Source organism: Streptomyces qaidamensis (assembly GCF_001611795.1).
In the GTDB taxonomy this organism is placed as follows: domain Bacteria; phylum Actinomycetota; class Actinomycetes; order Streptomycetales; family Streptomycetaceae; genus Streptomyces; species Streptomyces qaidamensis.
In genome coordinates this window covers 8,094,607-8,151,138 of sequence record NZ_CP015098.1, presented here as the reverse complement: position 1 = coordinate 8,151,138, position 56,532 = coordinate 8,094,607, and the positions used below count along the sequence as shown (strand labels likewise).

The 56,532-nt window shown below is 72.2% G+C and carries 50 protein-coding genes and 5 pseudogenes (2 of these 55 cut by a window edge); 22 read left to right on the top strand and 33 right to left on the bottom strand.

Annotated elements, in window-relative coordinates; translation table 11 throughout:
- Positions 1–52: the 5' end (the start) of a polysaccharide deacetylase family protein gene (locus A4E84_RS35705; protein WP_062930515.1), read on the bottom strand. Its footprint begins 794 nt before the window's first position; 52 of the gene's 846 nt are visible here — the first part of the coding sequence; the start codon lies at positions 50–52; its stop codon lies beyond the left edge, outside the window.
- Between the two features lie 89 nt (positions 53–141).
- The gene (gene lysX, locus A4E84_RS35700) at positions 142–3,432 is read right to left on the bottom strand and encodes a bifunctional lysylphosphatidylglycerol synthetase/lysine--tRNA ligase LysX (protein ID WP_062930514.1); all 3,291 of its coding nucleotides are present in this window, start codon (positions 3,430–3,432) and stop codon (positions 142–144) included.
- Between the two features lie 154 nt (positions 3,433–3,586).
- Between lysX and A4E84_RS35695 the strand changes: the two genes are divergently transcribed.
- Positions 3,587–4,048: a universal stress protein gene (locus tag A4E84_RS35695; protein ID WP_062930513.1), complete on the top strand. Its 462-nt coding sequence runs from the start codon at positions 3,587–3,589 to the stop codon at positions 4,046–4,048.
- A 128-nt stretch (positions 4,049–4,176) separates the two neighbouring features.
- Here the strand turns inward: A4E84_RS35695 and A4E84_RS35690 are convergent, their stop codons facing one another.
- Positions 4,177–5,331 (bottom strand): CapA family protein, encoded by a 1,155-nt coding sequence (locus A4E84_RS35690; protein ID WP_062930512.1) that lies wholly within the window; start codon positions 5,329–5,331, stop codon positions 4,177–4,179.
- A 221-nt stretch (positions 5,332–5,552) separates the two neighbouring features.
- On the opposite strand from A4E84_RS35690, the gene A4E84_RS35685 reads away from it, so the two are divergent.
- The 4 genes from A4E84_RS35685 (at position 5,553) to A4E84_RS35670 (ending at position 8,864) form a co-directional block, all read left to right on the top strand.
- Entirely contained in the window at positions 5,553–6,098 is a 546-nt protein-coding gene (locus tag A4E84_RS35685; protein WP_062930511.1) for a sigma-70 family RNA polymerase sigma factor, read from the top strand.
- A 153-nt stretch (positions 6,099–6,251) separates the two neighbouring features.
- On the top strand, positions 6,252–6,764 hold the full coding sequence (locus A4E84_RS35680) for a hypothetical protein (RefSeq protein WP_062930510.1): 513 nt from the start codon (positions 6,252–6,254) through the stop codon (positions 6,762–6,764).
- 151 nt (positions 6,765–6,915) lie between these two features.
- Positions 6,916–7,572, top strand: coding sequence for a zf-HC2 domain-containing protein (locus A4E84_RS35675; protein ID WP_062930509.1), 657 nt, complete (start codon positions 6,916–6,918; stop codon positions 7,570–7,572).
- 110 nt (positions 7,573–7,682) lie between these two features.
- Positions 7,683–8,864, top strand: a complete 1,182-nt coding sequence (locus A4E84_RS35670; protein ID WP_062931745.1) for a PP2C family protein-serine/threonine phosphatase — start codon at positions 7,683–7,685, stop codon at positions 8,862–8,864.
- 12 nt (positions 8,865–8,876) lie between these two features.
- On the opposite strand, the gene A4E84_RS35665 is transcribed toward A4E84_RS35670, so the two are convergent.
- The 3 genes from A4E84_RS35665 to A4E84_RS35655 all read right to left on the bottom strand — a co-directional run bounded on the left by A4E84_RS35665 (position 8,877) and on the right by A4E84_RS35655 (position 13,098).
- Positions 8,877–9,740 carry an Fpg/Nei family DNA glycosylase gene (locus tag A4E84_RS35665; protein ID WP_062930508.1) on the bottom strand — a complete coding sequence of 288 codons (864 nt, stop codon included), beginning with the start codon at positions 9,738–9,740 and terminating at the stop codon, positions 8,877–8,879.
- Between the two features lie 22 nt (positions 9,741–9,762).
- On the bottom strand, positions 9,763–11,850 hold the full coding sequence (locus A4E84_RS35660; protein WP_062930507.1) for a SpoIIE family protein phosphatase: 2,088 nt from the start codon (positions 11,848–11,850) through the stop codon (positions 9,763–9,765).
- 81 nt (positions 11,851–11,931) lie between these two features.
- Positions 11,932–13,098 (bottom strand): DUF6777 domain-containing protein, encoded by a 1,167-nt coding sequence (locus tag A4E84_RS35655; RefSeq protein ID WP_062930506.1) that lies wholly within the window; start codon positions 13,096–13,098, stop codon positions 11,932–11,934.
- Positions 13,099–13,242: 144 nt separating this feature from the next.
- On the opposite strand from A4E84_RS35655, the gene A4E84_RS35650 reads away from it, so the two are divergent.
- The gene (locus tag A4E84_RS35650; protein WP_062930505.1) at positions 13,243–14,664 is read left to right on the top strand and encodes a lipase maturation factor family protein; all 1,422 of its coding nucleotides are present in this window, start codon (positions 13,243–13,245) and stop codon (positions 14,662–14,664) included.
- Here the strand turns inward: A4E84_RS35650 and A4E84_RS35645 are convergent.
- The 6 genes and pseudogenes from A4E84_RS35645 to A4E84_RS35620 all read right to left on the bottom strand — a co-directional run.
- Positions 14,652–15,485: an amidohydrolase family protein gene (locus A4E84_RS35645; protein ID WP_062930504.1), complete on the bottom strand. Its 834-nt coding sequence runs from the start codon at positions 15,483–15,485 to the stop codon at positions 14,652–14,654. The two genes, A4E84_RS35650 and A4E84_RS35645, sit on opposite strands and share 13 nt — an antisense overlap.
- Complete coding sequence (locus A4E84_RS35640; RefSeq protein WP_062930503.1) at positions 15,482–15,799, bottom strand: L-rhamnose mutarotase; 318 nt, start codon at positions 15,797–15,799, stop codon at positions 15,482–15,484. Before A4E84_RS35640 ends, A4E84_RS35645 begins: the two co-directional genes overlap by 4 nt.
- Positions 15,796–16,782 carry an aldo/keto reductase gene (locus A4E84_RS35635; RefSeq protein WP_062930502.1) on the bottom strand — a complete coding sequence of 329 codons (987 nt, stop codon included), beginning with the start codon at positions 16,780–16,782 and terminating at the stop codon, positions 15,796–15,798. Before A4E84_RS35635 ends, A4E84_RS35640 begins: the two co-directional genes overlap by 4 nt.
- A complete protein-coding gene (locus A4E84_RS35630) occupies positions 16,779–17,537 on the bottom strand; it encodes an SDR family NAD(P)-dependent oxidoreductase (RefSeq protein WP_062930501.1) in 759 nt (252 codons plus the stop codon). The genes A4E84_RS35635 and A4E84_RS35630 overlap by 4 nt, the downstream gene beginning before the upstream one ends.
- Positions 17,534–18,877, bottom strand: coding sequence for an L-fuconate dehydratase (locus tag A4E84_RS35625; RefSeq protein WP_062930500.1), 1,344 nt, complete (start codon positions 18,875–18,877; stop codon positions 17,534–17,536). Before A4E84_RS35625 ends, A4E84_RS35630 begins: the two co-directional genes overlap by 4 nt.
- 35 nt (positions 18,878–18,912) lie before the next feature.
- A pseudogene (locus tag A4E84_RS35620) lies at positions 18,913–19,242 on the bottom strand (hypothetical protein); the annotation flags it as partial.
- Between the two features lie 153 nt (positions 19,243–19,395).
- Here A4E84_RS35620 and A4E84_RS35615 point away from each other — a divergent pair.
- The gene (locus A4E84_RS35615; RefSeq protein WP_062930498.1) at positions 19,396–20,100 is read left to right on the top strand and encodes a FadR/GntR family transcriptional regulator; all 705 of its coding nucleotides are present in this window, start codon (positions 19,396–19,398) and stop codon (positions 20,098–20,100) included.
- Positions 20,101–20,128: 28 nt separating this feature from the next.
- Here the strand turns inward: A4E84_RS35615 and A4E84_RS35610 are convergent, their stop codons facing one another.
- Positions 20,129–20,602 (bottom strand): carboxymuconolactone decarboxylase family protein, encoded by a 474-nt coding sequence (locus A4E84_RS35610; protein ID WP_062930497.1) that lies wholly within the window; start codon positions 20,600–20,602, stop codon positions 20,129–20,131.
- Between the two features lie 53 nt (positions 20,603–20,655).
- Positions 20,656–21,043: pseudogene (locus A4E84_RS41580) on the bottom strand (glycosyl hydrolase-related protein); the annotation flags it as partial.
- Positions 21,044–21,073: 30 nt separating this feature from the next.
- Here A4E84_RS41580 and A4E84_RS44935 point away from each other — a divergent pair.
- The 4 genes and pseudogenes from A4E84_RS44935 to A4E84_RS35595 all read left to right on the top strand — a co-directional run.
- Positions 21,074–21,193 (top strand): annotated as a pseudogene (locus A4E84_RS44935) (LacI family transcriptional regulator); the annotation flags it as partial.
- A 55-nt stretch (positions 21,194–21,248) separates the two neighbouring features.
- A complete protein-coding gene (locus A4E84_RS35605) occupies positions 21,249–22,274 on the top strand; it encodes an alpha/beta hydrolase family protein (RefSeq protein WP_079129241.1) in 1,026 nt (341 codons plus the stop codon).
- A gap of 150 nt (positions 22,275–22,424) precedes the next feature.
- On the top strand, positions 22,425–23,765 hold the full coding sequence (locus tag A4E84_RS35600; RefSeq protein WP_062930496.1) for an amidase: 1,341 nt from the start codon (positions 22,425–22,427) through the stop codon (positions 23,763–23,765).
- A gap of 208 nt (positions 23,766–23,973) precedes the next feature.
- Entirely contained in the window at positions 23,974–24,387 is a 414-nt protein-coding gene (locus A4E84_RS35595; protein WP_062930495.1) for a VOC family protein, read from the top strand.
- 19 nt (positions 24,388–24,406) lie between these two features.
- Here A4E84_RS35595 and A4E84_RS35590 read toward each other — a convergent pair whose 3' ends face one another.
- The 8 genes and pseudogenes from A4E84_RS35590 to A4E84_RS35560 all read right to left on the bottom strand — a co-directional run bounded on the left by A4E84_RS35590 (position 24,407) and on the right by A4E84_RS35560 (position 33,764).
- Positions 24,407–24,889: a GNAT family N-acetyltransferase gene (locus tag A4E84_RS35590; protein ID WP_062930494.1), complete on the bottom strand. Its 483-nt coding sequence runs from the start codon at positions 24,887–24,889 to the stop codon at positions 24,407–24,409.
- A 56-nt stretch (positions 24,890–24,945) separates the two neighbouring features.
- Positions 24,946–25,119, bottom strand: a complete 174-nt coding sequence (locus A4E84_RS43605) for a hypothetical protein (RefSeq protein WP_102913158.1) — start codon at positions 25,117–25,119, stop codon at positions 24,946–24,948.
- A 399-nt stretch (positions 25,120–25,518) separates the two neighbouring features.
- The gene (locus A4E84_RS35585; RefSeq protein ID WP_062930493.1) at positions 25,519–27,021 is read right to left on the bottom strand and encodes an SDR family NAD(P)-dependent oxidoreductase; all 1,503 of its coding nucleotides are present in this window, start codon (positions 27,019–27,021) and stop codon (positions 25,519–25,521) included.
- 104 nt (positions 27,022–27,125) lie between these two features.
- Complete coding sequence (locus A4E84_RS35580; RefSeq protein ID WP_062930492.1) at positions 27,126–28,469, bottom strand: wax ester/triacylglycerol synthase family O-acyltransferase; 1,344 nt, start codon at positions 28,467–28,469, stop codon at positions 27,126–27,128.
- Positions 28,470–28,666: 197 nt separating this feature from the next.
- Positions 28,667–30,379, bottom strand: a pseudogene (locus A4E84_RS35575) (glycoside hydrolase family 2 protein); the annotation flags it as partial.
- A gap of 166 nt (positions 30,380–30,545) precedes the next feature.
- Entirely contained in the window at positions 30,546–31,766 is a 1,221-nt protein-coding gene (gene glgC, locus A4E84_RS35570; RefSeq protein ID WP_062930491.1) for a glucose-1-phosphate adenylyltransferase, read from the bottom strand.
- A gap of 51 nt (positions 31,767–31,817) precedes the next feature.
- On the bottom strand, positions 31,818–32,969 hold the full coding sequence (gene glgA / locus A4E84_RS35565) for a glycogen synthase (RefSeq protein WP_062930490.1): 1,152 nt from the start codon (positions 32,967–32,969) through the stop codon (positions 31,818–31,820).
- Between the two features lie 39 nt (positions 32,970–33,008).
- Positions 33,009–33,764 carry a (2Fe-2S)-binding protein gene (locus A4E84_RS35560; RefSeq protein WP_237305051.1) on the bottom strand — a complete coding sequence of 252 codons (756 nt, stop codon included), beginning with the start codon at positions 33,762–33,764 and terminating at the stop codon, positions 33,009–33,011.
- Positions 33,765–33,974: 210 nt separating this feature from the next.
- On the opposite strand from A4E84_RS35560, the pseudogene A4E84_RS44930 reads away from it, so the two are divergent.
- Positions 33,975–34,823, top strand: a pseudogene (locus A4E84_RS44930) (DMT family transporter); the annotation flags it as partial.
- Between the two features lie 937 nt (positions 34,824–35,760).
- On the opposite strand, the gene A4E84_RS35550 reads toward A4E84_RS44930, so the two are convergent.
- Entirely contained in the window at positions 35,761–36,990 is a 1,230-nt protein-coding gene (locus tag A4E84_RS35550; protein WP_062930487.1) for a transglycosylase family protein, read from the bottom strand.
- A gap of 350 nt (positions 36,991–37,340) precedes the next feature.
- Here A4E84_RS35550 and gndA point away from each other — a divergent pair, with 350 nt between their 5' ends.
- Positions 37,341–38,780, top strand: a complete 1,440-nt coding sequence (gene gndA, locus A4E84_RS35545) for an NADP-dependent phosphogluconate dehydrogenase (RefSeq protein WP_062930486.1) — start codon at positions 37,341–37,343, stop codon at positions 38,778–38,780.
- Between the two features lie 538 nt (positions 38,781–39,318).
- Here gndA and A4E84_RS35540 read toward each other — a convergent pair.
- Both A4E84_RS35540 and panD read right to left on the bottom strand, forming a co-directional pair.
- Entirely contained in the window at positions 39,319–39,663 is a 345-nt protein-coding gene (locus tag A4E84_RS35540; RefSeq protein ID WP_062930485.1) for a GNAT family N-acetyltransferase, read from the bottom strand.
- A 28-nt stretch (positions 39,664–39,691) separates the two neighbouring features.
- Positions 39,692–40,111: an aspartate 1-decarboxylase gene (gene panD / locus A4E84_RS35535; protein WP_062930484.1), complete on the bottom strand. Its 420-nt coding sequence runs from the start codon at positions 40,109–40,111 to the stop codon at positions 39,692–39,694.
- 702 nt (positions 40,112–40,813) lie between these two features.
- Here panD and A4E84_RS35530 point away from each other — a divergent pair.
- Positions 40,814–41,998: an IS701 family transposase gene (locus A4E84_RS35530; RefSeq protein WP_062931743.1), complete on the top strand. Its 1,185-nt coding sequence runs from the start codon at positions 40,814–40,816 to the stop codon at positions 41,996–41,998.
- Positions 41,999–42,135: 137 nt separating this feature from the next.
- On the opposite strand, the gene A4E84_RS35525 is transcribed toward A4E84_RS35530, so the two are convergent.
- From A4E84_RS35525 to A4E84_RS35515, 3 genes are all read right to left on the bottom strand, one after another.
- Positions 42,136–42,621, bottom strand: coding sequence for a TetR family transcriptional regulator (locus tag A4E84_RS35525; RefSeq protein WP_079129239.1), 486 nt, complete (start codon positions 42,619–42,621; stop codon positions 42,136–42,138).
- Positions 42,622–42,893: 272 nt separating this feature from the next.
- A complete protein-coding gene (locus A4E84_RS35520) occupies positions 42,894–44,903 on the bottom strand; it encodes an FtsX-like permease family protein (RefSeq protein WP_062930483.1) in 2,010 nt (669 codons plus the stop codon).
- Positions 44,900–45,622, bottom strand: coding sequence for an ABC transporter ATP-binding protein (locus A4E84_RS35515; RefSeq protein ID WP_062930482.1), 723 nt, complete (start codon positions 45,620–45,622; stop codon positions 44,900–44,902). The genes A4E84_RS35520 and A4E84_RS35515 overlap by 4 nt, the downstream gene beginning before the upstream one ends.
- Before the next feature lie 39 nt (positions 45,623–45,661).
- Here A4E84_RS35515 and A4E84_RS35510 point away from each other — a divergent pair, with 39 nt between their 5' ends.
- A complete protein-coding gene (locus tag A4E84_RS35510) occupies positions 45,662–46,981 on the top strand; it encodes a sensor histidine kinase (RefSeq protein ID WP_237305050.1) in 1,320 nt (439 codons plus the stop codon).
- Positions 46,978–47,634, top strand: a complete 657-nt coding sequence (locus A4E84_RS35505) for a response regulator (RefSeq protein WP_062930481.1) — start codon at positions 46,978–46,980, stop codon at positions 47,632–47,634. The genes A4E84_RS35510 and A4E84_RS35505 overlap by 4 nt, the downstream gene beginning before the upstream one ends.
- Positions 47,635–47,690: 56 nt before the next feature.
- Here A4E84_RS35505 and A4E84_RS45295 read toward each other — a convergent pair whose 3' ends face one another.
- From A4E84_RS45295 to A4E84_RS45290, 5 genes are all read right to left on the bottom strand, one after another.
- The gene (locus A4E84_RS45295; RefSeq protein ID WP_257784359.1) at positions 47,691–47,819 is read right to left on the bottom strand and encodes a hypothetical protein; all 129 of its coding nucleotides are present in this window, start codon (positions 47,817–47,819) and stop codon (positions 47,691–47,693) included.
- 188 nt (positions 47,820–48,007) lie between these two features.
- A complete protein-coding gene (locus A4E84_RS35500) occupies positions 48,008–48,571 on the bottom strand; it encodes an Rv1733c family protein (RefSeq protein WP_237305049.1) in 564 nt (187 codons plus the stop codon).
- A gap of 50 nt (positions 48,572–48,621) precedes the next feature.
- A complete protein-coding gene (locus A4E84_RS35495; RefSeq protein ID WP_062930479.1) occupies positions 48,622–49,752 on the bottom strand; it encodes a site-2 protease family protein in 1,131 nt (376 codons plus the stop codon).
- Positions 49,753–49,905: 153 nt separating this feature from the next.
- A complete protein-coding gene (locus A4E84_RS35490) occupies positions 49,906–50,445 on the bottom strand; it encodes a hypothetical protein (protein ID WP_062930478.1) in 540 nt (179 codons plus the stop codon).
- A gap of 5 nt (positions 50,446–50,450) precedes the next feature.
- Entirely contained in the window at positions 50,451–50,576 is a 126-nt protein-coding gene (locus A4E84_RS45290) for a hypothetical protein (RefSeq protein WP_257784358.1), read from the bottom strand.
- Between the two features lie 145 nt (positions 50,577–50,721).
- Here A4E84_RS45290 and A4E84_RS35485 point away from each other — a divergent pair, with 145 nt between their 5' ends.
- The 6 genes from A4E84_RS35485 to A4E84_RS35465 form a co-directional block, all read left to right on the top strand.
- Complete coding sequence (locus A4E84_RS35485; RefSeq protein WP_079129238.1) at positions 50,722–51,909, top strand: helix-turn-helix domain-containing protein; 1,188 nt, start codon at positions 50,722–50,724, stop codon at positions 51,907–51,909.
- The gene (locus A4E84_RS45285; RefSeq protein WP_418082240.1) at positions 51,809–52,360 is read left to right on the top strand and encodes a trehalase-like domain-containing protein; all 552 of its coding nucleotides are present in this window, start codon (positions 51,809–51,811) and stop codon (positions 52,358–52,360) included. The genes A4E84_RS35485 and A4E84_RS45285 overlap by 101 nt, the downstream gene beginning before the upstream one ends.
- Before the next feature lie 37 nt (positions 52,361–52,397).
- Entirely contained in the window at positions 52,398–53,468 is a 1,071-nt protein-coding gene (locus tag A4E84_RS35480) for a TerC family protein (RefSeq protein WP_079129236.1), read from the top strand.
- A gap of 303 nt (positions 53,469–53,771) precedes the next feature.
- Positions 53,772–54,995, top strand: coding sequence for an ATP-grasp domain-containing protein (locus A4E84_RS35475; RefSeq protein WP_062930476.1), 1,224 nt, complete (start codon positions 53,772–53,774; stop codon positions 54,993–54,995).
- Positions 54,996–55,011: 16 nt separating this feature from the next.
- Complete coding sequence (locus tag A4E84_RS35470; RefSeq protein WP_062930475.1) at positions 55,012–56,262, top strand: lysine N(6)-hydroxylase/L-ornithine N(5)-oxygenase family protein; 1,251 nt, start codon at positions 55,012–55,014, stop codon at positions 56,260–56,262.
- Positions 56,259–56,532, top strand: the 5' portion of a protein-coding gene (locus tag A4E84_RS35465) for a cupin domain-containing protein (protein WP_062930474.1). Its footprint extends 104 nt past the window's final position; the window shows 274 of its 378 coding nt (coding positions 1–274); it begins with the start codon at positions 56,259–56,261; the stop codon falls past the right edge of the window. The genes A4E84_RS35470 and A4E84_RS35465 overlap by 4 nt, the downstream gene beginning before the upstream one ends.

Genomic DNA, 56,532 nt, shown 5'->3' with positions numbered 1-56,532 from the left:
TCAACGCCCGGCGCCGAGTGAGCAGCCGGGAGAGCAACTGATCCTTCTTCATGACTCATCAGTCGCCCGGCGGGAGGCCGACGCACGCGAGCAACACCGGTGTGGCGGCGCGCTTTCACCCGTTCGGCCCACGCAGGTGGGTCAGCGGCGGCGCACCAGGGGGAACGGCAGCGTCTCCCTGATGGTCAGTCCGGTGAGGAACATGACCAGCCGGTCCACGCCGATGCCGAGGCCGCCGGTGGGCGGCATGGCGTATTCGAGGGCGTCGAGGAAGTCCTCGTCGAGCTCCATCGCCTCGGGATCGCCGCCGGCGGCGAGCAGGGACTGGGCGGTGAGGCGGCGGCGCTGCTCGACGGGGTCGGTGAGTTCGGAGTAGGCGGTGCCGAGTTCGGTGCCGAAGGCGACGAGGTCCCAGCGCTCGGCGAGACGCGGGTCGGTGCGGTGCTGCCGGGTCAGCGGGGAGACGTCTGTGGGGAAGTCCTTGTAGAAGGTGGGCAGCCGGGTCTTCTCCTCGACGAGCCGCTCGTACATCTCCAGGACGACGTCGCCGTGGCCGTCGTCGGCGGTGTACGGCACGCCGGCGCGGTCACAGAGCCGCAACAGCCCGGGCAGTTCGGTGCCGGGGTGGATCTCCTCGCCGAGGGCCTCGCTGACGGCGCCGTAGACGGTCTTGACGGGCCACTGGCCGGAGATGTCGTACTCCTCGCCGTCCTTGTGGGCGACGGGCTTGCCGAACGCGGCGGTGGCGGCGCCCTGGATCAGTTCACGGACGAGGTCGAGCATCACGTCGTAGTCGGCGTACGCCTGGTAGGCCTCCAGGATGGTGAACTCGGGGTTGTGCTTGTAGTCCGTGCCCTCGTTGCGGAAGGTGCGGCCCATCTCGAAGACCTTCTCCATTCCGCCCACGCACAACCGCTTGAGGTACAGCTCGGGGGCGATGCGCAAGTACAGGTCGAGGTCGTAGGCGTTGATGTGGGTGGTGAAGGGCCGGGCGTTGGCGCCGCCGTGGATCTGCTGGAGCACCGGCGTCTCGACCTCCAGGTAGCCGCGTGCCAACAGACCCTGACGCACGGCCTGGACGGCGGTGGAGCGGGCGCGGACCACATCGCGGGCTGCGGGGCTGGCGGCCAGGTCGAGGTAGCGCATGCGGACCTTGGCCTCCGGGTCGGCCAGGCCCCGGCGCTTGTCCGGCAGCGGACGCAGGCACTTGCCGGTGAGCTGCCAGGAGGTGACGAAGACGGTGGGCCGGCCCTTGTCGCTGACGCCCGCCCGGCCGGTGACGGTGATGTGGTCGCCGATGTCGGTGTCGGCGGTGAAGCGGTCCAGGGCGGGGCCGGAGCGGTCACGGGTGAGGGCGAGTTGGTGGTCGCCCGACCAGTCGCGCAGGACGACGAAGACGATGCCGCCGAAGTCGCGGACCAGCATGATCCGGCCGGCGACGGTGACCTGCTCGCCCGGCCGGACCTCGGCGAGGGTGTGGGTGCGGGCCGGGACACCCACCGGGTAGGGGTCGGTTCCGTCGGCGCGCAGCCGGTCGAGTTTGCGGTGCCGGACGCGGACCTGGTCGGGCAGGCCGGAGAGGGGGTCGGCGGGCCCGGTCCCGTCCCCTCCGGCGAGGCCGAGCGCCGCCAACGACGGCAGCCCCTCGGTGGTGGCGGGCCGCTGTCCGCCCTTCGGGTGCCCCTTTCCCTTGCCCCACAACGTGCGCATCGACGGTACGGAGACGAAGCCCTCGGCGATGCCTGAGGCGAGACCGACCCGCGCGAGGGACGCGGCTTCCGCGTAGCAGAGGAAGCGGGGGTACCACTCGGGGTGGTACTTGGCGTTGGAGCGGTACAGGGCCTCCAGTTGCCACCACTTGGAGAAGAACAGCAGCAGGCGGCGCCAGAGGCGGAGCACGGGTCCCGCGCCGATGCGGGCGCCCTCCTCGAACACGGAGCGGAACACGGCGAAGTTCAGGGAGACCTTGCGCACGCCGAGTCTCGGGGCGGCTGCGCACAGTTCGGCGACCATGAACTCCACGACGCCGTTGGGGGCGGCGCGGTCACGGCGCATCAGGTCCAGGGAGACGCCGTCCTTGCCCCAGGGCACGAAGGACTGGATGGCCAGGAGCCGGCCGTCCTGGTCGAGGGCCTCGGCGAGGAGGCAGTCGCCGTCGGCGGGGTCGCCGAGGCGGTCCAGGGCCATGGAGAAGCCGCGTTCGGTCTCCGTGTCGCGCCAGGCGTCGGCCCGTTCGACGAGCTGGCGCATCTCCTCCTCGGAGAGGGTGGAGTGGCGGCGGACCCGGCAGGTGACGCCGGTGCGGCGGACCCGGTTGACGGCCTGGCGGGTGACGCGCATGTCGCGGCCGTCGAGGTCGAAGTCGAGGACGTGCAGGATCGCCTCGTCACCCAGCTGGAGCGCACCGAGCCCGGCACGGACGAAGGCCCGGGCGCCCTCCTCGGAGGCTCCCATCACGGCCGGCACCCAGGCGTAGCGACGGGCCACGTCCTGCCAGGCGGCGATCGCGTGCGGCCAGGCCTCCCGGTCGCCCACCGGGTCGCCGCTGGCCAGGCACACCCCGGCCTCGACGCGGTAGGTGACGGCGGCCTTGCCGCTGGGCGAGAAGACGGCGGCCTTGTCGCGGCGGGTGGCGAAGTAGCCGAGGGAGTCCTGGTCGCCGTAGCGGCCGAGGAGGGCGCGAATGCGGGCCTCCTCGTCGTCGTGCAGGGCGGCTTCCAGGCGCTGGGAGCGGAACAGGGTGGCGGCCGCGTTCAGCAGGGCGAGCGCGCCGAACAGGCCGAGCAGGAAGAACAGGGCGTGCGGCGGGCGGCCGTCGAAGGACCCGGCGGGGACCAGGCCGCCGCACACCCGGTTCGCGGCCCAGGCCAGGCGTTCGCCGCTCGGCAGACTGCCGGGGAACGCCTCGACCAGCGCCCAGCCGACCAGGATCGCCACGGCCAGGCCGGCCACCAGGACGGCCAGGGCCCGGCGGACGGCGGCGCGTCGGGAGGCGGCGTAGAACTCCTTGCGGGCGTAGATCAGCAGGATCAGGGCGAGACCGCACACCACGAAGGACGGGACGGACTCGGCGAACTCGCCGACGGCCATGCCGAGGATGTCGGTGAGGACGAGCAGGCCCAGGTAGACGACGACCAGCCACCAGGCGATCTTCTTGCGGGCGCCGGTCGCGGCGGCGAGCAGGAACAGGAAGACGGCGTAGGCGAGGTTGGCGCTGACCGGGACGAGCAGCAGGTCCAGGAAGCGGACGAGCGGGCGCAGCCCGGTGCGCAGCGGGGGGATCAGCGCCAGCAGGGCGCAGAGCAGACCGAGGGCGCCGAAGAAGACCGCGAAGCCCTCGGGTACCCGGCTCAGGAAGCCGTGCGCCCGGCGGGGCGGCCGTATGGCGCCTGAGGTGTCCTCGGCCGTCCCGGTGTCCGCGATGACGCTCATGCTTTCGACTCTAGGAACACCCGCGCCTTGTCGCGCGTCGAGCGCTCCCGCACCGAGCGGCCCAGGAGACCCGCGCATCCCGTCCGGCAACCGCGTGCGCAGATTCCGCGTCCCGCCCGGCCGGTGGGACGGGGGGTTCCGATAGCCTCGCGGCGTGACGGAACAGCACGCCCATCGGTTCGAGCGGGGCACGGACGGGCCCAAGGTGATCGTGGTCGGGGTGGACGGCTCCGACTCCTCCCTGCGGGCCGCGGCCTACGCCGCCGGTCTGGCCCGCCGGCAGCACGCGCTGCTCGCCGTGGTGTACGTGCAGCCGGTGCTGGCGGCGGGCGCGGCGCTGGGGGCGCCGGTGGCGGAGACGACGGACGAGATCGCCGAGGACCTGGTGGCGCAGATCCGGGACGCGGCCGAGCGGCTCAAGGGGATGTTCGAGGTCCGCTGGGAGTTCCACACCTTCCGCGGCGATCCGTACAACGGCCTGGTGGCGGCGGCCGACGAACTGAAGGCGGACGCGGTGGTGGTGGGCGCCTCGGAGCAGGCCGGCCACCGCATCGTCGGCTCGGTGGCGGTACGCCTGGTGAAGGCGGGGCGGTGGCCGGTGACGGTGGTGCCGTAGCACGGTGACGCCCGGGCGGGGCGGTGCGGCAGGGTGATCGCCCGGGGCCGTGCCGGGCCGCTGCCGCGCGGCCGGGCCGTCGTGAGCCACCGTCAGGTGTCCGCGGGGCCGTGGCAGCCGGAGCGGGGTTACTCCCCCATCACCAGTCCGTCCCCGGCCGCGCCGCGGCTGAGCACGACGTCTCGGATGCGGTCGCGGACGGCCCGGGCGTCGGCGCCCTGGGCGATCGCCCGGTTGAGGTTCACGACCCGGCCCGCGTCGACGTCGAACAGTTGCGGGACGAACTCCGCCTTCGTCACCTTCCAGCGCTCGCCCGGCCGTGCGGGCGGGGCGAAGGTGAAGCGGCCGAGGGTGGACTGGTTGCCCCGCGGATCCTTGGCGCCCTCGTGGTTGGTCATCTCGCCGGCGATCTGGTCCCCCATGCCGTAGATCACCCAGGTGCCGTTGACCTTCTCGTAGGCCTGCGGGACGTGTGCGTGGGTGCCGAGGATCAGGTCGATGTCGGGGCGGTCCCCGGTGCGTGCGGCGGTGAGGGTCCGGGCCAGGGTCAGCTGCCGGTCGTCGGGGGCGTCCTGCCACTCGGTGCCCCAGTGCAGGGAGACCGCGACGACGTCGGCGCCCCCGCGGCGCGCGGCCCGGGCGTCCTCGATGATCCTGGCCTCGTCGATGAGGTCGACGGCCCAGGGCTGCCCGTCCGGGAGGGGGAAGCCGTTGGTGTCGTAGGTGTAGGCGAGGTGGGCGACCGTGGCCGTGCCCGCCCGCAGGACCGTCGTCGTGCGTGCCTCCTCCTCGGTGCGGGCCGATCCGGCGTGCCGGACCCCTGCGCGGTCGAGGGCGTCGAGGGTGCGGCGGATGCCGTCGGCGCCGTCGTCCAGGGTGTGGTTGGAGGCGGTGGAGCAGCCGTCGTAGCCGGTGACGGCGAGGGCCCGGGCCACCTCGGGCGGGGACTTGAAGGCCGGGTAGCCGGTGTAGACGCCGTCCGCGCCGTAGACGGTCTCCATGTGGCACAGGGACAGGTCGGCGCGGGAGACGACGGAGCGGATCCCGGCGAGCATCGGCCGGAAGTCGTAGCCGTTGCCGCCGGCGTCGAAGCGGGCCCGGTCGATGATCGTGCTGTGCGGGAGGACGTCACCGGAGGCGACGAGTGTGAAGCCGCGGGGCCCGGCGGCGGCCGGTGCCGGGCGTCCGCGGTCGGGCTTGTCCTGGCCGCGGGCCTGGCAGGCGGCGCCTGCGGCGAGGACGACGGTCAGGGCCAGGGCGATCTGTCGACTGCGCGCGAGCATGCATTCACCCCACTGTGGGCGTTGTGGTCGTATTTACACACAATCAGGAAAGAAGGCTCTCGACGCCCCACGCGGCTCCGACACGCTCAACAGCCCCTCCGGCACCCACATGGCCGGGCACCCGACCGTTCGTCGAACCGTTCGTCGACGCGATCGACCGTCCGCCGCACAGCCGGGTACGTGCCCTGTGCCGGGGCCACGCCCTGCGGTGGCATACGGCCATGACGGCCGGATCCACTCTCACGAACGGAACGACCGCCGAGCACGAGCTCGCCGCACTGCAGCGGGAGCACGGCCGGCCCCTCTTCGCGCTGCTGCTGCGGCTCTGCGACGGCGACCGGCAGCGCGCGGAAGACCTGGTCCAGGAGACTCTGGTGCGTGCCTGGCAGCACCCCGAGGCCCTGCGGGCCGACGACTTCGACTCCGTACGGCCCTGGCTGATGACCGTCGCGCGGCGGCTCGCGATCGACGCCCGGCGGGCCCGCCAGGCCCGTCCGCCCGAGGTCGGCGACGCGGTGCTGGAGAACGCGCGGGTCATCTCCGACCACGCCGAACGGGCCGCGGCGATGCTCGACGTCCGCCAGGCTGTGAAGACACTCACTCCGCAGCACCGTGAAGTCCTGGTGCTCGTGTACTTCCAGGGGGCGAGTGTGGCGGAAGCAGCGGCGACCCTCGGGATCCCGCCCGGTACCGTGAAGTCCCGCGCGTACTACGCGCTGCGCGCCCTGCGCAGGGTGCTCCCGGGTTACGCCGGCGACCTGCGGTGAAACCAATGGATGGGTCAAGCCTCCGTAAAGCGCCTTGCCGATGACCCCGGTTGAGTAATCGGCTGTTCTCATCCGTGTTCCGGAGGGGGCCGTCAGCGTCCCCGGGGGCCCGGTGTCGGGCAACGCGCACGTACCGGAGGAAGGCAGGAAGGGATGCTGGACAGAGAGCAGGGGAGCACGGACGGCGCCGACGGCGAACTGACCGTCCCCATGGCGTGGTTGTACGCCGAGTACATCGCCGACGAGCTGCTGCGGACGGGCGATCTGATGCCGCCGACGTCCTTCGAGTTCCGCGCCGGGCGGGACGCCCTGGCGCTGACCATCTTCCTGTCCGACACCGACGGGGAGCTGTCCGGCATCCGGGTCGTCACCCAGCTGGAGACGTGGCTGTCGCTGACCGCGTACGACCAGCCGTGGCAGGAGTGGGTACGCGAGCGGCTGGCCGATCTCGCCGCGGGCGCCGCGCGGACGGGCGGCCCCGCGGCGGACCTGGACCTCGCGGAGGAGGCCTGGCGCTGGCTGCAGGAGACGGAGCTGCTCGCGCCCGACCTGAACGCGGTTCCGGGCGGCGGCCCGGTGGTCGGGGAGGACGACGGGCCGAAGGTCTGGACGCCCGCCTGGCAGCTCGGACTCCCCCTGGGCCACCTCGCCATCCATCTTTTTTAGATTTCTGCGGCCCAGGACCAATCCGGGAGCCGGAGGGCTCCGAATCCTTTGGTTGCGATTGTGTCACCGGCTTGAGTGATTCCGTTGCCTGGTCCGTACCGGTGGGAGCAAGGAGTAACCCCACCCGCACCCAACGGCACGAGGATTCGGCATGAGGTCCCTGGAGAGGCATCGCGACGTCGCGGCCTACGCGCTCGGCGTGCTGGACGAGGCGGAGGCCTTCCGCTTCGAGGACCACCTCATGGAGTGCCCTCGGTGCGCTGCAGAGGTGACGGAATTCGGCCCCACCACACGGCAGTTGATGCTGTACCGGCGCTCCACGCCCCGGTTCGTGCACCCGATGGCGCAGCCCGGTCCGCGCATGCTGGACGCGCTGCTCGCCGAGGTGGCGACCCGGCGCCGGGCCGGACGCAGACGCCTGCTGTTCGCCCTGGCCGCCTCGGTGGTCTTCGCGGCGTCCGTACCGGGCATCGCGATGATGGCCCAGGGCAGCAGCGCCGAGGAGCGCCGAACGGTCGCGGCGACCGACGCGCGGACGGGGGTCTGGGCGCAGGTCACGACGGCGGACGAGGCCTCGGGCAGCCAGGTCGAGCTGAAGGTGAAGGACGCCGCGGGGCCGCGCGCCTGCCACCTGGTCATCGTCGGACGCGACGGCACCGAGGAGACCGCGACCAGCTGGCACGGGCCCGGTCACGACGCCGACCCCGACACGATGATGGCCAGCTCCTCCATGCATCCGGGGCAGATCGCCCGCTACGAGATCCGCTCGGCCTCCGGCGAGGTCCTGTGGAGACTCCAGCCGAGCTGACCATCCGCCCGCCCCGGCCGCCGGGCGCTCCCCACGCCCCGGTGTGAGACTGCTGGACGACGCACCCGGGAGATCACCGGGTGCCCGCGGTCCCGGCGGAGGGAGACGAGGTGACGACGGCAGAGACCGGCGACGGTCGCCTGGAGGAGTTCCTCGCCGACCCGGAGGCCTCGGCGCTGGAACTGCCCGCCGCGGTCGCCCGCTGCACCGCGGCCCTCGGGCTCCAGCACTCCGTGGTGTACCTCGCCGACCTCCAGCAGCGCCGGCTCGTGCCGCTCACCGACGTGACCCGGTCCCTGCCCGTCGACGCCTCGCTCGCCGGCTGGACCTACCGCACCCAGTCGCTGCGGGTCGAGGAGTCCGAGACGGGCGGCATGACGGCCTGGGTCCCCCTCCTGGACGGCGCCGAGCGGCTCGGCGTCCTCGCCGTGCTGTCCCCGTCCCTGACGCCGGCTGTGCTGCGCCGCGGCCGGGCCCTCGCCGCCCTGCTCGCCATGATGATCACGTCGAAGCGGGCGTACAAGGACTCCTTCGTCCGGCGTACGCGCACCGAGCCGATGCAACTGCCCGCCGAGATGCTGCGGGCCTTCCTGCCGCCGCGCACCATCGGCACCGCGCACGTGGTGTCCACGGCCGTGCTGGAGCCGGCCTACGAACTCGGCGGCGACGCCTTCGACCACTCCCTCACGGAGTCGGCCCTGCACGCCACGGTCCTCGACGCCGTGGGGCACGACCTGGCCTCCGGGCTCACCACGGCCGTGGCGCTGGCCGCGTGCCGCAACGCCCGGCGGACCGGGGCGGACCTGCCCGAACTGGTCGAGTGCGTCGACGACGCCCTGGCGCACTGGCTCCCCGACCAGTTCTGCACGGGCGTCCTGGCCCAGCTGGACCTGGCGTCCGGAGTGCTGCGGTGGAGCAACTGCGGGCACCCCACCCCGCTGCTCATCCGCGACCAGCGGCTGCACACCGACGCCATGCTGCGCGAGCCCGATCCGCCGGTGGGGCAGCCGTCCCTGCTCGCCGGACGGCGGCGGCAGACGCACGAGATCGCGCTGAAGCCCGGCGACCGGGTCCTGATGTACACCGACGGGGTGACCGAGGCCCGGACCGGCGACGGCGCCGAGTTCGGCCTCGAACAATTCGCCGACTACATCATCCGGGCGATGGCCGCGGGCGAGCTGGCGCCCGAGACGCTGCGGCGGCTCATCCACTCCATCCTCGACTCGCCCACCAGCCGGCTGCGCGACGACGCGACCATCCTGATGTTCGAGTGGACACCGCCGACCCGCTGACGCGCCCCCGTCTCACTTGAGCAGGCGGGACATCCTGCGGTCCGCGAGCGGCTTGCCGCCCGTCTGGCAGGTCGGGCAGTACTGGAGCGAGGAATCGGCGAAGGACACCTCGCGGATGGTGTCGCCGCACACCGGGCAGGGCTCGCCGGTACGGCCGTGGACGCGCAGTCCGCTCTTCTTCTCGGCCTTCAGCCGCCCCGCGGCCACGCCCCGGGACCGCTCGACCGCCTCGGTGAGCGTGTCGCGCAGGGCCGCGTACAGCCGTCCGGTCTCCTCCTCGTTCAGGGACGCCGCCAGCTTGAAGGGCGACATCCTCGCCGCGTGCAGGATCTCGTCACTGTAGGCGTTGCCCACGCCCGCGATCAGGCTCTGGTCGCGCAACGCGCCCTTGAGCTGACGCCGTTCCCCGCCCAGGAGTTCCGCGAGGCGCCGCTCGTCGAAGTCGTCCGCGAGCGGATCGGGACCGAGCCGGGCCACGCCCGGGACCTCCTGCGGGTCGCCCACGACGTACACCGCGAGCCGCTTCTGGGTGCCGGCCTCGGTCAGGTCGAACCCGGCGCCGGTCTCCAGGGCCACGCGCAGCGCGAGGGGGCCCTTGCCGGGGCGGGGCGGGCCGTCGGGGAGGCGGTCCTTCCAGTGCAGCCAGCCCGCACGGGCCAGGTGCGTCACGAGGTGCGGGCCGTCCGCGGTCCGCAGGTCGAGGAACTTGCCGTACCGGCGTACGGCCGCGACCTCGTGGCCCTCCAGCGCGGACAAGGGCGGGTCGTACGTCTTCAGGACGCTGATCGCCACGGGCAGCACCCGTACGATCTCGCGGCCGACGAGGTGCTCGGTCAGGAAGTCCTTGAGCGCCTCGACCTCGGGGAGTTCCGGCATGGGTCCAGAGTGCCACGCCCGGTCAGCCGGAGTCGGGCACCACGAACTCGCACCACACCGCCTTGCCGCCGCCCCGGGCCTCCACGCCCCAGACGTCGGTGAGCAGCTCGACCAGGAGCAGGCCCCGCCCGGAGACGCCCGCGTCGCCCGCGTCCCGGCGGCGGGGCAGGGCGCTGGAGGAGTCCTCGACCTCGACGCGCAGCCGGCGCTCCGAGCCGGTGAACGCCCGCAGGGTGACGACCGCGGAGCCCTCGGTGTGCATCAGGGCGTTGGTGATCAGCTCGTCGGCGACCAGTTCGATCTCGTCGGCGCGCTCACCGGCTCCCCACCCGGTGACCGCGGTGCGGATCATATGGCGGGCCTCGGCGAGGGCCCCGGGGTCGCCGGGCGCCACGTGCCGCTGGAGCCGACGGCCGGACTGCGGGCCGTCGGGACCACGGCGGCGCAGCAGGAGCAGCGCCACGTCGTCGTCGCCGCCGCGCTCGGCGGCCACCTCGATGAGCCGGTCGGCGAGGTCCCGTACGTCCTCGGGGCCGGTGTCGACGAGCGCGGTGAGGGTGCGCATGCCGTCGTCGAGGTCGGCGCCGGGCTGCTCCACCAGGCCGTCGGTGCACAGCAGCAGGGTGTCTCCGGGGTCGAGCTCCAGGGTGCCCACGGGGTAGTCGAGGCGGCCGAACTCCGCGGACAGGCCGAGCGGCAGCCCGCCGGGGACGGTGACGCGGCGGCAGGAGCCGTCGGTGTGCCGCACCAGCGGGTCGATGTGCCCGGCCCGGACCATCTGGAGCACGCCGGTGGTCAGATCGGCCTCGGCGTAGAGGCAGGTCGCGGAGCGGTCGGTGTCGAGTTCGTGCAGGAAGACGGAGGCCCGGGCCATGACGGTGGCCGGGGGGTGCCCTTCGGCGGCGTAGGCGCGCAGCACGATGCGCAACTGGCCCATGACGGCGGCCGCGTGCGTGTCGTGGCCCTGGACGTCGCCGATGACGGCGCCGACCCGGCCGCCGGGCAGCGGGATCAGGTCGTACCAGTCGCCGCCGATGTCCCGGCCGAAGGAGCCGCCGATGGTGGCGGCGCGGTAGCGCACGGCGACGTCGGCGCCGGGCACGCTCGGGATGGTCCGGGGCAGCATGGCCTGCTGGAGGCCCTGCGCGAGGTCCGTCTCCTGCTCGTAGAACATGGCCCGCTGCAGGCTCTGCGCGATGCTGCTGCCGAGGGCGACGAGGATGTTGCGTTCCTCGGACGTGAAGCCGTACCGGTCGCTGTAGAGCAGCCCCACCGCGCCGATCGGCCGGGCCTGGACGATGAGCGGCAGATAGGCGGCCGAGGTGATGTCGAGGTCGGTGATGTGGGGCCACAGGATCGGGAAGCGCTCGGCGAACTCCTGCGGGGACTCGATGAAGCACGGGCGCAGGGTCCGGACGACCTCGCTCATCGGGTAGGGCTCGTCGATCCGTGTGACGCGGGTGCCGGGCACGAAGCTGTCGGCGGGCCCCTCGGCGACCAGGCGGATGCGGCCGGCCTCGACCAGGCCCATGACGAGGCTGGCGGCGCCCAGGTGGGTGAGGCCGTGGGTGTCCTTGAGGACGTCGATGACGTCCTGGACGGTGCGGGCGTGAGCGAGGGCGGCCGTGGTGAGTTCGACGACGCTGGTCTGCCACCGGCGGGCCTCGTCCTGGGCGGCCTGGTCGCGGCGGGCGGCGCTCTCTCCGAGTTCCTGGGTGGCGTCCCGGAGGATGCCGATGATGCGGCGGGGGCGCCCGGTGTCGTCGCGCCGGATGTAGCCCTGGGTGTGGGTCCAGCGCAGGGTGCCGTCGCGGCGCCGGATGCGGAAGTAGGCGCCGTAGTTCTCGCTGCCGTCCTTCAGGGCCTGGGAGACCGCGGTGTCCAGGCGCCGGGACTCGTCGGGCGGGACGCGCTTGGCGAGGGTCTCGGGGTGGTCGTCGTACTCGTCGGGGCGCACGTCGAAGACTTCGTGGGCCTGGGCGTCCATCTGCATCAGGCCGGTGTCCAGGTCCCAGTCGAAGCTGCCCATCCGGTTGAGCGCGAGAATCGGGTCCGGGTGGGCGGGCCAGTCGTCCGGGAGGGACAGGGCGCTCGCTCCCCGATCAGCCATGGGCCCACCTTGCCAGGATTCGTCCGATTCTTCGACCGGATGGATGTGCCGAGTCTACGAGCCGCTCCCCCGGACCGGCCCTCAGTCGGTGAAGACGTTTGTGGAGCTGTCGGGGATGCGTCGGGCGGCCCTGTCGTCGGGAATGAGCCCGGCGCCGTCGGGCGGGTCGGGGTTGTCCGGGACGGCGTCGGGTCCGGCCTCGTCCGGCTCGCCGGAATCCTCCGGTTCGGCCGGCCGGCCGGGAGGCGGGGTGGTCTCCACGGCTGGCGGTACGGGCGTGTCGATGTCCGTGTCCGTGCTGCCGGTGTCCGTGAGCGGGCCCGTGTTCGTGTTCGTGTTCGTGTTCGTGTCGGGGAGGCTCGCGTCTGCCGGGACGTCCCGGGGGGATGCGCTGCGCGTGCCGGGGCCCGGGTCCGGGTCGGGAGTCCGGGGCGGCTGCGGTGGGTGTGTCGCCCAGCTCGGCGGGGGCAGGGCCCGGTCGTGGCGTACGTCGTGGCCGGTGCGGCGCTCGATCCAGGCCCGGGTGGCGCTGTCGATGATCGTGAAGCCGGTGACGGCCCGCGGCGCGGGGGGCACCACGATCGCCTCGCCGGGGCGGTAACCGGGCCAGGGCGTGCCTGTGGTGACCGGTGTGCCGCGCGGCGCCACCGGAGGGCGGAGCGGGTTGCCGCAGGCGCAGCGCAGGCGCGGCAGGCCGCGGTCGTCGACCAGGACGGCGGTGCCGGCCTGGAGGACGGACTGGTGGCGGGTGATCCGTCCGGCCCGGAAGCCGTGGCCGGTGACGCGGGTGTCGGCGCGCAGGACGACCGGCGTCAGTGCGCGCACATGGTCGGGGAGGGACGCCGGGGAGATGCCCGCGGCCCCGGCGAAGGCGCGGCCCCGGACGGGGTCGCGGGTGAGCCGGCCGACCTGCCGGCCGATGTCGCAGCTGCCGGTCCGCTCGGTGCCGCCGTACAGGCCGGGCGTTTTGCCGGAGAGGGAGCGCGGCCCGCCCGAGGCGGTGGAGGCCCGGTCGGTGCCGGCCGGCGTTCGCGGGGCGGGGGACGGGGTAGCCGCCGTGAGGGCCGTGGAATCCGTGAAGGGGTCGGGCCCCGGATCGGCTGCCGGCTGGAGGAGGAGTTCACCACCGGCGCCCGCGTCGTCGCCGAGACCGGTGCTGCCGCCGCGACCGGTGGCGCCGCCGCAGCCCGAGAGGAGCGCCGCCGAGAGCACGCAGGCCAGGAAGGAGGCCCCGGTGGATGTCCGCACCTCGCCCTCCCGCTCACCTCGGCCCGTTTCCGGCCGTTCGTCACTATTGTTTGGTTCGCTCACTCGGGTTACGCAACCGGAGCGACGGCACACGGAGCGTGACAGCGGACTCATGCGCCGCGCAGGGAGGAGGAGCGCACGGCCGTGGAGTGGTTCACCGCATCCGACTACTGGCTGACCCGGCTGGTCTTCCAGCGGGCGTTGGCCGCCGTGTATCTGGTGGCGTTCCTGACAGCGGCCCTCCAGTTCCGTCCGCTGATCGGGCGGCGCGGCATGCTGCCCGTGCCGCGGTTCGTGGAGCGGGTGCCGTTCCGGCGGGCGCCGAGCCTGTTCCAGTGGCACTACTCGGACCGCTTCTTCGCGCTCTGCGCCTGGGCGGGCTGCGCGGTGGCGGCGGCGCTGCTGGCCGGGCTGGACTCGCTGCTTCCGCTGTGGGGCGGGATGCTGCTGTGGCTGGTGCCGTGGGCGCTGTACCTGTCGATCGTCAACGTCGGGCAGACCTGGTACTCGTTCGGCTGGGAGTCACTGCTGCTGGAAGTCGGGTTCCTCGCCGTGTTCCTCGGCAACGACGAGGTGGCGCCGCCGGTCGTGGTGCTGTTCCTGCTGCGGTGGATCCTGTTCCGGGTGGAGTTCGGCGCGGGGCTGATCAAGATGCGCGGCGACGCGTGCTGGCGCAAGCTCACCTGCCTGGACCACCATCACGAGACCCAGCCCATGCCGGGTCCGCTGAGCTGGTTCTTCCACCATCTGCCCCGGCCCCTGCACCGCGTCGAGGTGGCCGCGAACCACGTCACCCAGCTCGTGGTGCCGTTCCTGCTGTTCACGCCGCAGCCCGTCGCGACGGCCGCCGCCTCGCTGATGATCGTCACCCAGCTGTGGCTGGTGCTGTCGGGCAACTTCTCCTGGCTGAACTGGATCACGATCGTGCTGGCGCTGTCGGTGGTGCGCTTCCCGGCCGATCCGCCCGAGGTGCCCGAAGCTCCCCTGTGGTTCGTGGTGGTGGTCCTCGTGGTGGCCACACTGCTGGTGGGCCTCAGCTACCGGCCGGTACGCAACATGCTGTCCCGCCGGCAGGTGATGAACCGCTCCTTCGACCCGATCCATCTGGTCAACACCTACGGGGCGTTCGGCAGCGTGAGCCGGGTGCGGTACGAGGTGGTGGTGGAGGGCACCCGGGATGACGTACCGCGTGCCGGCTCGGACTGGCGGGAGTACGAGTTCAAGGGCAAGCCGGGCGATCCGCGGCGCTGGCCCCGCCAGTTCGCGCCCTATCACCTGCGGCTCGACTGGCTGATGTGGTTCGCGGCCCTCTCCCCCGCCTACGCCGACGCCTGGTTCGGCACGCTGATGGAGCGGCTGCTGGAGAACGACCGGGACACCCTGAAGCTGCTGCGCCGCTCGCCTTTCCCGCCGGACGAGCCCCCGCGGTACGTGCGCGCCCGCCTGTTCCGGTACCGCTACACGACGTGGCGCGAGCTGCGGGAGACGGGCGCGTGCTGGGAGCGGACGTTCGTGCGGGAGTACCTGCCGCCGACCCGTCTGGCGGGACCGGTTCACAGGCCGTAGACGCGGGTGGCGGTGGTCTCGAAGATCTGCGGGTGATCGTGCGGGTCGGTCAGCCGGCGCGTGGCGTCGAGGATGTCTCCGTAGGCCGCCCCGAGAGTGGACACCGGCCAGTCCGAGCCGTACATCAGCCTGCCGGGCCCGAAGGCCTCCAGGGCCGCGTCGGCGTAGGGGCGCAGGTCCTCGACGGTCCAGGAGGCGAGGTCGGCCTCGGTGACCAGGCCGGACAGCTTGGCCGCCGTGTTCGGCAGGGCGGCGAGGGCGCGCAGGCCGGACGCCCAGGGTTCGAGGGCGCCCGAGGCGATGGGCGGTTTGCCCAGGTGGTCGAGGACGAAAGTGAGGCCGGGCAGGTCCTCGGCGGCCCGGACGCAGGCCGGGAGCTGGTGGGGCAGGACGACGAGATCGTAGACCAGTCCGGCGTCGGCGACGGCGGCCAGTCCGCGCCGGACGTCCGCGCGCAGCAGCCAAGCGGGGTCGGACTCGCCCTGGACCTGGTGGCGGATGCCCTTGAGGTACGGCCCGCCGGGCAGTTCGCGCAGCCGGGCGAGTTCGTCGGCGACGTCGGGGCGGGTGAGGTCGGTCCAGCCGACGACGCCCGCGATCAGGTCGTGTTCCTCGGCCAGGGCCAGGAACTCCGGGGTCTCCCCGGGCACGGTGATCGTCTGGACGAGGACCGTGCGGCCCACTCCGGCGGCCCTCGCCTCGGGTTCAAGGTCCTGCATCGTGAAGGTGCGGCGCAGGGGGGCGAGTTCGGGGCCGGTGATCCAGTCCTGGTCCCGTACGGACAGGTCCCACACGTGGTGGTGGGCGTCGACGACGGTCATGACGGCAGCTCCCAGACGACGGGCAGGCCGGCGTCCGCGCCCTCGCCGGAGTAGTCGTGCACGACGTCCAGCAGGTCGGCCATGCGGGCCTGCCAGGCGACGTTGACCGGCAGTCTCTCCAGTTCGGCGAGGAGCCGGGCGTAGTCCTCGCACTCCAGCACGTGGAAGAGATCGGTTCCGCCGCGCCAGATCGTCCAGGAGGTGGCGCCGGCGGCGCGGATGGCGTCGGTGAGCTCCTCCGGCACCTCGCGGTGGGCCGCCTCGTACTCCGCGACGCGGTCGGCGCGGACCTTGGTGTGCAGGGCGACTCTCATGACGCCTCCTCGCCCGGAACCGGCGCGTCGGCGGGCAGCAGGCCGTTGTCGCGCAGGTCCTGCCAGAACCCGGCGGGTACCCGGGCGGCGAACTGGTGGGCGCAGTCGCGCACTTCGTGGGCCGAGCGGGCGCCGACGAGGACGCTGGCGACGGCCGGGTGGGCCGCGCAGAAGGCCAGGGCGGCGGCGCGCAGCGTGGTGCCGTGGCGGTGGGCGACGGACTTCAGCCGCAGGGCCCTGTCGACCAGCTCGGAGGGCGCAGCGGTGTAGTTGTACGTGGCGCCGGGTCTGGGGTTCGCCAGCAGGCCGGAGTTGAAGGCGCCGCCGATGACGACGGACGTGCCGCGTTCGTGGGCCGCGGGCAGCAGGCCGGTGAGGGCGCTCTGGTCGAGCAGGGTGTAGCGGCCGGCGCACAGGACCACGTCGACGTCGGTGTCCCGGACGAAGCGGGTGAGCATCTCCGCCTGGTTCATCCCGGCGCCGATCGCACCCACCACGCCCTCGGAGCGGAGCCTCTCCAGCGCGGGGTAGCCCTCACGGAAGGCCCGTTCGGCGTGGTCGTCCGGGTCGTGGAGGTAGACGACGTCGACCCTGTCGAGGCCGAGGCGTTCCAGGCTGGCCTCCAGGGTGCGGCGTACGCCGTCGGCGCTGAAGTCCCACACGCGGCGGTGGGTCGCAGGCACGGCGAAGCCGCCCCCGAGATCGTCGCCGGTGCCGCCCGAGGGCTCCAGGCGGCGGCCCACCTTCGTGGAGATCGTGTAGCGGTCCCGGGGGCGCTCGCGCAGGGCGGCGCCCAGGCGGCGTTCGGACAGGCCGAGGCCGTAGTGCGGTGCGGTGTCGAAGTAGCGGATGCCCCGCTGCCAGGCGGCGTCCACGGCCTCGTGCGCCTGCTCCTCGCCGACCTCGGTGTACAGGTTGCCGATGGCGGCGGCGCCGAAGGACAGGGCGCTGACCTCGACGCCGCTGGCGCCGAGCCGGTTCACCGGGCCACCGGGCGCAGCCGCAGGCCCTGCATGCCTCCGTCGACGGCGAGCGCGGTGCCGGTGGTGGCGCCGGAGTGGGGGCTCGCCAGGTAGGCGATGGCGCCCGCGACCTCGGTCGCGGAGACCAGCCTGCCGGTGGGCTGGCGGGCCTCCAGGGCGGCCCGTTCGGCGGCCGGATCGGGCGCGGCGTCGAGGAGGCGGCCGACCCACGGGGTGTCGACCGTGCCCGGGTTGACGCAGTTGACGCGGATGCCCTCGCGGACGTGGTCGGCGGCCATGGCGAGGGTCAGGGAGTACACCGCGCCCTTGGTGGCGCTGTACAGGGCGCGGTGCGGCAGGCCCGCGGTGGCCGCGATGGAACAGGTGTTGACGATCGCCGCGTGCCCGGAGGCGCGCAGGTGGGGCAGACAGGCGCGGGTGGTGCGCACCATGCCGAGCACGTTGACGTCGTAGACGCGGTGCCACTCGTCGTCGGGGTTGTCCTCGACGGTGCCCTGAGCGCCGATGCCCGCGTTGTTCACCAGGACATCGAGGACGCCGCCGAGGTCGGCGACCGCGGCCGTGACGGCGTGGCGCACGGACGCGTCGTCGGTGACGTCCGCGCGGTGGGCGAACAGCGGCTTGCCGACGGACGACGGGTCCAGGTCGAGGACGGCGACCCGGGCGCCGCGCTCGGCCAGGAGTTCGGCGGTGGCCCGGCCGATGCCGGAGGCGCCGCCCGTCACCAGGGCATTCAGCCCCTCGAAGTCGCTCATTCGGCCTGCTCCCTCTTCGTCTCGTCGAGGTCGGCGGCCCAGAACGCGCCGCCCGGGTAGGTGTACCGCGCCAGCGACTCGGGCCGCATGGCCGCCGAGAAGCCCGGCGCGGTGGGTGCCGTGTAGTGACCTTCGCGGATCACCACCGGGTCGAGGAAGTGGTCGTGCAGGTGGTCGACGTACTCGATGACGCGGTCCTCGGTGGTGCCGGTGAGGGCCACGTAGTCGAACATCGACAGGTGCTGGACGAGTTCGCACAGGCCGACGCCGCCCGCGTGCGGGCAGACCGGCACGCCGGACTTGGCGGCGAGCAGCAGGATCGCGAGGTTCTCGGGGACGCCACCGACGCGGGCCGCGTCGATCTGGACGATGTCGAGCGCACCGGCCTGGAGGAGCTGTTTGAAGACGATCCGGTTCTGCACGTGTTCGCCGGTGGCGACCTTCACGGGGGCGACGGCCCGGCGGATCGCCGCGTGGCCGAGGACGTCGTCGGGGCTGGTGGGTTCCTCGATCCAGTAGGGGTCGAACGCGGCGAGGGCCTTGGTCCAGCGGATCGCCTCGTCGACGTCCCAGCGCTGGTTGGCGTCGACGGCCATCCGGACGTCGGGCCCGATGACCGAGCGCGCCACGCGGCAGCGGCGGATGTCGTCGTCGAGGTCGGCGCCGACCTTCAGTTTGATCTGCCGGAAGCCGTCGGCGACGGCCTGGGACGCGAGCCGGGTCAGTTTCTCGTCGTCGTAGCCGAGCCAGCCGGGCGAGGTGGTGTAGGCGGGGTAGCCGCGCTCCAGCAGGCGGGCCGTGCGCTCCTTCGCGCCCTGCCGGCCCCGGCGCAGGAGGGTCAGGGCCTCCTCGGGGGTGAGGGCGTCGGTGAGGTAGCGGAAGTCGACCTGGCGGACGATCCATTCGGGTTCGGCCTCGGCGAGCAGCCGCCACAGCGGCAGGCCGGCGCGCTTGGCGGCCAGGTCCCACACGGCGTTGACGACGGCGCCGATCGCCATGTGCATCACGCCCTTCTCGGGTCCGAGCCAGCGCAGCTGGCTGTCGCCGATCAGGTCTCGGTTCACGGTGGAGGGGTCGGCGCACAGCTCGTCCAGGTCCCGGCCGACCAGATGCCCGCGCAGCGCCTCGATCGCGGCGACCTGCACCTCGTTGCCCCGCCCGATGGTGAAGGCGAATCCGTGCCCCTCGTGCCCGTCGGGCGCGTCCGTGCGCAGGACGACGTAGGCCGCCGAGTAGTCGGGGTCCGGGTTCATCGCGTCGGAGCCGTCGAGTTCGCGTGAGGTGGGGAAGCGGATGTCGTGGGTGTCGACCGCGGTGATGCGGGCGGGCGTCGGGGACACGGAGGGCCTTTCGGTCGGGTGCAGGAGGCGGGAGGTCAGTCCTGGGCGCGGCCCGTGGTGACCCGGGCGATCATGAGGGCGACCAGGATGATTCCGCCGTGGATTGCCTGGATCCAGAACGACGGCACCTGCGCGAGGGTGAGCAGGTTCTGTGCGACCCCCGGAAGGAGTACGCCGGTGAGGGCGCCGGACATGGTGCCTCTACCGCCGTCGAGGGCGATGCCGCCGATCACCGCGGCCGCGAAGGCGATCGCGGCGAGCCACACCGACAGCGGCACGGTGAGGAACGTGGTGGTGGCCGGCGCGTAGAAGCTGTCGGGCATGCCGAAGAGCGTCTTGCCCTTGGTGCATCTCAGGGAGCTCCCATCGACCGGCGTTCCAGCAGATGCCCGCATACTTATCAGACCAATCCCACGCCAGAACAGCCTCGGGCCGCGACTTTTCGCACCTTCGACCCGTAGTGGTCCGACCACCCTGATGGTTAGACTGCGCCGGAGCGCTGTGATCGGAGGAGTGGCGTGGACGACGAGTCAGCCCCGCAGAAGGGCACCGTGACGCAGCGCGCCATCGAGCGGATCAAGGCCATGATCGGCGAGGGCAGGCTGGAGCCGGGCCAGCGGCTGCCGACCGAACGCGATCTGGCCGCCCGGCTCGGCATCTCCCGCAGCTCGATGCGGGAGGCGATCCGCGCGCTCACGGTCATGGGCGTGCTGGAGGCCCGGCACGGCTCGGGCATCTACGTCACCCGGCTGGAGGCCGGCGACCTGCTGGAGACCTTCGGCGTCGTGGCGGACCTGTCGCGCGGCCCGCAACTGGTCGAACTCCTGGAGATCCGGCGGATCCTGGAGTCGACGGCGACGGCGCTGGCCGCCGCACGGATCACCGCGGACCAGCTGGCCGAGGTGGAGAAGCACCTGACGGCGATGAACGCCACGGACGATCCGGAGGAGATCCTCGCCCACGACCTGGCCTTCCACCGGGAGATCGCGGCCGCCGCGGGCAACGAGACCATGGCCGCCATCCTGGAGGGCCTGTCGTCCCGGACGTTCCGGGCCCGCGTCTGGCGCGGCTACCAGGAGGAAGGCGCCTTCGCCCGCACCCGCCGCGAGCACGCGGCGATCCACCGCGCCCTGGCGGCCCGTGACCCGGAGGCGGCCCGCGCGGCGGCGGCCGCGCACGTCGGCGAGGTGGAGGAGTGGCTGCGAACACAGCTCGGGCCCTAGGCGACGCCCAGGGCCCGGTGCTCCTTGTCTACTTGAACTGGCCGGGCTGGTAGTCCCCCGCCGGCTGCTCCAGCATGACGTTCAGCCGGTTCGCGGTGTTCATGAAGGCGATGAGGGTGACCAGCGCCATGAGCTGCTCCTCGTCGTAGTGCTTGGCGGCCCGCTCCCACACCTCGTCCGGGACCCCGCCGGCGCCGTCCGCGATGCGGGTCCCCTGCTCGGCCAGCTCCAGCGCGGCGCGCTCGGCGTCGGTGAAGACCGTGGCCTCCCGCCACGCCGCGACCAGGTGGAGCCGTACGGCGCTCTCGCCCGCGGCGGTGGCCTCCTTGCTGTGCATGTCGATGCAGACCGCGCATCCGTTGATCTGGCTCGTGCGGAGCGAGACCAGTTCCCGGGTCGCGGCCGGCAGCGGTGACTCCACGACCAGCCGTCCCACGGCGGTGAACTGCTTGACGACCTTGCTCGCGCTCGGGATGGCGAAGACGTCCAGTCGTGCGCTCATGGTGAGCTCCTCTGTCGTTGTCGGTGCGTACACCCCTATGAGGCAGCGGCTCGTCACGACGTGACACCGACGAATGTGACCTGCGTCTCCCACTGCCTCCAGGCGCGCCGCAGCCGGAGCGTCACCAGCTCGAACGGGCGCAGCCCCAGGGCGATCCGGCCGTCCGCGCCTGCGGTGCCGCCACGTCGGCGAGCGGGCGTTCCAGCAGGTCCGTCACCGCGACTCCGGCGACGTCGAACCCGGCGGTGAGCGTGGCGCGTGCCCGGCCGCCGAACGCCTGGTGGAAGCGGACGACCACGTCACCGCTGCCGTCGTCGGCCGGCTTGCGCCCGGCACCAGCGTGTGCCGGATGCGGTGCACGCCCTGGTCGGTCTCCGGGCCGGGGAAGCGCGGGGCGCGCAGCAGGGATACCCGAACCGTGGTGGTCGTGCCGCCGTCGCCGTGTTGGTGTGGGTCGGCCGGTGGAGGTGCGTCGAGTTCGGCCGCACGGCGGCGCGGGAACCGACCGCCTTGCCCGACGGCGGCCCGGCCCGGACGGTCCGGGTCCCCGTGCCGGGGCTGATCGAGCGGGACAGCACGGGGGTGGCACGGGGTCCGGCCAGGCGACACCTACCCTCCCGCACAGGTCGGGGTCACACTGGACCGTATGCGGCTCCGGGGCACCGCCTGCGCGGCCGCCGGACTGTTGCTGGCCCTGGTGACGGGCTGCACCGGCGGTGCGGAGGACGGCGCGCCCGCGACCTCCCCGGCGCCGGCCCGGACCACCGGCGAGAGCCCCCGCGCCACGCCGGCCCCCGGCCCTGCCGACCCCGTCTCCCTCCCGGCGTTGATGCGGCGCGAGCACACCGGCTCGGGGCTGCGTCTCGGCGACGTGCTCGACCGGAACTCCGCCTATACCCGCCACGCCGTCACCTACGAGGCGAACGGCCTGACCATCTCCGGGATCATGAACATCCCCGAGGGCAGGGGCCCCTTCCCGGCGCTGGTGCTGGCGCACGGATACATCGACCCGGACGTCTACCTCAGCGGCCAGGGCATGCCGCGCGAGCAGGACCGCCTGGCCCGCGGCGGCCATGTCGTCCTGCACACCGACTACCGCAACCACGCCCGCTCCGACAAGGACCCGGACAACGACGTGAATCTGCGGCTCGGTTACACCGAGGACGTCATCGGCGCCGCCCTGGCCCTGCGGAACTCCGGGCGCCCCGAGATCGACGGCGACCGGATCGGCCTGTTCGGCCGGTCGATGGGCGGCGGGGTCGTGTACAACACCCTGGTCGTGGCGCCCGGCCTGTTCGACGCGGCGGTCGCCTACGCGCCGGTGAGCGCCCGGCCGCAGGAGAACATCGACCATTTCCAGCGGCCCGACGGCGACCCCCTCGTCGCCGAGATCGAGGAGAAGCACGGCACGCCCGAGGAGGACCCGGCGTTCTGGCGCGGCGTCTCACCGCTGACCTACGCCGACCGCGTCAGCGAACCCCTGCTGATCCAGCACGGCACCGCGGACGACACCTGCCCCCTCGCCTGGTCACGGGAGGCCGCCGCCGCGTTCGGGGACGCCGGCAAGGACGTCGAACTCCGCACGGTCCCCGGCGAGGGTCACACGTTCGGGCCGCGGTGGGCGGCCGAGATGGACGTGACCGAGGCCTTCTTCGCGCGCCATCTGCGCTGAGCGGCCACATCAGGACCAGGTCCACGGCACTGATCCGGCATCGACATGCCCGGCGGCCTCGACGCGCGCTCCTGTCCGGGTGCAGAGTTCTCCCTACGTACTCGCCAGTAAGGACCTCTTGAGTCCGCGCAGTCCTTCCGAGGAGCCGCTGTGACCACCTGGACCGGCCGCACCGCCGCCGAGATATCCGCCGCAGTCCGCGAGAAGCGGGTCACACCCCGGGAGGTGGTCGCCGAGCACCTCGCCCGGATCGAGCGGCTCGACGGGCGTGTGGGTGCCTTCCGCGCGGTGCGTGCCGAGGCGGCCCTGGCCGAGGCCGACGAGGTGGCGGCCCGCGGCGACTTCGCCGAACTGCCGCTGGCCGGGGTGCCCGTGGCCGTCAAGGACAACCTCGCGGTGCGCGGCGAGTCCACCCGCGTCGGCTCGGCGGCGACACCGGACACCCCGGCCGCACAGGACCATGTGACGGTGGCCCGGCTGCGGGCGGCGGGCGCGGTGGTCGTGGGACTGACGCACGTGCCCGAACTGTGCGTCTTCGGCACGACGGACGGCGTGCTGGGCATCGCCCGCAACCCCTGGGACCCGTCACGTTCCGCGGGCGGTTCGTCGGGGGGCAGCGCGGCCGCCGTCGCCGCCGGGATGGTGCCGCTCGCCCTCGGCAACGACGGCATGGGCTCCCTGCGCATACCGGCCGCCAACTGCGGCCTGGTCACCATCAAGCCGGGCCGGGGAGTGGTCCCGGCGGGCGGGGGCAGCAACTGGTTCGGCATGGCGGAGCACGGCCCGCTCGCCACGACCGTCGAGGACGCGCGCCTGATGCTCTCGGTCCTCGCCGGTACCGCACCCGCACCCCGGTCCGAGCCCGGCACGCTCCGGGTCGCCGTGTCGCTGCGCAGCCCGCTGGCCGGCGTCACCGTCAGCCGCCCTTACGCGGCGGCCGCCCGGGACGCGGCCGGGTTGTTGATGCGGGCGGGGTACCAGGTCCGGCGCGCCGACCCGCCTTACCCGGTCTCCCTCGCCACGACCTCGCTGATCCACTGGACGGCGGGCACGGCCGCGGAGGCCCAGCCCCTCGACCCCCGCCTGCTGACCCGGCGCACCCGCGTCCACGCGAGAATCGGCCGCCCCTTCATCGCCGCCGCGCGCTCCGGGGCGAGCCGGGAGAAGCTCCGGGCACGACTGGAGCCGTTCTTCACCGAGTACGACGTGCTGCTCACCCCGGCGCTGGCACGCCGCTCCCCCAAGGCCGGGCCCTGGCACGAGCGGGGCTGGCTGAGCAACCTGCTGGTCAACACGAACTACTCGCCCCTGACACCCCCGTGGAACCTGACCGGCTGGCCCGCCATGGCGGTTCCCTGCGGAACTCTCCCCTCCGGCGCCCCCTGCGCCGTGCAGCTGGTGGGGCGGCCCGGCTCGGAGTCCCAACTCCTCGATCTGGCAGGCCGGCTGGAGGAACGTAATCCGTGGCAGCGCACGGCGCCGATGGACTAAGGTCGGCCGGGTGACTGCCGGGTCGGCCGTAGGCCATGCACGAGTGAGGCGCCCGGCCTCGACGTGAGCGCGGCGGGGGTGACCCCGCCCGGACTCGCCCGAGAGCCGGAGAGGGCACGCGCCCCGCCTCTCGTCTCCGTGTCTTCATCCCCTCGCGCCTCAGCGGCGCTTCACCACGGACCTCACACGACCGGAGACGAACCCACTCATGTCCCTTGCTCAGCCTGCCGTGCCCGCCACCGTCGCCCGCCTCGACCACACCGCCGTCTACGCCTCGGACCGCCGGTTGTCCGCCGAGTTCCTGGCGGCCGTCCTCGGTCTGGAGGTCGGCGCCCCCTTCGGCCCCTTCCTGCCCGTCGACCTGGGCAACGGCGTGACCCTCGACTACTACGAGAAGCGCGACGAGCCCATCCAGCCGCAGCACTACGCGTTCCTCGTGCCCGAGGAGCAGTTCGACGCCATGATCGCCCGGCTGGAGGCGATCGGCGTCACCTACTACGCCGATCCGAGCCACACCGCACCGGGCCGGGTCAACGACCTCTTCGGCGGCCGGGGCGCCTACTTCGACGACCCGGACGGCCACAACATGGAGATCATGACCCGTCCGTACGCCCGGCCCTGACGGCCGCTCCTGCGGTGCTCTACAGCGCCCGGTACATGATGTGCAGCCCCACCGGGCCGTGCCGGGGGTGTTCGAAGGCGTCCGGGACCGTGCCGAGGATCGTGAAGCCGAGGGACGCCCACAGGTGCACGGCCGGGTTGGTCTCGACGACGGCGTTGAACACCATGCCCCGGTAGCCGGCGGCCCGGGCTTCGGTCAGGAGGTGGCCGGCCAGGGCGCGTCCGTAGCCCCGGCCGCCCCTGCCCGGGTCGACCATGAAGCCGGCGTTGGCGATGCGGGCGGCCGGGCCACCGTAGTTGGGGGTGAGGTAGGCGGAGGCGACGACGGCTCCGCTGTCGTCCTCGACGACGTAGACGCGTTTCGCCGGGTTCAACCACAGGACCCGGGCCTCCTCCTCGGAGGTACCCGGGTCCCATGCGTAGGTCTCGCCCGCGGCGACGATGCGGTGCCAGAACGGCCAGATACCAGGCCAGTCGTCAGCCGTTGCTTCCCTGATCAGCATGGGTGCGAGTCTGGCACGCCCATGCTCTCGGCGATCGCGGTGGGGGCTGCCCGCAGTCAGTCGACGCTGGGCAGGATGTGGGGCTCCGCGAGGTCTTCCTCGTAGCCCGCGAGGCGGATCGGGGCCGAACGGGCCCACACGTCGAGGCTGCCGAGCTCGTCGACCCGTCGGCCGGCGCGCTCGCCGCGTTCCTTGGGGCGCTGATCGCGATTCGTCTTCTCCGGTGTCACCGCGCACTCCTTATGTGTCGGTCACCCTCGGGACGTACGCGCCGGTCCTGCTGCGCCTGACGCCCGCTCGGGCCTCTGTGTCAAATGCAGTTCGGACGCGGTGGCGCCGGTCGACTCACGGGAGAGCAGGCCGTGGTGAACCGGCTGGTCCCATGACGGACCGTGGGTGTGGGTAGGACCCCGTGCTGCTGTCCGTCCGGATCAGACTAACCAAATGAGCGGGACCCCGCTCGATGGGGCTGAAAACAGCCGGTAACGATCGTGCGTCAGACCGCGTTCAACTCCGGTTTGCGTACCGTTTTGTACGCCGACGGGGGTTTTGCAGTTCACCCGAACGGCGTATGTCGACGACGGCGCTTTCCAGACGGTCCCTGACAGCCCGTCACGGGACAGGGGCGACTACCACTTCCCGGGCGCGTAGTCCTTCAGGAAGACGCCGTAGAGGTCCTCTCCCACCTCACCCCGCACGATGGGGTCGTAGACCCGGGCCGCTCCGTCGACGAGGTCCAGCGGCGCGTGGAACCCGGCCTCGGCGAGACGCAGCTTGTCGTAGTGCGGCCGCTCGTCGGTGATCCAGCCCGTGTCGACCGAGGTCATCAGGATGCCGTCGGTCTGGAACATCTCCTGGGCGCTGGTGCGCGTGACCATGTTCATCGCGGCTTTCGCGGCATTGGTGTTCGGATGCCCGGCGCCCTTGTACCCGCGCCCGAAGACCCCTTCCATCGCGGACACGTTCACGACGTAGGCGCGGCCGCTCTCCGCCTTCCTCGCGGCCTCGGCCATGGCCGGCCGCAGCTTGCTGATCAGGATGAACGGCGCCGTGTAGTTGCACAGCTGGGTTTCCAGCAGCTCGACGGGCGAGATCTGCTCGATCGTCTGCACCCAGGTGTTGGAGTCGACCACGTCGGGCACCAGCCCGCCCGCGTCGATCGCCGTGCCGTCCAGGTGCCGTTCGACGCTGGCGTTGCCCGCGACCAGGGCAAGGTCGGCGACCTGCTGGGCGTCGAGCCCGCTCGTGCCGAGGGGCAGCGCGGCGATGCCGTCGACCGCACCGGAGTTGAAGGCGCCGATGACGTGATGGGCGGGGAGCTCTCCGGCGGGCAGCGGGGCGCTCTCCCCCTCGACCAGCGCGGCGTAGGCGGAGGGCAGGCGGCGCACGGTCTGCGTCGCGTTGTTGACGAGGATGTCGAGCGGGCCCGCCTCGGCGACCTGGTCGGCGAGGGCCACGGCCTGGGCCGGGTCGCGCAGGTCGATGCCGACGACCTCCAGGCGGTGCATCCAGTCCGCGGAGTCGTCCATCGCCTTGAAGCGGCGGATGGCGTCCTTGGGGAAGCGCGTGGTGATCGTGGTGTGCGCGCCGTCGCGCAGCAGCCTCAGCGCGATGTACATGCCGATCTTGGCCCGGCCGCCGGTGAGCAGCGCGCGCTTGCCGGTGAGGTCGGCGCGGACGTCGCGCTTCTCGCGGTTCACGCGGGCGCAGTCCGGACAGAGCTGGTGGTAGAAGTAGTCGACTTCCACGTACCGGGCCTTGCAGGTGTAGCAGGAGCGCGGGCGCTGGAGTATCCCCGCGATCCTGCCCTCCTCGGTGTTCGACGACGGCAGCAGGCCCTCGGTCTCGTCGTCGATGCGCTGGGCGGAGCCGGTCGCCGTGGCCTCCGTGACCGCCTTGTCGTGGGCGGTCTTGGCGGCCCGGCGCTCCTGGCGGCGGCGCTGCTTGACCGTGCGGTAGATCCCGGCCGTGGCCCGGCGGACCGCGATGGCGTCCGGGTGGTCGACGTCCAGCTTGTCGAGTTCCTCCAGCACGCCGAGGCAGACGGCCAGACGTTCCGGGTCGATGCCGGGTCCGTACGAGAGCCCGCTCGCCTCGTCCATGGCCTGCGGGCCGTCCTCTGTCACCGTCATCGCCGCTGTCGTTCCCTGCTCTGCCGTCGCGGCGCGCCGGTCGCGCCCGCATTCGAAGGGCGAATTCTACGGAGCGTCGGGCCGCACCGCCAAAGTCGCCTTGATCACGACCGGCAGGCCTTGATCAGCATCGCCACCTCCTTGGAGACGGCCGTGGCGAACAGGTCGAGATCCGGGACCGCCTCGGCGTCGGCGACGAGGCCGTAGTGGACGCTCCCCCGGTACGTCGAGACCGCGACGGCCAGGGAGTGGCCGGGGGCCAGCGGGGCGAAGGGGAAGACCGCGGTGAGCGGGTGGCCGCCGAGCTTCAGGCCCAGGCTGGGCAGGGGCACGCTGGTCACCAGGAGGTCGAACCAGATCCGGGCCGCCTGGCCGACCAGGGGGCCGCCGAGCCGGTGGGCGAGGGCGGGTACGTGGTCGGCGAGCAGGGCGACGGCGCCCGCGCCCCGGTTGGGGCCGGCGTCCTTGTTGCGGTCCATGGCGTCCCGGACCGAGGCGAGGCGGGCCAGCGGGTCGGGGTCGTCCACCGGAAGCCGTATCAGGTACCCGGAGAGCCGGTTGCCCTGCGGGTACGCGGTCCGGGGGCGGCGCTTGGAGACGGGGATCAGGGCTCGGGGGCTGACGCCCTCGCTGCCGTCGCCGCGCTCGTCGAGCCAGCGGCGCAGGGCGCCCGCGACGACGGCGATGAGGACGTCGTTGACGGTGCCGCCGACGGTCTTGCGGATGCGGTGCACGTCGTCGAGGTCGAGCACGACTCCGGCGGTGCGGCGGGTGCCGCTCGGTGCGCAGGTGAGCGCGGGGGTGGACCGCACGTCGAGGGAGGACCGGGCGACGGCGGCGCCGATGTCCAGGGCGCGGCTCATGTCGGACAGGGCGCCGCGCATCAGCCCGGGCAGGTCGCGCACGTCCGGCAGGACGCCGCGCGGGGTCTCGACGGGGCGGGGCCGGGGCGCGGGCATGTCCATCGGGTCCATGACGCCCGCCGCCAGGGTCAGCGCCCGCAGCCCGTCGGCCAGGGCGTGGTGGAACTTGAACAGCACGGCGAAGCAGACGCCGTCCTCACCCGGCAGCACATGGGCCTCCCAGGGCGGGCGGTCGCGCTCCAGGGGGCGCTCCATGAGCCGGCCCGCGACCGTCTGGAAGTCGGCGGTCGGGGCGTGCAGCCGGACGTGGTTCAGGGGGTCGAAGTCCGGGTCCGCCTCGCGGGCCGCGCCGCCGAAGGCGAGCGGCCGGCGCAGGGCGGCGGGCAGCGGCTGCCACACGTCGCGGATGCGCATCCGCAGTCCGGGGACTCCGGCGGCCCGGGCCGCGAGCAGGTCCGCCGCGTGGGCGCCCGCGGCGGGCGAGTGGGCCGAGAAGATCCCGAGCGCACCGAGGTGCATCGGGTGTTCGGCGGACTCGAGGTTCCAGAACGCCAGGTCGAGAGGAGCGAGCAGGTCAGCAGTCAAGGGCTTGCCTCGCGTCGACGACGGGTGGGTCAGCAGTCAACCGCCCCCGCCCGATTACGGTCAAGTACGATCAGGCTACGCACAGTTAACATCCGATTAAGGGGTCCTTTCACTATGAGCATCCGATCAGGACGTAGTGAGAGGACACCTAAGTCCCGCCCCGGCTGATAGGGGCGGGACTTATGGTGCATGTGCGGTCAGTCCAGCACAGGTCGCGCCGCCGGGCACCCGGTGGGAGTCACCCGGGAGGCGTCACGGATCAGCGCCTCGTGCGCGGCCTTCAGCCGGGCCGTGCCGGGTTTCAGCACCGCGCGGTCGTAGGTGAGGAAGCCGTTCAGCTCGCCCTCGACATCGGCGATCTGGGTGTACACGGCCCCGTTGCTCCCCTTGCAGACCAGCGCCCGGACCTCGTCCAGCTTCTCCAGGTAGTCCTCGGTGCAGGTCGCCGGGTCGAGGTCGACGTACGACTGCTGCACGGACCAGGCGTGGCCGGGCACCGCCAGGCCCAGGCCGCCGTACTCGCCGGTGACCAGGGCGCGCTCGCCGTCCGGCCGGGGCGGCAGCGCGGGGCTGGGGTAGCCGTGCTCGTCCATGAGGTCGCCGGTGCCGCCGTCGGCGCCGAGGTTCAGCCCGGACTGGCCGTTGACGAGGCGGGTGGGGTCCCAGGCCTTGGCCTGCTCGGCGACCCGGCCCACGTCGTACTGGCCCCAGCCCTCGTTGAAGGTCACCCACATGACGACCGACGGGCTGCTGACGTGCTCGTCGATCATCTCCTTCATCTCACGCTCGTAGCGGTCGCGGGAGGCGGCGGACGGGTTCACCCCGGCCGTCATCGCGGGCATGTCCTGCCACAGCAGCCCGAGCCGGTCGGCCCAGAAGAACCAGCGGTCCGGCTCGACCTTGATGTGCTTGCGGACCGAGTTGAAGCCGAGCCGCTTGTGCACCTTCAGGTCGTACGCCAGGGCCTCGCCGGTGGGTGCCGCGTGGAGGCCGTCGGGCCAGAAGCCCTGGTCGAGGGTGGCCATCATGAAGACGCGCTCGCCGTTGAGGACCGTACGGGGCACGCCGCCGATCTTCTCGACGGCGATGGAGCGCATGCCGAAGTAGCTGCCGACCCGGTCGGCGCCCACCTTCACCTCGAGGTCGTAGAGGAAGGGGTCGTCGGGCGACCAGAGGCGGGGGTCGTGGACGGTCAGGGTGAGCGGGGTTCCGGTGCGGCCGCTCGCCGTGGCCACCTTGCGCCGGCCGTCGTACGCCGTGGCCGTGACCGGTACGCCGTCCCGGACGCCCCGTGCCTCCACGGTCAGCTTCTCGCCAGGCCACGTCCGGAGTGAGCTTGAGGGAGTCCACGTGGTCGCGGGCCACCGGCTCCATCCAGACCGTCTGCCAGATACCGGAGGACGGCGTGTACCAGATGCCGCTGGGGTCCAGGCGCTGCTTGCCGAGCGGCGGGTTCTCGCCGGACGCCGCGTCGGTCGGGTCGTACACGCCGACGATCAGCTCCTGGGTGCGGCCCGGTGTGAGCGCGTCGGTGACGTCGGCGCTGAACTTGTCGTAGCCGCCCTCGTGCGTGGCGACCTTCGTGCCGTTGACGTAGACCTCGGAGCGCCAGTCGACGGCGCCGAAGTTCAGCTTGAGCCGCTTGCCGGAGCCGATGTGCCAGTCGGCCGGGACGGTGAACGTGCGGCGGTACCACATGCGGTCCTCGTGCCGTTCGATGCCGGAGAGCTGCGACTCCACCGGGTACGGGACGAGGATGCGCTCCTTCAGCGTCCTGCCGACGGGCGGCTGTTCGCCCGGCTCGGCGGCGGCGAACTGCCGGCGGCCGTCGAGGCTCCGCCAGGCGTCCCGGGTCAGCTGGGGGCGCGGGTACTCGGGGTGGGTGTTGCCGGGGCCACCTCGTCGGCCCAGCGGAGCGCGGCGAGCAGTAACGCGAGGCGGTTTCTGAGGCGTCGGGGACGCACGGAACCTCCATGCCAACGTTGCCATGTGCACGACTAGGGAGGACGAAGGCATGACAACACGGATCCCGAACTTCGTCCAGAGACAGGACAAAGCCCCCGGCGCCGCCGCGGCTCAGGTGACCAACTGCCCCTTCCCCAGGGCGATCACGCCGCCCTTGGACACCGTGTACAGCTCCGCGTCCCGCTCGGGATTGACGCCGATGGTCGCGCCCGGCGGCACCTCGACGTTCTTGTCGAGGACGGCGCCGCGCACCACCGCGCCCCGGCCGATGTGCACGTTGTCATGCAGCACCGAACCCTGCACCACGGCTCCCGGGTCGACCACCACCCCCGGCGACAGCACGGACCGTGTGACCTGCCCGCGCACCAGGCAGCCCGCGCTGATGATGGACTCGCTGGCGATGCCGCCCGCGTTGAACCGGGCCGGCGAGAGCTGGTACGAGTGCGTGTAGATCGGCCAGCTGCGGTTGTACAGGTTGAAGGCGGGGCGCTCGGCGATGAGGTCCATGTGGGCCTCGTAGTAGGCGTCCAGCGTCCCGACGTCGCGCCAGTAGCCCTGGTCGCGGGTGGTCTCGCCGGGCACGTGGTTGGCGCTGAAGTCGTAGAGCGCGGCCTCACCCCGGTCGGTGAGCTGGGGCAGGATCGAACCGCCCATGTCGTGCACGGAGGACTCGTCCTCAGCGTCCCGCCTCAGCGCCTCGATGAGGGCCTTGGTGGTGAAGATGTAGTTGCCCATCGAGGCGAAGACGCAGCTGGGGTCGTCCACGAGACCGGGCGGGTCGGCCGGCTTCTCCAGGAAACGCTCCACCGTCTGCCCGTCCGAGCCGGGGGTGATCACCCCGAAGGAGGAGGACTCGGTGCGCGGCACCCGGATCCCGGCCACCGTCACGCCCGCACCGCTCTCGATGTGCTGGGCGAGCATCTGACGGGGGTCCATGCGGTAGACGTGGTCGGCGCCGAAGACGGCCACGTACTCGGGGCGCTCGTCGTAGATCAGGTTCAGCGACTGCAGGATCGCGTCGGCGCTGCCGAGGTACCAGCGCGGGCCGAGGCGCTGTTGTGCGGGCACCGGCGTGACGTAGTTGCCGAGCAGGTTGGACATCCGCCAGGTCATGGTGATGTGCCGGTCCAGCGAGTGCGACTTGTACTGCGTCAGGACGCAGATGCGCAGGATGTCGGCGTTGACGAGGTTGGACAGGACGAAGTCGACCAGACGGTACGTGCCACCGAAGGTCACCGCCGGTTTGGCACGGTCCGCGGTCAGGGGCATCAGCCGTTTGCCCTCGCCGCCCGCCAGCACGATCCCCAGGACCGAAGGACCACCACCACGCATGGCCGCTCCCCTCACGCCGATTTCCCGATGCCTGCCCCTGAGCAGTACCCGCTAAGCCTGTTTGACGATCTCCTCGTAGAGCCGGACCGTGCGGCGGGCCACCGCGTCCCAGCCGAACTCGCCGACCGCGCGCTCGCGCCCGGCCTCGCCCATCCTCCGGGCGGCCTCCGGGTCGCCCAGGACGGCGTCCATGGCCCGGGCGAGCCCCGCCTCGAAGGCGTCGCCGGGCGGGACGAGCAGCCCTGTCGTGCCGTCGTCCACCACTTCGGGAATGCCGCCGACCGCCGAGGCCACCACGGGGGTGCCGCAGGCCATCGCCTCCAGGTTCACGATGCCGAGCGGCTCGTACACCGAGGGGCAGACGAACAGGGCGGCGTGTGTGAGGAGCTGGATCACCTCCGGGCGCGGCAGCATCTTGGGAAGCCAGAACACCCCGTCGCGGACCGCGCTCAGCTCACCGAACAGCTCGCGGAACTCCTGGTCGATTTCCGGTGTGTCCGGTGCGCCCGCGCACAGCACGACCTGTGCGGCCGGGTCGATGTCCCGCACCGCGCGCAACAGGTGGGGCACGCCCTTCTGCCGGGTGATCCGGCCGACGAACAGCACGTACGGGCGGGAGCGGTCCAGGCCGATCCGGTCCAGGGCGTCCGTGCCGTGGTCGGGCCGGTACAGGCTCGTGTCGATGCCGTTGTGCACGACGTGGACCCGCTCCGGGTCCAGCCCCGGGTAGCAGCCGAGGATGTCCTCGCGCATGGCTCCGGAGACGGCGATCACCGCGTCGGCGGCCTCGATCGCGGTGCGTTCCGCCCAGCTGGACAGTTCGTAGCCGCCACCGAGCTGCTCGGCCTTCCAGGGGCGCAGGGGCTCCAGGGAGTGCGCGGTCATCACGTGCGGGATGCCGTACAGGAGCTTGGCGAGGTGGCCGCCGAGGTTGGCGTACCAGGTGTGGGAGTGGACGAGCTCGCGGCCTTCGAGGGCGGCGGCCATCGCGAGGTCGACGGAGAAGGTGCGCAGCGCGTCGTTGGCGCCGTCGAGCGCGGACCAGGGCCGGTGGCGCAGCACGCCGTCGGCGCGGCCCTCCCCCCAGCAGTGCACGTCCAGGTCGACGAGCGGTCTGAGCTCGCGGGCGAGGAACTCCACATGGACGCCCGCTCCGCCGTACACATCCGGCGGGTACTCCCGGGTCAGCAGTCCGACACGCACCCGCAACTCCCTGCTCTCAGCGGCCGTTCCCTTTCATGGTCACCCAGAAGGGGCGCGTGGGGAAGAGCGGGGCGGCCGCGGGAAGCAGCAGTCGCCGCAGACGCCCCCGCCGGGCACCCGGTAGTACAGGCAGCAGCTGCGGCGCCGGAACGCGGTGCCGGTGAGGGTCCCGGCGCCGGTGAGCAGGGGGTGCGCGAGGAGTTCGGCGGCCAGGGACCGGGCCCGGGCGGCGACGTCCGTACGGTCGTGCCGCCCGGCCCAGCGGTCCAGTTCCCGGGCGGCACCGGCCAGGGCGGAGGCGGCGTTGCCGCGCAGCAGGCCCGGTGCGAGGCCGTGGTGGGCGCGCAGGGCCGCCGCCAGCGGGACGAGGTGGCCGTGCAGGACGACGTCCGCGAGGGACGGCGCGTCCCCCGGCAACTGCCGTACGTCCGTCAGCCACAGGTCGTCGGGGGCGCTGCCGTCGGCGTCCCAGTGCAGCAGCCGGGCGTCGAGGTCGGGGACGGAGCCGTAGAGCGCGGCGCAGCCGAGGGCGATCGACCAGAGCCGGGCCGCGAGTCCCTGGTGGGTCACGGACGCGGCGACGCGCAACTCCGGGGCGCGCAGGGCGGTCGCGACCTTACGGACACGAAAAATCAGGGGATTTACTGACACATCCGGTGACGTGGCGGCGTAGGCCTGTGCGAGAGTGGGAAGAGACCCGGCCGATGCTCGTTCCGTGCGCAGCACGAAGAAGCCGGCGAGCGGGCGGAGCGCGGCGAGGTCGGGGTCGAGGTCCACGAAGAGCAGTAGTACCAAGGCCCCTAAGGGACGCGACCCGGTGGCCCCCGACCGGACTCACCCACCCTGGGGATGAGGGGGTTCCTCGCGTACTCCACCGGCAGTAGGACCCAATGAGTGCTCAGGGACGACGACGGGAAGACCTGGACACGGCAGGGTGTTGGTCATGAAAGCCCACCTTTCGCCGCGCCGGGCCGAGCGCCCCCGCCTGACGCAGAGGAGCAGCCGATGAGCGCCCTCGCGTTGTCCGTCCTGCTGTCCCTCGTCTCCGCGTTCGCCTACGCGGGCGGTGCGATCGTGCAGGAGCGGGTGGCGGAGTCGTCGCCGGGCGAGCAGTACGCGCCGCTGCGGCGGCCGGGCTGGTGGGCGGCGGTCGGGCTGAACGGCCTCGGCGGTCTGCTGCACGTGGTGGCGCTGGCCTACGGGCCGCTGAGCCTGGTCCAGCCGCTCGGCGCGCTGACCATCGTGGTGGCCCTGCCGATGGCGGCGCTGTTCGTCGGCCGCAGGGCCGGTGCCACGGCCTGGCGGGGCGCGATCATGGCGACGGTGGGGCTCGCCGGTCTGCTGTCCCTGGTCGCCGCGTCCGACGCGCGGTCGCTGACCGCGCCGGAGCGGGTGGCCGTCGCCGTCGTGACGGCCGGTGTGGTGGTGGCGCTGATGATCGCCGCCCGGGCCGCGCACCGGCACCCGGCGGTCCGCAGCATGCTGCTGGCCACCGCCTCCGGCATCGCGTTCGGCATGTCCTCGGTGTTCACGAAGACCGTCGCGGTCGACTGGACCGGCGGTGTGTCGGCGGCGGACGTGCCGTCCCTCGCCGTGATCGGCGTCCTGGCCACGACCGGCATGCTGCTGTCGCAGGCCTCCTACCGGGGCGCCGGCCTCGCGGCCCCGCTGGCCACGCTGACGGTCGTGAACCCGGTGGTGGCGGCCGCGGTGGGCATCACGATGTTCGGAGAAACCTTCCGCTACGGCACGACGGGCACGGTGCTCGCGCTGGGCTGCGGTGTGGTCGCGGCGGGCGGCCTGATCCTGCTCACGACGGAGCGGCTCACGCACGAGCACACTGACGCGGTTCCCGCGCACGAGCACCCGGACGCGGTTCCCGCCGGGCGTGCGGAGGTGCCGGGCGGGGCGGGCGCGCGGGCCCTGCCGGCCGCAGGCCCGCGCCGGGTGCGCCGGGCGCCGGAGCGGGCGGGCCGGGGCGGCCTGCCCGAGCCGGTGGGAGAACCGGCGAGCCTCGGGGTCCCTGCCGGGGCGCAGGCCGGGCCGGCCGGGGTACGCGGGGCGGACGTGCTCGTACAGCGACCTGTGGCGACGGCGGTACTCGTGCCGGGGCCGGGCGCACCGACCACGGTGATCGTGCCGAGGCCGGACGAAACGGCGGGCGTGCGCGTACCGGAGCCGGTGGCCGCGGCGGCGGGTCCCGTGTCCGGGACGGACGCACCGGCCGCGGTACTTGTGCCTGGAGAGGACGCATCGCCCGCGGGGATCGCGTCTGGAGCGGACGAACCGGCCGCGGTATTCGTGCCGAGGCCGCGGGAATCAGCCGCAGCCCGCGTACCGCCACCGGATGCACCTGTCGCCGTGCTCGCGCCAAGGCCGCAGGAAGCGGTGGACCTGCGCGTGCCGGAGCCGGTGGCCGCGGCGGCGGGTCCCGTGTCCGGAGCGGACGCACCGGCCGCGGTACTCGCGCCCGGCCCGCAGGCGACAGCGGCATTCCTCGTGCCTGACACACCGGCCGCCGTGCTCGCGCCAAGGCCGCAGGAAACGGCGGCCGCGCGCGTGCCGGAGCCGGTGGCCGCGGCAGTGGGCGCCGTAGCCGTACCGGACACACCGGCCGCCGTGCTCCTGCCGGGGCCCGGAGCAGCAGCGGCCGGCGGGGCGGATGCCTCGTACGAGGGCGGGCAGTCGTCGGTGGTGGCGGCCTCCGACGACGATCGCCCGTTCTCCTACGTGCCCTTCTACGGCATCCCGTACGTCCCGTTGCCCGTGATCGACCGGCAGCGCATGCGGGTCAGATCCTGACGCCGCCGGCCCGGAGGTACGCCACCGGGTCGACGTCCGAGCCGAAGCCGGGCCCCGTCCGCACCTCGAAGTGCAGATGCGGGCCCGAGCTGTTGCCGGTGGAGCCGGAGCGGCCGATGCGCTGGCCGGCGCTCACCGACTGCCCGTCCCGCACGGAGATCGCGGAGAGGTGGGCGTACTGGCTGTAGCGGCCGTCGGCGTGCCGGACCACGACCTGGTAGCCGTACGAGCCGCCCCATCCCGCGCTGACGACGCTGCCCGACGCGACCGACTTGACCGATGTGCCGGTGGGCACGGGGAAGTCGATGCCGGTGTGGTAGCCCTTCGACCAGGAAGACCCCGCCTTGCGGTAGGGCGTCCCGAGGGAGGCGTTGACGGGGGCTACGAAACCCTGCCGGGTGGCCGTGGACCGGTCGGCGCGCTCCCTGCTCTCGTCCTTGGACCGCTCCTTGGGCCGCTCCTTGGCACGGTCCTGGGCCGGCTTCTTCGTCGCGGGCTTGGCCGACGGCGCGGGCTTGGCCGACGGCGCGGGCTTGTGCTCGGGCCGCGTCTTCGTGGCGCCCTCGCCGCGCAGCGCCAGGCGCTGGCCGGGCACGATCAGATCGGGGTCGGACCCTATGGTCGAGCGGTTGGCGACGTACAGGCCCCGCCAGCCGCCCCGGACGTCCTGGTCGTCCGCGATGCGGGAGAGGGTGTCGCCGCGGACCACGGTGTACATCTCGGCGTTGCCCGCCCGGGACTGCGGCGTGGACTGCGGCCGTACGTCCTCGATGGAGGTCTTCTTCTTCGTGTCCTTCTGCTGCGTGCGCTCGGCGGCCGGCCGGATGTCGGGCTCGGCGCCGCCCCGGGTCAGTCCGGCCCGTACGGAACAGACCGGCCAGGCGCCCGGCCCCTGCCCGTCCAGGACCTTCTCCGCGACGGCGATCTGCTGGTCCTTGCTCGCGAGGTCCGCGCGGGCCGCATAGGCCCGGCCGCCGTAGGCCTCCCAGGTGGACTGGGTGAACTGCAGTCCGCCGTAGAAGCCGTTGCCGGTGTTGATGCTCCAGTTGCTGGTGGACTCGCAGGCGGCGACCTTGTTCCAGGTGTCCACGTCCGCCGCCTGGGCGGCGCCGGTGCCCATGAACGGCAGTGCCATGCCCGCGCCGCCCGCCGTGACGGTGAGCGAGGCGCGGTTGATCCTGTTCGGCTGATACCGGCGGTGCCGGCCGCGTACGGCCATCGAAAGCCCCCCTAGACATGCGTCAGGAGGGGCAAAAGTAAGCGCTGCGAACCGGCCAGAACAAGACGGCTTTTCGCCGCCCAGGAGTCCAAATGGCCGGTATGAGGCCCCTGTTGCGCGACGCGCGCCACGGTGGTGCACCGTGTACGGCACACCGTGCGCCGGTGCGACGTGCGCGGGGCGCACCCGTCGGCTGAGTGCGACGGGGCTCTCGTCCGTATCAGCCTGCGCCACGCCGTGCGACCCGGGCGTGCGGTCGAAGTAGCGGCACGTCAGGATGGTCGACGGGGGATGCCCGTGGGCACCTCCCACCGGCAGCACCGATACCGAGGTCTTTAGGAGCGAACCGAATGAGCAGTACAGCGCAGATCGGCGTCACGGGTCTCGCGGTCATGGGCCGCAACCTCGCCCGCAACTTCGCCCGCAACGGCTACACGGTCGCGGTGCACAACCGGACGCCCGCGCGCATGCACGCTCTGGTGGAGGAGTTCGGCGGCGAGGGGGAGTTCGTGGCGTGCGAGAGCGCCAAGGACTTCGTGGCGGCGCTGGAGCGTCCGCGGCGGCTGGTCGTGATGGTGAAGGCCGGTGAGCCGACGGACGCCGTGATCCAGGAGTTCGCGCCGCTGCTGGAGCCCGGCGACATGATCATCGACGGTGGCAACGCGCACTTCGCCGACACCCGGCGCCGTGAGCGGGACCTGCGCGAGCAGGGCATCCACTTCGTCGGCATGGGTGTCTCCGGCGGTGAGGAGGGCGCGCTGAACGGCCCGAGCATCATGCCGGGCGGCCCGAAGGAATCCTACGACTCGCTGGGCCCGATGCTGGAGAAGATCTCGGCGAAGGCCGCGGACGGCTCGCCGTGCGTCTCCCATGTCGGTCCGGACGGTGCCGGGCACTTCGTGAAGATGGTGCACAACGGCATCGAGTACGCGGACATGCAGCTCATCGGCGAGGCGTACCAGCTGCTGCGGGACGTCGCCGGCTACTCCCCCGCCGAGATCGCGGAGATCTTCCGCACCTGGAACCAGGGCCGTCTCGACTCGTACCTGATCGAGATCACGGCAGAGGTGCTGTCGCACGTCGACGCGGAGACGGGCAAGCCGTTCGTGGACGTGGTGGTGGACCAGGCCGAGCAGAAGGGCACCGGCCGCTGGACCGTGCAGATCGCGCTGGACCTGGGTGTGCCGGTGTCCGGTATCGCCGAGGCGGTGTTCGCGCGGTCGCTGTCGGGCCACGCGGCCCTGCGGGAGGCCTCGCGCGGACTGGCCGGCCCGAAGGCGAAGCCGCTGAGCGAGGCGGAGGCCCGGGCGTTCGCGGACCGGGTGGAGCAGGCGCTGTACGCGTCGAAGATCGTGTCGTACACGCAGGGCTTCCACGAGATCGACGCCGCCCGTGGCGAGTACGGCTGGGACATCGACCTCGGTGCGGTGTCCGCGCTGTGGCGGGGCGGCTGCATCATCCGCGCGGCGTTCCTGGACCGGATCCGCGCCGCGTACGACGCCCGTCCCGACCTGCCGAGCCTGCTGTCGGACACGACGTTCGCGCAGGAGATCGCGGACGCGCAGGACGACTGGCGTGAGGTGCTGGTCGCCGCGACCCGCCAGGGCGTGCCGACGCCCGGTTTCGCGGCTGCTCTCGCCTACTACGACGCCCTGCGCGCGGAGCGGCTGCCGGCGGCGCTGACGCAGGGGCAGCGGGACTACTTCGGTGCGCACACCTACCGCAGGGTGGACCGGGACGGGTCGTTCCACACGCTGTGGGGCCAGGACCGGTCGGAGACGTCCGCGTAGGCGCTGCCGCTGAGGAACGCGTGCGGGGCGGTGGACGGCAGGAGATGCCGTCCACCGCCCCGTTCGCGTCCGGGGTCAGGACAGTGGAGGGCCCGGCTCCGGGTTCGGCACGGGGTCCGGTCCCGGGGGGATCGGGGACGGGTCGGGGCCCGGCACGGGGTCGGGGCCCGGGGGCGCCGGCGGGGGCGGGCCCGGTGGCGGCGTGGGCGCCGGCGGAGGCGGGGTCGGCTCCGGGCCCGGCGGGGGCTGCGGGTTCGGCACGGGATCGGGGCCCGGTGGCTCCGGGTGCTGGGGATCCGGGCCCGGTGTCGGCGCCGGCGGCACGGGGTCGGGAATCGGGTTCGTCATCAGGTCCTCCAGCCAGTAGGACGGCTCCGGCTCTGGACTACCCCCGCCTACCCGGCACCCGCCTCCGCAGTCACTCCCCCGCGGGACGGGGAGGGGACCAGGTGGGGTAATGGGACCGGGATGACGGGAACGGCCTTCGAAAGCGGCCGGGATCCTGAAAGCGGCTGAATTCAAAAAGCGGGCCGGGATCTCAAAAACGGCCGGGATGCGCCCTCAGCCAGTCCTTCGCCGCCGCGAGGAGGGCCTCGTCGGTCGGCTGCGCCTCGTCCGGGTGGCGTTCGGCCCACTTGGTGACGTACGGACAGAGCGAGGCGACGGCGCTGTGCTCGCGGCCGGCGAGGGCGTGGAGCTCGCGCGCGAGCGACCCGGCGATGCCCTGGCCCTCGTGGGCCGGCTCGACGATCGTGTGGACGGGCACGAGCGCGCGCTCGGGGCTTTCCAGCACGAAGTACTCGATGCGGCCGACGACTTCACCGCCGGACACGGCCTCCAGCCGGCCCGCCGCCCGGTCGTCGCGGATCTCCGGGTCGCTCATGGACACGCTCCTGTCCCCTGTACGTCGGTCAGGCCCGGACGGCCTGCGGGCTGCGCTGCTGGTCCGAGCCCGGTACCGGCTCGGACGGGTCGGCGCCGAGGGCCACGATCCGGTTGTCGTGGTCCACGTGCACGACCCGGGGGGTGAGTGCCCGCGCCTCGGCGTCCGTCACCTGGGCGTAGCTGATGATGATCACGAGGTCGCCGGGGTGGACGAGATGGGCCGCGGCCCCGTTGATCCCGATCACACCGGATCCGCGCTCGCCCTCGATGACGTACGTCTCCAGCCGGGCCCCGTTGGTGATGTCCACGATGTGCACGAGCTCGCCGGGCAACAAATCGGCGGCGTCGAGCAGGTCGGCGTCGATGGTCACGGATCCCACGTAGTGCAGGTCGGCCTGGGTGACGGTGGCTCGGTGGATCTTGGACTTGAACAGAGTACGCAGCACTTTGGACTCCTGGAAGACGGCTCCCTGCCTGCTTTGTGCAGGTCAAGGGCGGTCTTCACTCTACACGGGCACGCGTCGCAGTCGACGATTGTGAGGAACATCGCTTGTCATTGGGGGCAGGGCTCCCGGCCTGGGCTTCCGCGCCAATCAGCCCCCGACCACGTGCCTGTCCGGACAGCCTTTTCAGGATGCGCAGGAACTGATGCTGACCAGATGCCGACTTACCTGACGTCGCGTCAGGTGCATGCGGGTCACAGGACTCGCTGCCCGGGAGCGCGCACTGCAGCCCGGAAGATGCGCGAGGAGCCCGCACACGTACGGCCGCGCAAGGTATCCGGACCTGGCGCGCCTGCCCCGGCTTCTCGGCGCATCTGAGCGACTGCCTCAGCCGGCAGCTCAAGGCACGACTTCGGCCAGCGCGCACAGACTCGGCGGTGATACTCCTACCGACGGTACGGGCTGCGGCGTGTACTCGGTGCGGTAGCAGCCACTTTCCCGCCGTGGCGGAGCGAGCGTGGAAGCGCACCGGCGGGGCGGGCGGGCCCGGTTGCTCCCTCAACGCGCCCATCGCCCGGTCGAGCAGGACGGCCGGCGGGACAGTACCCTCGCAGGCCGCCCATCCCGTGGCGGCCACGTCAAGGCAGGCTAGTACTGCAACGGTGCTTGCCGTGACTGATGGCCAGGTTGGTCGTTGGTGTGTTCATGGGTGGGGACCTTGCTGATGTCAGGTTGTGGGCGGGTGAACTGGACGCTGTGCATGAGCGGTTCGTGCACCGTTTCAGCAGGTCGGAGCCGCGGGAGTCGGCACTGGCTTATATGCGGGGCCTGATCGCTCCGCTGCAGCGGAAGAACGGCTGGACGCTGGCGGAGGAAGCCGGCCACGAAGGCCCGGATCGTATCCACAGGATGCTGAACCGGATCGAGTGGGACGCGGATGAGGTGCTCGACGACGTGCGTCAGTACGTGGTCGACAACCTCGGCGACCAGGACGCCGTCCTGGTCGTGGACGACACGGGCTTCTTGAAGAAGGGGACGCGGTCGGCCGGGGTGCAGCGGCAGTACTCCGGCACCGCCGGGCGGACGGAGAACTGCCAGGTCGGCGTCTTCCTCGCGTACGCCACGAGCCGCGGGCGGACTCTGATCGACCGGCGTCTGTATCTGCCCGCATCCTGGACCGACGACCGTGAAAGGTGCCGCCGGGCCGGCGTCGACGACGAGGTCGCCTTTGAGACCAAGGTGGCCATGGCGAAGGCGATGGTCCGCCGCGCCATGGCGGACAGGGTCCCGTTTCGGTGGGTGACCGCGGATGCCGCCTACGGGTTCAGCAAAGGCTGGCGGTCGGAGCTGGAGCGGGCGGACGTCTTCCACGTCATGGCCACCACCCGCCACGACACCGTGGTCACCCGCTGGGCGATCGACCATCCCGTCCATGACTTGTTCAACGGTCTTGCCCGGCAGAAATGGAAGCGCCGTTCCTGCGGCACCGGGGCTCACGGCCCGCGGATCTACGACTGGGCACGCGTCGAGGTCCGGCCCTGGCACCGACCCGACCGCCGCCACTGGGTCCTCGCCCGCCGCAGCGTGAGCCGACCCGGGGAGATCTCTTACTACATCGCCTACTGCCCGGTTGAGACAACGCTTGACGACCTGATCCGCATCGCGGGCAGCAGGTGGGCCATCGAGGAGTGCTTCCAGAGCGCGAAACAGGAATGCGGCCTGGACGACTACCAGGTCCGCCGCTATCCCGGCTGGCACCGGCACATGACCCTGGCCATGGCTGCCCACGCCTGCCTGACCGTCCTGCGAGCCCGCGAGCTGGACGCCGGGAAAGCAGAAACGGATCCTCCCAGCTCATCCACCTCAGCCTCGCCGAGATACGACGGCTGATCACCCGCCTCACCGACCGCCGACCCACACCCGTCGAGCACATCCTGCACTGGTCGACCTGGCGCCGACGACGACAGCACCAGGCCCGCACCAGCCACTACAAACGACGCGGACACAGCCCCTGAACTGGCCATCAGTCACGGCAAGCACCGTTGCAGTACTAGGGCGGCGGCGGCCAGTGCGTTCGGCCTGGTGTCCTCGGGCCGGTCAGGGCTGACGCCCAGCCGCCGGGCGATCTCCGGCACCAGCAGTTCCTGCCAGCTCAGTTGCTTTTCGTAGTGCCCGGCGCGCAGCGACGGTGTCTCCTGCAGCATGCGCAGACAGGCGAGTGCCTGCTCGGGCGCTGCCTCGTTCATCCGCGTCAGGACGTCGAACGCCCGGCGCAGTGCCTCCCAGGGCCGCTCGTCGTCGGGACGGGCGGCCAGCGCCTCCGCGACATGGCGGCCGGAGCCCGCCAGGCGTCCCAGGACGATCTCTTCCTTGGTGCCGAAATACCGGAAGAGACTGGCGCGCGACAGGCCCACCTCGGCGGCGATCGGGTCGACCGTCGTCCGGTCGAACCCCTGCTCGGTGAAGAGCCGGTGCGCCACCTCGACCACCTCCGCCCGAACCGTCGCACGCATGCGCTCACGCAAGCCGGGCGGCTTGCGGGCGGGCTAGTCGGCAGTACGGGCGGGATTGATGACCGGGGAGAGGCTTGAGCATTCGGTCGGCTCCGGCGTAGCGACGGAACTAGACGGCTCACTGGTCGCGAGAGCGCCGGGGGGCCTCTCGGCCGCAGAACTGAAGATTCCGGAAATTTGCCGGTACGACGCGAATGCCGTGCGCCTGACGTCGGCGCCGGCTCCGTGCTGCGGGGGCTGGGCCCGGCCGCCGGGCCCAGCCCCCGCGGCTCTCACTCCCCCCGTGCCCCCGCCTGCCGGGTGACCGACCGCAGCAGGGGACGGCTCAGCCCGCCGGCCGCCAGAATTCCGGCGACACCGGCGGCGCAGCACACGGCGAGAACGATCACGCCGCGCGCGTCGAACGACGAGCCGCCGCCCGCCAGCATCGCCGATCCCCCGCACAGCAGCCCCGCCACGACAGCACCGCCCCCCAGCACCGTCACCGGGATCAGCGTCTCCCGGCTGCGGGCGGCGTCCAGGACCCGCAGTGGGGTCCCGGCCAGGTGCAGGAGGCCGTAGGTGCGGCGGCGGTCCAGGACGGCGGCGGCCGCGGTGATCCCGGCCGAGGTGATGGCGACCGCGAACGTCACCACGAGCACCATCCGGGTGATGGTGGTGAAGTCCCGGGTGAACCGTGCCTCGGACCAGTTCACCTCGGGCCCGGTGATCGGGTACTGGTCGGGGATCAGGCCCGTCAGCGCGGTACGGGCGCGGTCCAGGTCGGCCGGGCCGCCGGACACGGTGGCGGTGACCTGGCGGCTGTCGTAGGGGCCCTGGGCCACGTAGCCGTCGTCCACGCCGATCACCGCGGTCACCCCGGCGGCGTGCAGACGTTGTTCGGCCCGCGTCCGTACCTGCGTCACCTTGTTGTGAGGGACGGCGATGGCGAGCTGGTCGGGCCGTCCTCCCCACGAGGAAGTGGCGTCCAGGGTGAGCAGGGCGAAGAACCCGGCGACGAAACCGGCCAGGGTGAGCCCGGAGACGATCCGCCAGGCGGCCTTCGGATCGTCCAGCAGCCGGCGCCCGGCCAGCAGCGTCGCGGGCCGCTTGGCCAGGGCGGTGACGATCCTGCCGAGCAGCCGGACCACCCAGGGCCCGATCACGGCCAGCGCCAGGAAGAGCGCGGCGAACGCGAACAGCGCCATGGAGTCGTCGCTGCCGTACTTCTTGGTGATCCAGCCGTATGAGGCGACGACGGCCACGAAGACCACCGCCCGCACGGCGCTCGCTCCCCGGCTGCGCGACCGGCGTGCCACGCCCAGCGGGCCGACGACCACCTGACGCAGCCCGGCGAGCGCGCTGACCACGACCAGCGCGACCACCCCGGCTGTCACCGCCAGCAGCGGTAGTGCGCCGATCCACAGGTCGGCCGGGTACCAGGCGCCGCCAGCGAGCGGCAGACTCGCCGCCACCGGCAGCAGCGCCGCGTACCCCACGACGCCGAGCAGTGCCCCGGCCGCCGAGGTCAGCAGCGCCTCGGCGGCCGTCAGCCCGGCGACACGGCCCGGCGTGGCGCCGACCAGGCGTAGTGCGGCGAGCCGCTGGTCTCGGCGGGAGACCGACAGCCGGGCGGCGGAGGCCCCCAGCACCAGCAGCGGAACGACGACGAGGACGGTGGCGAGTCGGGCCAGGGACTCGTACGTCCCGCCCATGCCGTCCGTGAGCGGCGCGCCGGTGAAAGATGCGACGCGGGTGGGGGAGGCGATGTCGCCGACCCGGCGGGGATCGGGCTCGCGCGGGGTGGTGACCGCCGGGTCGGTCGAGCGGTGTCCGACCACCGCGACGAGTTCGCCGGGGTGCGCCAGCGCCTCGCGGCCCAGCGTTCCGGTGGGCGTGCCGGGGACGGGGTGACGGTCGGCGGGCAGCCGGTCGAGCAGCGCCCCGAGCGCCGGCGAGACCCACAGTTCGCCGGGGGCGGGGAAGCGGTCGAGGCCGGGCGGGGCGGGAGCGGTGCGTCCGGGCAACCGGGCGACGTCCACGACGGTGACGGGCGCTCCCCGGGTGAAGGTCGTCCCGACCGCCTCGACGGCCACCGGACGTGAGGACTCCGCCGGGTTCCGCCAATCGGCACGGTCCGAGCGGTGCTGGAAGCCCAGGTTCATCGCGACGCACAGCAGGAGCAGGGTGGTGGACACGGCCGCCGCCGCGACCGCGAGCCCGGTGGCGAGCAGGCCGGTGCGTCCGCCGGCCCGGGTGAGCCGCCAGGTCAGCGCCCAGGTGGTGCGATCCAGTGCCCTCATCGCCGGTGCCCCGCCTTCGCCTCGGCGCCGGTCGCCGTCTCAGCCTGGCCTCCGGCCAGCACGCCGTCGCGGACCTGCACCGTGCGGTCGCACCAGCGGGCCACGTTCGCGTCGTGGGTGACGACGACCAGGGCGGCGCCCTGGCTGCGGCTGACGTCCACCAGCAGGCGGATCACCTCCAGGCCGGTGGCCTGGTCCAGCGCTCCGGTCGGCTCGTCAGCGAAGATCACTTTCGGGCGTCCGACCAGGGCCCGGGCGATGGCGACCCGCTGAGCCTGACCTCCGGACAGCTGTCCGGGACGCCGGCTCTCCACGCCCTGCAGGCCGAGCGGCCCGAACCACTGCCGGGCCTGCTCGACGGCTGCCCGGCGCGCTGTGCCGCCGAGCATCAGCGGCAGGGCCACGTTCTCGTCGGCGGGCAGTTCCGGCAGCAGCTGGCCGGACTGGAAGACGAAGCCGAACGCGGTGCGGCGCAGCTCGCTGCGGACCGGTTCACGGAGCTGGTCGATCCTCTTGCCGTCCAGCAGGACTTCACCGGAGTCGGGCCGTTCGATCCCGGCCAGGCAGTGCAGCAAGGTGGATTTGCCGGAGCCGGACGGACCCATGACGGCCAGCGACTCGCCGGCCAGCACGTCGATGTCGACGCCGGCCAGGGCGCGGGTCATGCCGTAGGACTTGAACAGGCCGGTGCCGGTCAGGACGGCGGAGGGGATGTTCATCGGGCGGTCTCCCCGGAGAGGACGGTGATCATCAGTTGCATGCCGTCCACGATCGGGGCGCAGGGTGCCCGGCAGGCTCGGCCGGACGGCCGGTTGTGGCGGCCGGACATCGGCCATTCGGCCGAGTCCGCCGGGAATCGCCGCTTCCGTATCCTGCTGGGCGTGTACTCCGAAACTCCGCTGCTCCGCCGGGCGCTGATCGCCGCCGGCTGGATCTTCCTCGGCCTGCTGTGGTTGCTCGACGTGTTCGCCAAAGGGGCGCCCGACCACCGCTGGACGAGCTTGCTGCAGATGGTGTCCGGCCCGCTCGCCTGCATGGCGCTGCTGTGGCCCTCTCGTCGGCCGAGCGTGCGGGTACGTGCCGTGCTCGTCGCGGGCGGCTCGCTGGTCCTCACGGCCGTGATCGCCACGTGGGCGGGCCCGGACATTGCCGCTACGTTCGGGGCGCTGGAGAGCGTCGCTCTGCTGGTGCTGCTGTCCCGCGCGGTGTGGGCGGTGCCGGGCCCGAGGACCGCGGTGGCCGTTTCGGCCGCACTGAGCGTGGCGGTCATCGTGATCCCGCTGCGCCTGCTGCCGGGGGACATCCAGAACGACAGCCAGAACGCCCTCAGCGGGTCCGTGCTGATGGCGCTCGGCGCCGGCCTGGCTCTCGCCTGGGGCCTGCGGGCACGGCTGACGGAGGAGCGGCGGGCCCGCGACATCGCCGCCGTACGCCAGCACCAGCGCCTGGAACTCGCCCACGACCTGCACGACTTCGTCGCCCACCACGTCACCGGCATCATCGTCCAGGCCAATGCCGCGCTGGCCCTCCAGCACACCGCCCCGGAACAGGTCCAACCGCTGCTGCAGAACATCACCCGGTCCGGATCGGAGGCACTGGACTCGATGCGCCGTCTGGTGCGGGTCATGCGCGAGGACGACCACGCGGGCGTGCGGCCCGGCGAGGTCTGGGTGGAACTCGCCCGTCTGGTATCCGCGTTCTCCGGAGACGAAGAGGACGCCCAGTTGCACGTGGCGGCGGCGGCCCGCGAGGTGCGCCTCGCCCCCGAGGTGGAGACGTCCGTGCACCGCGTGGTGCAGGAGGCGCTGACCAACGTACGCCGGCACGCGCCCGGCGCCGTGGTCGCCGTACGGATCGATGTGGACGGGCACCGGCTGCGGGTCGAGGCGTACAACACGGCACCGGCCGCGCCCCACTCCGGCCCGGTCGGCGGGCGCGGCGGCTTCGGCCTGATCGGCCTGCGGGAACGCGTCGAGGCGGTGGAGGGCACGCTGACCGCCGCACCCACCGACGACGGCGGCTGGCGGCTGACCGCCGCCTTCCCGGTGCTGGCCGCTGTGGCAGGATCACCGGCGTGAACGATGCGGCGATCCGGGTGCTGATCGCGGACGACCAGGAGCTCGTCCGCATGGGCTTCCGGCTGATCCTCGGCGCCCAGCCCGGCATCGAGGTGATCGGTGAGGCCCCCGACGGCGCCGCCTGCGTGGAACTCGCCCGCCGGCTGCGGCCGGACGTGTGCCTGGTCGACATCCGGATGCCCAAACTGGACGGCCTGGACGTCACCCGGGCACTGGCGGGCCCCGGGATCCACACCCCGATGAGGGTCGTCGTGATCACCACGTTCGACCAGGACGACTACGTGCACACCGCGCTGCGCAACGGAGCCTGCGGCTTCCTGCTCAAGGACGCCCCGCCCAGCCTGCTCGTCGAGGCGGTGCGGGCAGCCGCCCGCGGCGACGCGCTCGTCTCCCCCGCCGTCACCGTCCGGCTGTTGAAGGAACTGTCCGCCACGCGGCCCGAGCCGGCCGCCTGCCCGCTGACCGAACGGGAACTGGACGTGGCCCGGCTCGTCGCGGTGGGCCGCACCAACCAGGAGATCTGCGACCAGCTGGTGGTGTCACTGTCCACCGTCAAGACGCACCTGGCCAACATCCAGCAGAAGATCGACGCCCGCAACCGGGTCGAGATCGCCGCCTGGGCATGGGAGCGCGGCATGGTCCGGGAGCGGTAGGGGCGGCTGCACGGCCGCTGTGCCAGAGCTGTTCACGATGGCGCCCACGGCCTTGTTCACCCGGTGGCGACGATGACGCCCATCGCGGTGGTGCCGCCGGCCAGGACGAGAAGAGGCAGGACCGCCTCGCGGAGCCGGGCCGCGTTCAGCACCTTCGAGGCCCCGATTTCGGTTTGGGGTTGCACAAGAACGACCCGGCCAGCGAGCTGTCGAGCCACGTATCAAGCCTTCCCGAGCAGGGCGCAGGGCGGGGCAGCAGGCCCCCTGCCGCGGTGCAGGTCGCCCGTCCCTGCACAGGACGGGACGCGGCCTGGCGCCGTCCATCCGCGGTGCGAGCGGAGTGCCTCCCAAGGGCCGGTGCCTCTCCCACCCTTCAGGGTGAGTCCGTCTTCCCTCCTTTTTGGGTGTTCATGCGCTCCCACTCCGCAGCCCACCGCGTCATGCGGTGCCGCTCCAGTCCTTGGCGAGCCACCCAGCCAACAGCCAGCACTGCCCCGCCCGCCCCTGACGCGGTCAGCGCGCCTCCCGAGATCGCGTGCCACCGGGTCTCCTCATGGGTCAGGGGCTCAGCCGCGATCTTGCCGTTCCGGTCCGCCCACACGGTGACCGTGTGTCCGGCCGGGGTCCCGGACGGCACTCTTGCCTCGTCCGTGTGCGTGGAACCCTCCGGCGCCGTCCAGCGCACTGTTGCCCAGACGCGGTAGCCACTCGGTGCCCGTTCGGGCAACCGGTCCTCCGCGTCCTCGACGAGTACGGCCGTGACCTCACGCCGCTCCGCCCGCTGCCTCTCCGCCGACTCTTTCATGGCGGCTGCCGCTGCCAGACCCGCAAACAGGCCCCCGGCCAGTGCGACCAGCCACGAGGCGAGCAACAGCCACGCTTCGACGATGTCACTGCGCCGCCGCAGCGGATTCCGCCGCCACCGCCACCACCGCACCCTTCCAAGCTGTGACGCTCCCATCGACCGACACCCACCCCTGATGGCCGTTATCGACTTTCCGTGCCGCGGAGCGCCTGACGCCGGACGATCCGGGAGATGTCGTCCGCAGTGATCATGCCCGTCAGGTTCTGCCCCTCGGTGACGAGGACGGGCAGGGCGCGGCCCGGGGAGAGCTTTTCGAGCACGTCCTGCAGCATCTCGTCCGGCGCGCAGGTCGTACAGCGTGCCCAGGGGGTCGCCACGTCGCGGACACGAAGCGTGTCCCGTTGTTCGGCGGGAATCCTCGCGAGCCGCGGGAGGTGAACCAGACCGCTGGGGCGCCCTTCGAAGTCGATCAGGGCCAGTGCGGAGTGGCGGGTGTCCGCGGCCACGTCATCGATGCAGCGCTGCACGGTCAGCCAGTCCTGGCACGTCTCGACGGGGCTGGTCATGGCATCCGCCGCTCGCATGCCTCGCAGGGCAGGAGCGAGCCTCGCACGTTGGTGTTCCGCCCCGGCGACGATGACGACGAAGAAGCCGATGACCGTCAGCCACAGACCGCTCAGGGCTCCGCGCAGGACGACGATCCACCCGAGTCCGATCAGCACGACGCCGAGGACTTGACCGGCTCGTGCGGCCACTCGCTCGGCGCGGTCCTGATCTCCGGTACGCCACCACGTCAGCGCCTGCACCACCCGTCCTCCGTCGAGCGGGGCGGCCGGCAGCAGGTTGAACACGGCGAGGACCAGGTTCACCCAGCCGAGCCAGAGCAGGACGGCCGCGGGCACGGCTGCCCCGGACAACGTGTTCAGCCCGATGCCCGCCCCGAGCGCCAGCGCACTCGCGAGCAGGCTGGTGAGCGGCCCACTGACGGCTATCCAGAAAGTCGAGCCGGGCGTGCGAGGCCTGCCCATCCGGGTCATGCCGCCCAGGGCCCACAGGGTGATGCTCTGGACGGTGATGCCCTTCTTGCGAGCCGTGATCGCGTGGGCGGCCTCATGGGCCAACAGGCTCACCAGGAGAAGCAGAGCCCCGGCCAGGCCTGCGATGGTGTAGGTGGCGTTCGACTGATCCGGGATCATGGCCGGGAGGGTCTGACTGCCCAGGCTGTAACCGAAAAGCACCACGAGCAGGGGCACGGTCCAGTGGATGCGCAGTGGCACACCGAGAACGCGACCCATCCGTACCGAGTTGTTCATGACCTTCTCCTGCGGACCGGGGCAGGCGGCCCGACGCCGGGACCGACGTGTCGCGGTGTCCACGGGCCGGTACCTGCACGGCGTCCGTCTGCTGCCGGTGTCACTCGATGGGGGTGGATGACGGTGGACGTCGCTTTCCTGGTCATGGGCGGATCACTTTCGCTGGGCAGGTGGCAGAGAGGCAGCAAGACGGTGAGCCGCTGCCGGTTGCCACGTACGCCCGTACGGCAGAGGTTCTGACGGCGTCTCAGCCGGGCGGCGGCGGGCACGGCGACGACGTCGGAGTCGGCCACGAGGAACCCCGCGGTCGGTGGAGCCCGGATGCTCGCCCGGGCCCGGGAGCCGTCTGCCATGCGGGTTAACGGCTACGGCCGGAGCACGGCTGTTCAGTGGCCCGTGATTGTCGTCGGCCGAGGCCGACCGGTTGAAAACCGCCGTGAGGATCAGACCCGCCACCAGCACGACGGCGAACACCATGATGGCCTTCCAGCGCCAGTCGAGGCGCAGGTCGTCGGTTTCATGGGGCTCTGCCTCGTCGTGGGCGTCTACGTCCTCAAGGGCATCCCTGTCGGCCTGGGCGTCGGGAAACTGATGGTTCAGCGCGTCCATCAGCCCGACCAACTCGGGGTCCTCCTGGGAGAGGCGGCGCTCCATCTCGGCCAGGACGCTCCGGTCGTCCATCGAGGGGTTCATACCGATCACCTGTGCTCGGGGAACGCGGACTCGGTCGCGGAGTGCATCGCCGCTCCGGCACCTGAGGTACGGGCACCACCAGGGGCGGCCTCGGAGCCCCGGAGCAGGTCGATCACGGGCAGGATTTCCATGGGCAGGGGCCCCCTGGTCGCAGGGTCGTCCACCGGCGCGTCACTCACGGATTACCCGGGCGCATCGGCTGGACGCCTGCCGAGCAGGCACAAACATGGCCGTCTCGGCCCCTCACTCTTTGCCGTCCTTCGGCAAAATGGGAGCATGCCGACAGGAAAGCGTCCCCAAGCCCCGGATCCGGTGGCACCGTCCGCCACGGTTCCCGTCCGGGATGCCGCGACCGTCAAAGGAAAGGAACCCGCGGCGGCGGGGTTGGAACCCCACCTGAACCAGCTCGTGGTCGCCTCCCTCGGCAAACGGCGACTTCCCCCCGAGGACCTTGAGCGACTACGGCAGCTCGCCGCCACGGCGGCCGACCGCGGAACAGCCCTGCGCAAACTGGTCGCCGAGTACCTCACCTCCGTCCACCGGGTCTGGACGGATCTGTCAGGCACCGGGCGAGCTCTGGAGCCCGAAGACCTGAGGGAGGTGGGTTCCGCTCTGATCGGTGCGATCGGCGAGGCGACCGTGGCATTGACCGAGGGCTATGAAACCGCCCATCGTGCGGCCGTTCGGGGCGAGGAGGCGATGCGGCGGGAGTTCGTCGACGACCTCCTCGACGGCCGAACCGACCTGGGCCGCCTCGCCGAGCGGGCCGAACGCTTCGGGCTGCGGCTGGTCGGACCACACAGCGTGTCCGTCGCCCGGGCGGGCAAGCCGTTCGGCGCGGGCGACGACACCACGCGCTACGTCGAAGAGGCGCTGACCGCCCGGTTCACCACACAGGACGGGCTGATCACCACCAAGGACGGTCTGCTCGTGTGCGTATCGCCCGGCGCGGTGCCGGATGTTCCGGACTTCTTCGCCACCGCTGTGCGCAGTGCTGTCGACGAGCCCTGCCGCGTCGCCGTCAGCCGCCCGCGGCCCGGTCCCAGTGGCATCGTCCGCTCGTACCAGGAGGCACGCAGCACCCTCGACCTCGCTGTCCAGCTCGGTCTGACCGCCCCGCGCGTGGACGCCTCTGACCTGCTGGTCTTCCAGGTTCTCGGCAGGGACCGCGCCGCCATCACCGACCTGGTGGCCACCGTCCTCGGCGGCCTGGACGAGGCACGCAGCGGGCCCCGGGCACTCCTGGAAACCCTCAACGCGTACTTCAGCAGTGGCTGCCTGAACACGACCACGGCACGTCGGCTGGGTGTGAGCGTGCGTACCGTCACCTACCGGCTCACGCGTATCCGGCAACTCACCGGCCATGACCCCACCGACCCCGACCAGCGATACATCCTGCAGACCGCGGCCCTCGGCGCCCGCCTCCTGGACTGGCCATCTCGCCCGCTGCAACCCTCGGAGTGATCCGGCTCGCCTTCGATGGTTACTGGTCACGCATGAACGAGTGGGCGCCGGCACCGTCGGCGGGCTACTGCCGATCAAGGACCACGGCCTCATCGGCGACGGCCGCGCGTGCGCCTTGGTGGGCCGCGACAGCACCGTCGGCTTCATGTGCGTGCCCCGCTTCGACGCTCCGCCCCTGTTCTGCTCGCTGCTCGACCGGCACCGCGGCGGGTCTCCCGCAGGCACTCGACCACGTCGGGCTGCTGTCCAGCGCCGTCGTCCTCGCCCGAGCCGAGCGCGGCATACGCCCGGAACTCTCCACGCCCGCATGGTTTCGATGAGCACGGCAGCGGACGACCGCCCTGGTGGGCTCCTGAGCAGGCCAGTGCCGGTGAGCGCAGAGCCGTCCCGGTCAGCGGCCGTGCACCGGCATCGGGGAGACAGCCCCCCTCGCATGGCCCAGACTCGTTAGAAGACTGCCGGTCGATGATGCTGGAGAGGTCGGAGCCGTGCATGACGTGCCGCTGTGGATGTGGATGGCGTTCGCCGTCACCGTGCTGGTGTCGTTGGCGGTCGATCTACTCGCGCACCGGCGGGAACACGTCATCGGTTTCCGCGAGGCCGCCGCCTGGAGCGGTGTCTGGGTGGGCTTGGCGATCGTCTTCGGTGGCGTGGTGTTCGCGGTCGTCGGCACGACGGCCGGAGTCGAGTACACGACCGCATGGCTTCTGGAGAAGAGCCTGTCGGTCGACAACCTCTTCGTCTTCGCCCTGATCTTCGGCTACTTCAAGGTGCCGCGCGCCTACCAGCACCGCGTGCTGTTTCTCGGCGTCCTCGGCGCCCTGGTCTTCCGCGGCATCTTCCTCGCCGCCGGTGTAGCGGTGGTCAGCCGCTTCACGGCCGTCCTGTTCGTCTTCGCCGCGATCCTCTTCTACAGCACATACAAGATCTACAAGGAGGAGGACGACAGCTTCGACCCCGGCAAGAGCATCGCCGTGAAGCTGCTTCGCAAGGTGGTCCCGGTGCGGGACGAGTACGCGGGCCCCCACTTCTTCGTCAAGGAGGCCGGTAAACGCGTCGCCACGCCGTTGCTCGCCGTCGTTGCCGCGATCGAAGCCGCCGACCTCGTCTTCGCCGTCGACAGCGTGCCCGCCGTCCTGGCCGTCAGCAGCGACGCCTTCATCGTCTACACCAGCAACGCCTTCGCCATCCTGGGACTGCGCGCGCTGTACTTCATGCTCGCCGGGCTGCTCGACCGCTTCCACTACCTCAGCAAGGGCCTGGCGCTCATCCTCGCCTTCATCGGGGTCAAGCTCATCCTTCAGGCGTCCCACGAAACGATCAGCACCGCCGTGCCGGAGATTCCCTCACTCGTCAGCCTCGCCGTCATCGTCGTCGTTCTCGCCGCTTCCATCGGGCTGAGCATGGCTCGGCCCTTGCCGTCCAGCCACGCTGATGACCCATCGCGGACCGACGCTGACGCCATGCCCGCCTCTGCTGCCGCCGAGGATGCCTCTCATGCAGCTGACCGGGATCCACCGGGCAATCACCACGGTGCTGCGGAGCCACCGGACACCTGAGGACCCAAGCAACCACCACGGAGGAGAGCAAGGGCATGATCGGCGAGACCGAAGAGGGTGAGCCCTAACGGCGTTCGACCCTGCCGGGAGTCGAACAGGCGCCGACAGGGCTCCTGGTCCGGAAAATATGCGGCTCAGGTCCGCTCTCGCAGACAATTTTGCGGTCATCCATTGACCGGGGCCGAGGCGCACGGATAGAAAGATCACGACCAGGATCGCGATGGTGAGTCCGGTCCTCACAGCTCTGCCCCGGGGGATTTCGCTTTGCCGCACACAGATGCACTTCGTCCTGCCCGCGTCCTCGTGGTCGAACCCGCCTCCTCCGGAGGCGCCACCCTGATCGGCGTCGCGGCCGAGATGGGACTGCGGGTCGTCGTCGCCACCGCCGACTCCGGCGACCGCCGGCTCTCCGACGCTGTGCGCGCGGCGGCCGACTCGGTGCTGACGGTGGAGACCAACGACCAGGCCGCCCTCGAAGCGGCCGCGCTCGAACTGCACCGGGCCGAGCCGTTCGAGGCGGTGCTGCCGGGCTCCGACATCTATGTGACGGCGACCGCGCGCGTCGCCGCGGCACTGGACCTGCCCGGCCTGCCCGTGGCGACCGTCGACCGGGTCCGGGACAAGAGCGTCATGCGAGCCGCCGTGGCGGAAGCCGGGCTGCGCACGCCGCGCTTCGCCCAGGCGACCACCGACGCCGAACTGCGCGCCGCGGCCGAACGAGTCGGCTTCCCCTGCGTGCTGAAGCCGGTCGCCTGCTCCGGCAGCATCCACGTCAGCCGCGCCGACGACCTCGACCAGCTCACCGCCGCGTTCCAGCGGCTCGTGACCGACCCGGAGCCCGACATGGGCAAGCTGCACGAGCACCGGGTGCTCGTCGAAGAGTACGTTCAGGGCCCCGAGTTCAGCGCCGACGGCTACGTCCTGGAGAGCGGCGAGGTCACCGTCGTCGCCCTCAGCCGCACGCTGCTCGGGCCCGAGCCCGACTTCGTGGAGCTGGGCCACCTCACCCCGGCGCCGGTCGACGACGCCACCCTGAAGAACGTCGAGGCGTACGTCGGCGACGTCGTGCGCGCCGTCGGCATCACCAGCGGCCCCTTCCACTGCGAACTGCGCCTGACCGCCGACGGTCCGGTGCTCATCGAGATCGGCGCCCGGCTGCCGGGCGACCGGATCGTGGAGCTGCTGCGGCTCGTGACCGGCGTCAGCCTGCCCAGGGTGGCCGTCGCGACCGCGCTCGGCGTCGGCCTGGAGGCGGCCGGCGCCTTCGCGCGGCCGCAGGCCGAGAGCGCCGGCATCCGCTTCTTCTCCGCCGCGGGCCGCTCCTCGTACCGGGAGCTCACCGGGTGGATGGAGCTGGAGGCGCTGCCGGAAGTCACCGAGACCGCCGTGTACTTCGCGCCGGGCGAGACCATCCCGGGCGTAGAGGACTGCCGCTCGCGCCTCGGCCACGCCCTGTTCACCGCCGACTCGCCGCAGGGCGCCCTGGACCGCTGGCAGGCGCTCGGCGACCTCGTCGTCCCGGCCTGACCCGGCGGTTCCCACCATGAACACACACATACTCGACAACACACACATACGCGACTATGCGGCCGTCGGCATCGGCCCCGCGAACATGAGCCTCGCCGCGCTCGCGCATCCGGTCGAAGGGCTGCGCGGCGCCCATTTGGAACGCCGTGAGAGTTTCTCCTGGCACCCCGGACTGCTGCTGCCCGAGGCCACCCTCCAGGTCTCGCTGCTCAAGGACCTGGTGACGCTGGTCGATCCGACCAGTCCCTTCTCGTTCCTGTCGTTCCTGGCGAGTAAGGGCCGGCTCTACCGGTTCCTGGCCGCGGACTTCCCGGCCGTCCTGCGCGCCGAGTTCAACCAGTACCTCCAGTGGGTCGCCGGGCGGCTGCCGAGCCTGACGTTCGGGGCCGACGTACACAGCGTGGACTTCCACGACGGGGCCTTCCACCTCCGCACCGGCGAGCACGAAGTGATGGCACGTCACCTCGTGCTGGGCACTGGGCTCACCCCGTCCGTCCCCGAGCCGTTCCGTCCCTTACTCGGCCCCACCGTCTTCCACTCCGGGGAGTTCCTGCTGCGGGCCCCCGAGGTGACCGGACGGCGGGTCGTCGTGGTCGGCGGCGGGCAGAGCGGCGCGGAGATCGTGCGCCACCTGGCGGCCGGAGCGGCCCCCAGGAGCATCACCTGGGTCAGCCGGCGCTCGTCGTTCCTGCCGATGGACGACTCGCCGTTCGCCAACGACCTCTACACGCCCGACTACGTACGCCGCTTCCACGCGCTGCCCTCCGACCACAAGGCCCGGCTCCTGGAGCGGCAGAAGTACACCAGCGACGGCATCGACCTCCAAGTCCTCCAGGACATCTACCGGTTGAGCTACCGCGACGAGTTCATCGAGAACAACGCCGACAGGCTGCGCTTCCTGGCGGACTGCGCGGTCACCGCGATCGAGGGTGGCCCCGACGAATGGAAGCTCGCCGTCGAGTCCTCGGGCCCGGGCGACGCGCCCGCTGTGCTCGCGGCCGACATCGTGATCCTGAGCACCGGATACGCCTACGCGCTGCCGGACTTCATGGCTCCACTCGACGCTCGGCTGCGGCGGGACAGCGGGATGCTCGTCGTCGGCGACGACTTCTCGGTCGCTTGGGACGGGCCTGCGGAGAACCGGATCTACCTCCAGAACGGCGCCCGGCACTCCTGGGGCGTCGCCGATCCCAACCTGAGCCTGCTCGCCTGGCGCAGCGCGGTCATCCTCAACAGCATGCTGGGTGAGACGAGGTATCCCGTATGACCGCTCGTCAGGTCCCGCAGTTCCAGGCCGAGGCGGTCGGCGTCCTGGTCCCCTTCGGTCCGACCGAGGTGGAACCCGACGGAGTGACCGTCGCCGAGGCGGACTTCGCCCGTTCGGTCTTCCCCCGCGTGCCGTTCAAGGCGGCCCGCTTCACCGTGCCGCCGGGCGGGACCAGCTCCCCCGACCAGCACACGGTCCAGGAGATCTGGGTGGTCCACGCCGGATCCGGCACCCTGGAGGTGGACGGCGAACGGTCGCTCGTCGGGCCCG

Excerpts from the sequence above, each read along its gene's own strand:
- lysX (WP_062930514.1), bottom strand. The coding sequence starts at position 3,432 with ATGAGCGTCATCGCGGACACCGGGACGGCCGAGGACACCTCAGGCGCC.
- A4E84_RS35690 (WP_062930512.1), bottom strand. The coding sequence starts at position 5,331 with ATGCTCGCGCGCAGTCGACAGATCGCCCTGGCCCTGACCGTCGTCCTC.
- A4E84_RS35685 (WP_062930511.1), top strand. The coding sequence starts at position 5,553 with ATGACGGCCGGATCCACTCTCACGAACGGAACGACCGCCGAGCACGAG.
- A4E84_RS35680 (WP_062930510.1), top strand. The coding sequence starts at position 6,252 with ATGCTGGACAGAGAGCAGGGGAGCACGGACGGCGCCGACGGCGAACTG.
- A4E84_RS35675 (WP_062930509.1), top strand. The coding sequence starts at position 6,916 with ATGAGGTCCCTGGAGAGGCATCGCGACGTCGCGGCCTACGCGCTCGGC.
- A4E84_RS35665 (WP_062930508.1), bottom strand. The coding sequence starts at position 9,740 with ATGCCGGAACTCCCCGAGGTCGAGGCGCTCAAGGACTTCCTGACCGAG.
- A4E84_RS35660 (WP_062930507.1), bottom strand. The coding sequence starts at position 11,850 with ATGGCTGATCGGGGAGCGAGCGCCCTGTCCCTCCCGGACGACTGGCCC.
- A4E84_RS35645 (WP_062930504.1), bottom strand. The coding sequence starts at position 15,485 with ATGACCGTCGTCGACGCCCACCACCACGTGTGGGACCTGTCCGTACGG.
- A4E84_RS35640 (WP_062930503.1), bottom strand. The coding sequence starts at position 15,799 with ATGAGAGTCGCCCTGCACACCAAGGTCCGCGCCGACCGCGTCGCGGAG.
- A4E84_RS35630 (WP_062930501.1), bottom strand. The coding sequence starts at position 17,537 with ATGAGCGACTTCGAGGGGCTGAATGCCCTGGTGACGGGCGGCGCCTCC.
- A4E84_RS35610 (WP_062930497.1), bottom strand. The coding sequence starts at position 20,602 with ATGAGCGCACGACTGGACGTCTTCGCCATCCCGAGCGCGAGCAAGGTC.
- A4E84_RS35605 (WP_079129241.1), top strand. The coding sequence starts at position 21,249 with ATGCGGCTCCGGGGCACCGCCTGCGCGGCCGCCGGACTGTTGCTGGCC.
- A4E84_RS35595 (WP_062930495.1), top strand. The coding sequence starts at position 23,974 with ATGTCCCTTGCTCAGCCTGCCGTGCCCGCCACCGTCGCCCGCCTCGAC.
- A4E84_RS35590 (WP_062930494.1), bottom strand. The coding sequence starts at position 24,889 with ATGCTGATCAGGGAAGCAACGGCTGACGACTGGCCTGGTATCTGGCCG.
- A4E84_RS35585 (WP_062930493.1), bottom strand. The coding sequence starts at position 27,021 with ATGACGGTGACAGAGGACGGCCCGCAGGCCATGGACGAGGCGAGCGGG.
- glgC (WP_062930491.1), bottom strand. The coding sequence starts at position 31,766 with ATGCGTGGTGGTGGTCCTTCGGTCCTGGGGATCGTGCTGGCGGGCGGC.
- A4E84_RS35550 (WP_062930487.1), bottom strand. The coding sequence starts at position 36,990 with ATGGCCGTACGCGGCCGGCACCGCCGGTATCAGCCGAACAGGATCAAC.
- gndA (WP_062930486.1), top strand. The coding sequence starts at position 37,341 with ATGAGCAGTACAGCGCAGATCGGCGTCACGGGTCTCGCGGTCATGGGC.
- A4E84_RS35540 (WP_062930485.1), bottom strand. The coding sequence starts at position 39,663 with ATGAGCGACCCGGAGATCCGCGACGACCGGGCGGCGGGCCGGCTGGAG.
- A4E84_RS35530 (WP_062931743.1), top strand. The coding sequence starts at position 40,814 with ATGGGTGGGGACCTTGCTGATGTCAGGTTGTGGGCGGGTGAACTGGAC.
- A4E84_RS35525 (WP_079129239.1), bottom strand. The coding sequence starts at position 42,621 with ATGCGTGCGACGGTTCGGGCGGAGGTGGTCGAGGTGGCGCACCGGCTC.
- A4E84_RS35520 (WP_062930483.1), bottom strand. The coding sequence starts at position 44,903 with ATGAGGGCACTGGATCGCACCACCTGGGCGCTGACCTGGCGGCTCACC.
- A4E84_RS35515 (WP_062930482.1), bottom strand. The coding sequence starts at position 45,622 with ATGAACATCCCCTCCGCCGTCCTGACCGGCACCGGCCTGTTCAAGTCC.
- A4E84_RS35510 (WP_237305050.1), top strand. The coding sequence starts at position 45,662 with ATGCCGTCCACGATCGGGGCGCAGGGTGCCCGGCAGGCTCGGCCGGAC.
- A4E84_RS35495 (WP_062930479.1), bottom strand. The coding sequence starts at position 49,752 with ATGAACAACTCGGTACGGATGGGTCGCGTTCTCGGTGTGCCACTGCGC.
- A4E84_RS35490 (WP_062930478.1), bottom strand. The coding sequence starts at position 50,445 with ATGAACCCCTCGATGGACGACCGGAGCGTCCTGGCCGAGATGGAGCGC.
- A4E84_RS45290 (WP_257784358.1), bottom strand. The coding sequence starts at position 50,576 with ATGGAAATCCTGCCCGTGATCGACCTGCTCCGGGGCTCCGAGGCCGCC.
- A4E84_RS35485 (WP_079129238.1), top strand. The coding sequence starts at position 50,722 with ATGCCGACAGGAAAGCGTCCCCAAGCCCCGGATCCGGTGGCACCGTCC.
- A4E84_RS45285 (WP_418082240.1), top strand. The coding sequence starts at position 51,809 with ATGACCCCACCGACCCCGACCAGCGATACATCCTGCAGACCGCGGCCC.
- A4E84_RS35470 (WP_062930475.1), top strand. The coding sequence starts at position 55,012 with ATGAACACACACATACTCGACAACACACACATACGCGACTATGCGGCC.